Below are 56,445 nucleotides of genomic sequence, written 5' to 3'. Positions count from 1 at the left end.
CCCGCGCCCGGGGCGTCGACGCCCAGCACCAGGACCGGCCGGGAGTCGGCCGAGTGGTTGGCCGTGCCCCGGTGGACAGTCAGGGCGGAGCGGGCCGATATGTCCCCGCGTCGGGGGTACTTGCGCTCGGCCAGCCCCTCGTAGCGCGCGTAGGTGTCGCGGGGCGGGAACATCGCGTGGCCGAAGCGTGCGCCGTCGTCCCACTGGGTGCCGGGCGCGATCTCGAAGGGCCCCATGTCCTCGCGCGTGTCCACGGCGGTGAGGTTGAAGGCGAGGGACGTCAGCCGGCGGCCGTGCCGGGTCTCGTCCGGCATGGGGAAATCCCGGTGCCAGGGCTGGTTCACCGCACCGGCCAGCGGGACGTCGAAGCCCAGTTCGACGACGCGGTAGTCGGGCCCCAGCACCGCCTCGCACACCCCACGCACCCAGGGATGGTCCACCAGCTCGACGAAACCACGCATCTGCTCGGGGTGGATCTCGACGTAGTACCGGTGGGGGCCCCGGCCCACGGCACCGCCCTCCCGCCCGCGTGCCTCGGCGAAAGCCGTCTCGATGTCCTCGCGCATCACGTCGGCCCACTGCGGGGTGAAGGCGCCGCGGTTGGCGGTGATCCCTGCCGTGTACAGGTCCTTGACGGCCTCTTCGAGAGGCGGGGCCAGGGCGGCTCCGGGCATGGCGGTGGTCCTTTCGTCTACGGATCGCGCGGCCGACCGGCACGGGAGGCCGAGGTGTTCCTCGTCCGCGGGTCGGCCGGCGTGCCTATGTTGCAACGTTGCAGGCAACGTGGCAAGAGTGTGTGCGCACCGGAGTTCGGCGGGGCTGTTACGGTGCTCGGGGCATGGTCCGCCGACCGCCCCTGCGTACCCAGGGACAGGAGCTCACCGACCGTGGCAGCGAGACTCAAGGACGTCGCCGCACTCGCCGGCGTGTCCGTCCGGACCGTCTCCAACGTGGTGAGCAACGCCGCGCCCGTCGCACCGGCGACGCGCGCCCGGGTCATGGCGGCGGTGGAGGAGCTGGGATACCGCCCCAACCTCGCCGCACGCAATCTCCGGCAGGGGCGCACCGGGCTCATCGGGGTGGTCGTGCCCGAGATCCACTCCCCCTACTTCGGCGCCCTGGCGGGGCTCCTCATCGACGCTGCGCGGGAGCGCGGCTGGACGGTGCTCCTGGAGCGGACCGGGGGACGCCCGGATCTGGAACGGCGCCTGCTGGACGGTTCGGAGGGGCACCAGGTCGACGGGATGATCGTCAGTCCGTGGTCGACGTCTCCGGCCGAACTGGCCTCGCTCGCCGGGGGTCTGCCTCTCGTCGTCCTGGGTGAGCTGGCGCCGGACGGGTCCATCGACCATGTGGCCCTGGACAACGTGGCGGCGGCGCGGGACGCCGCCCGCCATCTCGTCGCGGGTGGCCGTCGGCGCGTCGCGGCGATCGGCCTGCAGTCGGGGCTCGGCCACGGCACGGCCGAACTGCGTGCCGAGGGCTTCCGGCAGGGGCTGCGGGAGGCCGGTCTCTCTCCGGTGGCCGAGGTGGAGGTGGCCGATCTGCACCGCGGGGAGGGTGCGCGGGCCCTTCGTGAACTGCTGCGCCGGTCCGGGCGCCCCGACGCGGTCTTCTGCTTCAGCGACGAACTCGCCCTCGGCGCGCTGCGCGTGGCGGCCGAGGAGGGTGTGCGGGTCCCGGAGGACCTGGCGGTGATGGGTTTCGACGACATCGAGGACGGCCGCTTCGCAACTCCGTCCCTCACCACGATCGCCCCGGACCGGGAGCAGATCGCCGAACGCGCGGTGCAGTGCCTGACCGAGCGCGTCCTGGGCCGGTTCGAGGCACTGCCCGGCCGCCGGATCGTGGTCCCGCACCGCGTGGTGACACGGGAGAGCACCGGCGCGGCGGCCTACCCGGATGCGGGAGACCACCGCTGAGCGTCACCCGGTCGGGGAGTCCGGGGCAGCGGCCTCCAGTTCGGCGGCGGAGCCCGTCATGATCGTCCGCACGTGCCGGGTGATGTGTTCCAGGGGCCAGTCCCACCAGGCGGTCCGCACCAGCCGCTCGATGTCCTCCTCCCCGTGACGACGGCGGATGAGGCGGGCCGGGTTCCCTCCCACCACACCGTAGTCGGGCACGTCGTCCACGACCACGGCACCGGAGGCGATGATCGCGCCGTGCCCGATCCGTACACCGGGCATCACCGTCGACCGGTACCCGAACCACACGTCGTTCCCGACGACGGTGTCACCGCGTCCGGGCAGGCCGGTGATCAGATCGAAGTGCTCCGCCCACGACCCGCCCATGATCGGGAACGGGAAGGTGGAGGCCCCGTCCATGCGGTGGTTGGCGCCGTTCATGATGAACCGCACCCCTTCGCCCAGGGCGCAGAACTTCCCGATGACCAGCTTCTCCGGGCCGTAGTGGTGGAGCACGTTGCGGGTCTCGAACGCGGTCGGCTCGTCGGGATCGTCGTAGTAGGAGAAGTCCCCGACCTCGATGAGCGGGGAGGTGACGAGGGGTTTGAGCAGCACGACCCGTGGCTGCTCGGGCATGGGGTGCACCACGTTCGGATCGGCCGGTACCAGTGGCATCGCTCGGTGATTCCGTTCTCTGAGTGCGTCTGCGGTGGGCCGGACGGCCGCTCCCGGACACGAGGCTGCGCCACGGCGACGGGGCGCCGCCGTGGCGATCGGGTGTCAGTGCACGGTGCGCCGGACCCGCCGGTCGGCCGTCAGCGGCTTCCCCTCGAGGTTGCAGCTCCACGAGACGCTCGGGGTGATCTTCATACAGGGGGCCGTTCCGGACGGCGTCGACCGCTCGACCAGTTCGGCCACACCGTAGATCCGCAGGTACCGAGGCGCCCACGGGTCGGTGGTGACCACATCGTCGATGACGATCGCGACCTTGTTGTTGCCGGCCCGCACGTTCCGGAACTTGCGGGTCCTCACGGGATCGCCACCGCCCACGAACAGGTGCGTCCCGTCGAACTCGAATCCCACCGGCGACACGTCCGGCTGCCCGTCCGGCGCTGCCGTCGAGATCCGGGCAAGTCGCTGAGACGCCATGTAGGCGATCTCTTCCTCACTGAACGACGGCACGCCGCGCCCCTCCACCTCGTCACGAGCCCTCTCGCCGCAGGAACCGGCGAACGTCCGTACACGATCCCGGACCCCGAGGGCCTGAGCAAGATCGGAATGCGAAAGTATGCATTAGCCGGGCTAATGACGAGGGGGTGCCGGTGGAGCGGCACGAGATCGAGGCCTTCCTGGCCCTGGCGGAGGAACTCCACTTCGGGCGTACTGCCGAACGGCTGGGTGTCTCGCAGGGCAGGGTGAGCCAGACCATCAAGGGCGTCGAACGCCGCATCGGCGGGCCCCTCTTCGACCGCACAAGCCGCCGGGTCGCGCTCACCCCGCTCGGCCGGCAGTTGCGCACGGATCTCGAACCGCACCACCGCGGGATCCAGGAGGCGATCAGCCGCGCCACCGAGACCGCCCGTGGCCTCACGGGCCGACTGTCCGTCGGCTACACCGCCGCCTGGAACGGCAGCCTCCTCCTCGACGCCGTCGACCTGCTGCGCACGCGTCACCCCGAGTGCACGGTGGAGATCCTGGAGGACTCCTACGGCGCCACCCTGCGGTCGCTCCGCACGGGCAGGGTCGATCTGCACGTGGCCGAACTCCCCGTCGAGGAGCCGGACATCATCGTGGGGCCCACCGTGTGCACGGCGGCCCGTGCTCTCGCGGTTCCGGCGGACCACCCTCTGGCCACGCGTGACACGGTCGGCCTGGAGGACCTCGCGCTGGCGCCGTTGATCAGGCCCGCCGGCATGTCACAGGTCTTCCTCGACGCCCATTTCCCGCAGCACACACCCGGTGGCCGCCCGGTTCCGCGTGGCCCGGTCGCCGCGAGCTGGCAGGACTTCCTCACACTCGTGGGATCGGGCAAGGGGGTAACTCCCACCTGCGTCCTGGCAGCCGCCTTCTACGCCCGTCAGGACATCGTCTACGTCCCGTTCCGCGACGCGCCACCGATCCGCTACGCCCTGCTCAGGTCGACCCGCACGGCCGGCGCGAAGGTCCACGCGTTCACCCGTGTCGTCACCGAGCTCGCCGCGGCCGGGTGAGACGCACGCGTGGGAACGGCCGGAGCTCCCGGCGGCGCGGGCCTGTGCGCGCGCCGCCGGGAGCGGTCCTGCGGGGAGGGTGCTCCTTACGGCCGGTCGCCGTCGTGGAGCGCGGTCACGTCCTGATCGGTGAGCGCCTTGTCGTACACCTTCACCTGGTCGACCGAACCGTTCCAGAAGTCGACGTTGCCGCCCGACCACTTGGCACGGCCGACGGACAGCGCGCCGGTGCTCACGTCGGCGGTGCCGGCGGCCGCCGTGGAGGCCAGCTTGCCGTCGACGTAGAGCTTGATCTCGTCACCGCTGCGGACACCGACGAGGTGGTACCAGTGGCCGAGCTCGGGCTTGATCTCCAGCCGGGCGCGGTGGGCGCCGGGGGTGGAGAAGGCGAACCCGCCCTGCCCGTACTGCAGGTAGAACGGGTTCTCCTGGCGCCGGCCGTCCTGGCTGACGACGGTGGCGTAGTTGCCCGGCAGCGCGTCCAGCGACGCCCAGGCCGAGACGGTGTAGTCACCGGTGGTGTCGACGACCGGGCCGTCGGTCTGCGCGTACTGGCCCTTGCCGTCGAACTTCAGCGCCGAGCCCTTGACACCCGGCGCCCAGGACGTGCCCTCGGAGAGCGTGAGGTCCTTGTGGTTGGGGCCGCTGTCGGCGGCCTTGGTGCCCTTGTCCTCGTCGAGGGACCACGCCCCGCCGCCCTTGATCTCGTCGCGCTCGCCCGCGGCGGCGCCGGCGGCGATGACCTCCTGGTTGATCTTCCGCACCTTGGCGGGGTCGACCTTGATCTCGCGGCGGTCGTACGTCCAGAGACCGTTGAGCTCGTTCTCCAGGTCGGTCACCTGGGTGTAGATCGAGCCGGAGAGCTCGGCGCGAGCCGCGTCCAGGTAGTACGTGCGGGTGTTGTCGACGTACTTCGCGGTCAGTGCGTCCTTGTCCGCGACGCCGCTGTAGATCGCGGTGGGCGCGCCGGGCCACATGCGGCCGGGGATCCGCAGGGTGAAGCCGCCGTGCTCACCGTCGATCGCGGCACGCTTCTCGTCGGGGAAGGCCGGGTCGGTGTTGTTGTAGTCGTGGTGGTCGATGATGTCGCCCTTGCCGGAGTCACCCTTCGAGTTGCAGCAGTTGACTCCGCTGTGGGCGCTGACGACGCGCGAGGGGTCGGCGGCCTGGACCTTCTCGGTGATCCTGCCGGTCTCGGTGCGGTCCCACTCGCCCCAGCCCTCGTTGAAGACGATCCAGGCACCGATCGACGGGTAGTTGTGCAGCTGCTCCATCATCTCGGCACCCTGGTCGAGGAAGGCCTTCTGGCCCTTCTCGCCGGTGATGTTGCCGGAGACGAAGTCCTGCCACACCAGGAGGCCCAGCTGGTCGGCGTGGTAGTACCAGCGGGCGGGCTCGACCTTGATGTGCTTGCGGACCGAGTTGAAGCCGAGGTCCTTCTGCGCCTTGAGGTCGAAGACCAGGGCCTTGTCGCTGGGCGCCGTGTTCAGACCGTCGGGGTAGAAGCCCTGGTCGAGCTGGGCGAGGGAGAAGAACGGCTTCCCGTTGAGCACCAGCTTCTGGTAGCCGCCGACCTCGGCGACACCGAAGGAGCGCATCCCGAAGTAGCTGTCGACGGTGTCCTTGGAACGCCCGTCCTTGAGCGTGACCTCCAGGTCGTACAGGTACGGGTCATCCGGCGTCCACAGGTGCTGCTTGGCCACCGGGAGGCTCAGCTCGCCGTTGGCCGGACCGGTGACGGTGCCGACGACCTTGCCCTTCTTGTCACGCGCCACGGCCGTGACCTTGGCGGACTTCGAGGCGCCCTCGGAGTTGACCGTGACCGCGAGCCGGCCCTTGTCGATGTCCGGCGTGGTCTTCAGGGAGTCGACCGCGGCGGGTGCGACGGGCTCCATCCAGACGGTCTGCCAGATACCGGAGGTGGCGGTGTAGAAGATGCCGCTCGGGTTCGCGGACTGCTTGCCCGTGGGCTGGTCCGCTCCGGTGGTGTCGGTGACCGCGACGACCACCTCCTGAGGACCGGTGCCCTTGAGCGCGTCGGTGATGTCGGCGCTGAAGGCGGTGTAGCCGCCGGTGTGCTCGGCGACCTGCTTGCCGTTGACCCAGACCCGTGCGTGGTAGTCGACGGCCCCGAAGTTGAGCTTCAGCCGCTCGTCACTGCCGCGCTTGCCGACCGACCAGCTCTTGGGCACCGTGACGAGCTTGCGGTAGAACATGTGGTCTTCGTGGCGCTCGAGCCCGGAGAGCTGGGACTCGACGGGGTAGGGCACGGTGATGCGCTCGTCGAGCGACTTGCCGAAGACCGGCTGCTCACCGGCGGCCGCTCCCGCGAACTCCCACTGGCCGTTGAGGTTCTTCCAGTCGTCGCGGACCTGCTGCGGCCGGGGGTACTCGGGCAGCGGGTTCTTGCGGTCGACCTTGTCGCCCCACGGGGTGGTCAGCCGGTGCGTGGAGAGGTTCTTCGCCCTGCGGCTGATCTCCGGGACGGTCTCCTCGCCGTTCTTCAGGCCGCCCTTGCCGTCGTACGCGACCCGGACCTGCTGGCCCTTCTGGACGGCCGCGTCCAGCGTGACGACGAGCGCCTTGCGGTTGTTCGACGCCCTGGCGACGGACTTCACGGGCATCGGCGTGGTGTCCGCCTCGACCGTGAGGTGGTCCTTCACGTCCTTGATGCCGCCGAGCTCGTGGTCGAAGGTCGCCTGCACCTTGAGGCCGTTCCCGGCGACGCTGAGCGCGACCGGGTAGACCTCGAAGTCTGCGGGCGGGGTGAACGCGGACTCGGGCACGATCTGCTTGGCCAGCTTCGCGCTGGACCAGCGCAGGAACATGTTCGCCCCGCCGACGTCCTGGAACATCTCCAGCCGGAAGGTGTGCTGTTCACCGGCCTTCAGCGAGACCGGAGCGCTGGTCTGCTCCTTGTCCCAGTCCGGCACCCAGTGGTCGATGACCGGCTTGTCGTCGATGAAGAGCCGGAAGCCGTTGTCGCCGATGGCGGAGAAGGTGTAGTCGCCGGTCTCGGGCGCCGCGATCTGCCCCGTCCAGCGGGCGGTCGTGTGCTCGGTCCTGCCGGTGGCCGACTCGAACGCCCCGGTCAGACCGGGGAAGTTGATCTCCGGGTCGAGCGCGGTCGCGCCTAGTTCGGCGAAGTCACGGGCGCCCGGCGCGGACATGGCGAAGTACTCGCCCTTGAGTCCGTGCGGCTCGGTGGACGGGTCGTCCTTCACGAACGCCGATGCTGCGGCGGCCCCTTCGGCGGGAGCGGCGGCTGCGGCGGTCGGGACCAGCGTGGCCCCGACCGGAAGCAGCAGCGCCGCAGTACAGGCGAGCGTTCTGAAAAGCGTGCGGGGGCGGGCTAGTTGTCGTATCAAGGCGTCGTCCTCGTCGAAGAAGCCGAAGTGCTCCGAACCGCGAAGCACTGCACATAGTCGAACATTGAGCCACAGCCTCAAACACCTGACAACGGTCGTGCACGCAGAATTTTCAACGATAGAAAAACGAGACCTCTTCCACACCCCGCGCAACGGGCGCGGGACCCGGTGGGCGGCATCGCGCCGCCCACCGGGCCCCACCGCAGCGACAGTTGGCGCACTACCGCGGAAGACCCGCAGGTCCCGTGGCCCAGGACGTGTTCGGCTCCTCGGCGAGCCGGTAGGCCAGCGAGCCTCCCCGGGTGACCAGCCGGGCGTCCACCCAGGACCTGTCGGCCGGGCGGCCGTCCACCTTCACCGCGTCGATGTACGGATGTGTCGCATCGGCGGCCGGGGCACTGATCCGGATGTCCCCGCCCTGGGACCGCTCGAGCACCGCGGACGGGAAGAGCGGTGTTCCGAGCAGCATGGCGGCGCTGCCCGGTGTCTGCGGGTAGAGGCCGAGTGCCGAGAAGACGTACCAGGCCGACATGGTGCCGAGGTCGTCGTTGCCGGGCAGGCCGCGCGGCCCCGTCCCGTAGACCGTGTCCACGATCTCGCGTACGGTCTCCTGTGTCTTCCAGGGCATGCCGAGCGCGTTGTAGAGCCAAGGGGCATGGATGCCCGGCTCGTTGGTGGGGTCGTAGCGCAGCGCGTCCCCACCCTTGACCGACCAGGAACCGTCAGCCTTGTGGAAGAAGGCGTCCAGCCGCTTCGCCGCCGTCTCACGGCCGCCCATGGCCTCGGCCAGCCCCTGGACGTCCTGCGGGACCATCCAGGTGTAGGTGGCGCTCGTCCCCTGCGCGAAGCCCTTGTCGCTGCCGGGACCGAAGGGCGTCACCCAGGAACCGTCGAGGTTGCGTGCCTGGACGTAGCCGGTGGTTCCCGCTCCGTCACCGGCATCGGGGTTGAAGACGTTGCGCCACCAGAGGCCGCGCTCCTCGAAGGCGTCGGCCTCCTCGTCGCGTCCGAGCAGCCGGGCCCAGCGGCCGAGCGCCGCGTCGGCGACCGCGTCCTCGAGGGTCTCGGCGGCGCCGCCCCAGCAGTGACAGACGTCCTGGGCCGCGTAGTGGGATTGCAGGTACTGCGCCAGGTTGGGCCGCTGGCCCGTGCACTGACCGGGGCACCCCGCGTCGGAGAGACCGTCCGGATGGGGCACCGTGGCCTGACGTGCCAGGGATTCGAAGGCGCCCTCGTAGTCGAAGTTGCGTACGCCCATCGCGTAGAAGGTGGCGAGCGTGGCGGCTGTGGGATCACCCGTCATCACGTGCGTGGCACCGTTGACGTGCACCCAGCGGTCCCAGACGCCGCCGTTCTGCCGGGCGAAGTTGTACAGGGACTGGGCGAAGTCCCCGGCGATCCTGGGCTTGAGGAGGGCGAGGAGCTGGATCTGGGCGCGGTACTGGTCCCACCCGGAGAAGTTGCTGTACTGAGCCTTCTGACCTCCCGTCACACGGTGCGGCTTCCCGTCCATGCCGGGGTAGCGGCCGTCGGTGTCACTGATGAGGTTCGGCTGCATCAGCGAGTGGTACAGCGCGGTGTAGAAGGTGGTGCGCTGCGCGTCACTGCCTCCGCCGACGCGCGCGGAGCCGAGCTCGCGGTCCCAGGCCGCGGATCCCGCCCGGGCCACGTCGTCGACGCTCGCCCTCGGCGCGATCTCCTTGCGGAGGTTGGCCTCGGCGCCGGCCCGGCTCACGTAGGAGATGCCGATCCGCATGCGTACGTCGTCGTCGGCCGAGGTGTCGAACCCGACCCAGCCTCCGGATCCCCGGCCGGCGCGGTCCGCCCCGGTGGCGTACCCCTCACCACCGCTTCCGCTCGTGGAGCCGGGGGCGAGGGTGGCGTCACGCCAGGTTCCCGTGGTGGCGAAGTCACGGTCGAAGGATGCGCTGAAGTAGAGGCGGTAGTAGCTCTTGCGGTTGTTGGTGCCGCCGTTGGCGCGCCGCCCGCAGAACGCTCCCGTGAGCACCGAACCGGTCACCTTGCGGTGCGCGGTGTCGATCTCGATGTCGGCGTCCTCACTGCCGTTGAGGGAGTTGGACACGCGGAAGAGCAGGTTGGCCGGCTTGTCCGCCGGGAAGGCGAAGTCGGCCACGCCCGCGCGCTCGCTCACGGCCAGGTCGGCGGTGGCGCCCGAGTCCAGGCCGACGGTGTAACGGCCGGGCACGGCACGCTCGTCGGCGTGCGAGAACCCTGAGGCGTAGACCGCGTCCTTGGTGTCGGCGGACGGCGAGGAGGTGACGTCCCCGACGAAGGGCATGATGGGCACGTCACCCGCGGCGCCGGGGTTGCAGCCGGCTCCGTTGACATGGGTGAGGCTGAGTCCGCGCATGCGTGTCACGCCGTACTCGTAGCCGTTTGCGGCGCCCGTGCTCGTCTGGTCGCCCGTGGTACTGGTCGGCGACCAGGCGATCATGCCGTACGGGCGTACCGCGCCGGGATAGGTGTTGCCGCCGTTCGCCGTACCGATCATCGGGTCCACGTAGGTGGTGGGACGCGTGACGAGCGCGTCGGCCTGGGCGGCCGGTGGCGCCACGGCGCCTGCGAGCGCGCCGGTGAGGACGATCGCGGCGGCCCGTGCGGCGAGACGCCGGGCCGCGGACGGTCTGGAGTACATGTTCTCGGATACCTCCGAAGAGATGGACAACGTTGTCAGCACGGCTCGGACCACAGTGCGGACAGCGTTGATCGGTGCGCGGCCGAGCGTAGGTCCCCGGGGCGTGCGAGGGAATGCCGTGGACCGATCCGGCCGGTGAACGCGTCGTGAACGGGCCTGCGGGCCACAGGCGCAAAGCCCCGCGGCCGGACGCGCGCCCGCCGCGGACCCGGTGGGCCTGACACCATGGCAGTTGCTTCCGTGACACACCGGTCCGCAGCAGAGGAGCGCCATGATCCGCTGGACGTACGCCTTCATCGACCGCCCCGCGGCGGAAGTTGGGCCCGCCGTCGGCTTCTGGAGCGCGGTCACGGGAACGAGCGCCTCCGGACCGTGGGGCGAGCGGGGTGAGTTCACCACGCTCATCCCCGAGGAGGCCGACGCCTGCCTCGCGGTGCAGGCCGTCGGTGGGGGCGGCGGCACACACCCGGATCTCGCGGTGAAGGACGCACCCGCGTTCACCGCGCGTGCGACCGGGCTGGGCGCCGTGGTGGTCGGCCGACGGCCCGGTCTCACGGTGCTCCGCTCCCCCGGCGGCCAGACCTTCTGCGTGGTGCCCTGGCGCGGACAACTGGTCCGGCCGCCGGTCCTCACCGGCCCTGGCGGCATCACGAGCCGGCTCGACCAGCTCTGCCTCGACGTGTCACCCGCGGCCTTCGAGGCCGAACTCGGGTTCTGGACGGCTCTGACGGGCTGGGAGGGCACTCCCGGCGTCCACCCGGAGTTCCACACGCTGCGTCCGCCCGGGGATGTGCCCGTCCACCTGCTCCTCCAGCGCCTGGAGGAGGATCGCCCCGCTTCGGCGCATCTCGACATCGCCTGCTCGGACCTGGCCGCCGGCCGGGTCCTGCACGAACGGCTCGGTGCCGCGTTCGTACGCGACGGGGACGGCTGGACGGTGATGCGGGATCCGGCAGGCGGTGTCTACTGCCTCACGGGCCGCGATCCCCTCACGGGCCGTTAGCTGCGGCTTTCCGCCCGGCTCGCACCACCGGGTGCCTCCGCCGGAGACGGCACCCGGTGGTGCGACGGGCGGGCCACGCCCCGTGCCACAGGAACGCGGCCCGCCGGCACGCTACGGCGTGGTGATGCTCGGCCGGGGTGCGGTCGCCATCCCGCTGCCGATGGCGAAACTGGGGTGCGGGGGCTGGTTGTAAGCGGTGTTCTGCCAGGCCAGCGCGGTCCGGTACATGGTGTCGTGCAGCAGCGTGGTGATCTTCGTGCCGGTCTCGACCGGCGTGGAGTAGATCCGCAGCGCCGTGTTGTTGGTGGTCGGCCAGACGACCTCCTCGCGCCAGTCGCCGAAGAGGTCGCCGGAGATCGCGGGCGTGGCCTTGGTGCCGTTGTTGGAGTGGACCGAGGCCCCGGTCAGCAAGCGGGTGTCGGACGACGTGCCGTACTTGTCGATGTGGGTGCCGTCGAGGAGTTCACGGGTGGTGTCGCCGTCCCACCAGGACAGGAAGTTGGAAGAGGACGGCTTACGGCTGGCGACCACGTCGCCCTTCGGGCCGCGGACGCCGGAGACCGCCGAGGACCAGGACTCGGCACCGGCACTGCCGGACCAGATGTCGCCGGAGACCCCGCGTCCGTTGTCGCCGCTCGCCGGCGTCGACCAGAGGATCTGCCCGGTCTTCGCGTCCGCCATCCACGAGGACGGCTTCGAGCTGTCCTCGTCGACCTTGAACTCCTCGAGTCCCGCCCTGGACGGATCGAGGTCCCCTACGTGCATCGCGTCGCCGTGGCCGTTCTTCGTGGTCCACAGTCCGCTGCCGTTGTCGTCGACGGCCATGGCGCCGTAGATGATCTCGTCCTTGCCGTCCCCGTCGGCGTCGGCGACGGACAGCTGGTGGTTGCCCTGACCGTCGTAGCCCTTGCCGGAGTTCGTCGAACTGTTCGTGTCGAAGGTCCAGCGCCGGGTGAAGGCGCCGCCCCGCCAGTCCCACGCGGCGATGACGCTGCGCGTGTAGTAGCCGCGCGCCATGATCAGGGAAGGCCGGGCGCCGTCCAGATAGGCCGTACCGGCGAGGAAGCGGTCGACGCGGTTGCCGTAGGAGTCGCCCCACGAGGACACCGTGCCGCGTGCGGGGACGTAGTCGACGGTGCCCATCGCCGCACCGGTCCTGCCGTTGAACATCGTCAGGAACTCGGGGCCCGACAGGATGTATCCGGAGGAGTTGCGGTGGTCGGCGGAGGAACTGCCGATGATCTTCCCGGTGCCGTCGACGCTGGCGTCGGCGGTCTTCATGGCCACCTCGGCCTGGCCGTCGCCGTCGTAGTCGTAGACCTGGAACTGGGTGTAGTGGGCGCCGGAGCGGATGTTGCGTCCGAGGTCGACCCGCCAGAGCCGGGTGCCGTCGAGTTTGATCCCGTCGACGATCGTGTTGCCCGTGTAGCCGGACTGGGAGTTGTCCTTGGCGTTGGTGGGCTGCCACTTGAGGACGAAGTCGAGGGCACCGTCACCGTCCAGGTCACCGACGGACGCGTCGTTGGCCTCGTAGGTGTAGGCGACACCGTCGGGCGTCGTCCCGCCCGCGGGCGGGCTGATGGGCACGTCCTTGTATCCGGCGCGGAACTGGATCGCGTGCACGGAGTCGCCCTGTTCCACCCCGTCGACGACCGCGCGGACCGTGTAGTCGGCGGTGGCGGGCGCGCCGGAGTGGAAGTAGTTCGTCGAGGCGGTGACCGGCGAGGCGTTGACCTTGGTGCCGGCCCGGTAGACGTTGAACGACACGTTGTCGGGGTCGGTGCCCAGCCAGCGCCAGCTGACGAGGTTGCCGCTGTCGGTGTGGACGCTCACGACGCCGCGGTCCAGCGCCTCGGCCTGCCGTGCGGTGGCGGCCTGCGAGACGGGGCCGAGTGCGACGAGCCCGCCGGCGGCGAGCAGCCCTGCCGCCAGGGCGCCGACCAGTGCGCGGGTACGGGTGGTACGGCGTCTGCGGCGAGGGCGGGTATCGGGGTGGGGAAGCAGAGGCTCCACGAGAGGCACCTTCTGGCAGGGGACGGCTTACGCCCCCTCAGTTGCTGCCCGTCGCCGAAAGGTTGCCGCCGGATTCCGTTCCGGTCACGGCCGGCTTCCTCCGGCCCGCGCCGGCCGCGTGCGCCGCGGAGTGCAGCGAGCGCAGGGCCAGCAGCAGGAAGCCTATGTCGTCGAGGTAGACGGGATCCGGCAGGAGATCGACGGGAGACACCGTGTAGATCACCGCCGCCCACACGAGCGCCTTGTTGTGCAGGGGGACGCCCGCGTCGACGAGCAGCTTCCTGGCACGGATCACGCGGACCAGCAGAACGGCGGCGGTACCCGCCATGAGCAGGACCGCGACCGCGCCGACCACGAGCCAGACCGAGGTGTCCACGGCTCACCGTCTTCTCTCGGGGCGACCGGCGCCGGGGGGCGTCATCCGTGGCTCCTGGCCTGCTGCCGGGCGCGGCGGCGCTTCAGGGCACGGCGTTCGTTCTCGTCCATGCCTCCCCAGACGCCCGAGTCCTGGCCGTTCTCCAGGGCCCACTCCAGGCACTGTTCCCGCACGGGACACGCACCGCAGACAGCCTTGGCCTCCTCTGCCTGCACGAGCGCGGGGCCGGTGCTGCCGATGGGGAAGAACAGGTCGGGGTCCTCTTCGCGGCACGCCGCGTGCGTGCGCCAGTTGTCCATGACTCTCACTCCTTCTCACAGGGAACGGTCCGTCGGTCTCTGCTGGATTCCACTTGGTTTCCGGGCTCCGTAGGTCCGCGTGACCGTCATCCGGCGTTCGAAACCACAACGAGCCCGGCCTTCACGGGTTTCCCGCTCTGTCGCCATCTTCCGGCAGCGGGGACCCCGGATGCGGGGCGGCCGCGCAGGCGCCGTCCAGCCTGATGCGGTAATCCATGACGGCGGCCGGCTCACCGATGATGTCCACCCTGGCGCCGGGGCTCTCCAGGACCGCGCGGTCGCCGATCTCCGGGGCCGGGACGCGCAGCAGATGCAGGGCCGGGACGCCGGTCATGGGGTGCGGCGGAGAGTCGAGGGGCATTACCTGCACGGTGAGGTGCTTCCGGAATGCGGCCTCCTCCAGCACGGTCCGCTGCTCCGCCATCACCACGGGGCCGCCGACCGTCGTGTGGAGAGCGGCTGCCGGGAGCAGGGCCCAGAGGGCGGCGCCGCGCTCCTCCAGCCGGCGCTGCCGCTCCGCCAGCAGTTCGATGTGCCGGTCGAGTCTCGGCGCGGGATCCGCGGTCAGGGCCCTGCGCAGGGCCGCCTCGTAGGCCGGGGTGCGCAGCAGCTCGGGTACGAGCGCGGGATGCCAGGTCCGCACGAGTGCGGCGGAGGACTCGATGCCGATGACCTCCTGCTGCCAAGGCTGCATCGCATCCCGCCACCGGTGCCACCAGCCGGGCAGGTTCGCGGCCGCGAGACCCGTCATGATCGGCTCGGCCTCCGCGGCGGACACCGCGTAGCGTTCCAGGAGGACGCGGACCTGATGGGCGTCGAGGCCGGTCTCCGCGCGCTCGATGCGCCGGACGGTCGCGGGGTGGGCACCCAGTGCCACGGCCGCCGCCCGGAGGCTGACGCCGGCGCGTTCCCGCAGCATCCGCATGCGCTCCGCCAGGACACGGTGCTCGACGGTGGGGCCGGACCGGGGCCTCATCCACTGCCCTTCCTCGTATGCACGGTCATGTGCGGATTTCGGAGCCACAAGCTCTGATTCCGAATCATCCTGACATTCTGCCCCTTGCAAAGTATGCATTTTGCACGGAGAGTACGTACATGTCGGAAATAGTTACGTGCGCACGCCTGACCCCGTCGGGTTCGGGCGGGCGTAGCGCACAGAGCTGGTGGATCCCCCGCCTCCCCAGGGGTGTCCCCGTCGCGAGGCACCGCGTGCAGGAAGCCATGCGGGGCTGGGGAGAGCCGGACGAGCGCGTCGAGACGGCGGCCCTGGTCGTGACCGAGCTGGTCGCGAACGCGGTGGAGCACACCGCGGGCCGGCGGATCCGGTGCCGCCTCCTGCGGACCTCCGGCCGCGTGCGCATCTGCGTGTGGAACCGCGGCAGGCGGCACGTACCGGGACTGCCCGGCCCCCGGGATCCCGGGCTGCACGGCGATCCGGCGTACGGGACGTATGGCTCGGAGGGCCCCGGCCCGGTGGCCCTCGGCGGACCGCACGGCACGGGCGACGGCTTCAGCCTCGCGTCGGTGGCCGAGGACGGGCGGGGTCTGATGCTCGTGGACGCGCTGTCCACGCGGTGGGGCACCCGCACCAGCGTGTCCGGCCGGCTCGTCTGGGCCGATGTCTGAACCGGCCGGGACCGCTCAGGCGAGCGCCGCCCGGCACTCCGGGTGACCCCAGCCGTTCGGGTTCTTGGCGATCATGTCCTTGGCCGCGTACGGCTTCCCGCAGTGGCACCGGCCCGCGAACCTGGCACGGATCGTTCCGCTGCCCGAGCTCTTCCTGGCCGTGGATCCGGCAGCCGAGCCGCTCCTGGCCTCGCCCGCCCCCGCCGTCCGGCTCTTCGTCGAGCGGGCCGGGGCCGGCACCGGCATGTCCGTGGTGCCGTGCGCGGTCCCCGCGGCCTGCTGGGAGACCGCGACCTCGCTCGCGGCCTGGTCGGCCACGGCGTTGAGCGGGTCGCCGCCCACCTGGTGCGCCGGGACGTAGCGGAAGGTCACGCTTCGGCTGCTCAGCAGCTCGTCGATGGCGACCACCAGCTCCCGATTGGCGACCGGCTTGCCGCCCGACGTCTTCCAGCCGTTGCGCTTCCACCCCGGCAGCCACTTGGTCACCGCGTTCATCGCGTACTGCGAGTCCATGCGCACCTCGACGGGCACGGCCGGGTCGGTCGACCTCAGCAGTTCCAGCAGGGCGGTGAGCTCGGCGACGTTGTTGGTGGCGGTGCCCAGCGGGCCCGCTTCCCACCGCTGGGGTTCACCCTGTCCGTCGGCCACGACCCATGCCCAGGCAGCAGGTCCCGGATTGCCCTTGGATGCCCCGTCACACGCGGCGATGATGCGCTCGTCCATGCCCCTGATCATGCCAGCCCCGGAGGTCAGGGCACGATCGAGTCGATGTACCCGCCGTCCACCCGCACGGCCGCGCCCGTGGTGGCGGACGCCTGGGGCGAGCTGAGGTAGACGACGAGGTTCGCGATCTCCTCGGGCTCGATGAGCCGCTGGAGCAGGGACTGGGGCCGGTACTCACGCATGAACGCGCGCTGGGCCTCGTCCCAGGGAAGGTCTTCGCCGACGAGCTCGTGGACGAAGTCCTCGACGCCACCGGTATGGGTGGGGCCGGCGATCACGGAGTTCACCGTCACCCCCGTCCCCGCGGCCTCCTTGGCGAACCCGCGGGAGACCGCGAGCAGAGCGGTCTTCGACATGCCGTAGTGGATCATCTCTGCGGGGATGACGACGGCCGAGTCGCTGGCGATGTTCTGGACACGGCCCCACCCCCGACCGGTCATGCCGGGCAGATAGCGGCGGATCAGGCGTACGGCGCTGAGGACGTTGGTGTCGAAGTAGGTGCGCCACTCGTCGTCGGTGATCTCCAGTGGCGGCCGGGAGCCGAAGATGCCGAGGTTGTTGACGAGGATGTCCGCGGCGGGCACGGCCTCTAGGAGCTCGGCGGCTCCCTGCTCCGTGGCGAGGTCACAGGCGACCGTGAGGAGCTGGGCGCCGGGCTCGGTGCCGCGCAGCGCTCCGGCAGCGGTGTCGAGCCGCTCGCGGCTCCGTCCGGTCAGCACCACACGCGCACCGGCGCCGGCCAGCCCGGTGGCGATGGCGAGGCCGATGCCCTGGGACGAGCCGGTCACGACCGCGGTCCTGCCGGCAAGATCGATACGCATGTCGCGGCCCTTTCGTCCCATGTCCGAGGTCGACCGGGTGCAGCGGGTGCACCAGGTCGTCTCCACCCTGGCACTCCCAGGCGAGGGACGCCTTCCGGCCGGATCGGGACGGGCTCCCGGCCGGTGAGGACCGGCCGGGAGCCCCGTCGCGTGCGATCAGAGAACGCCGGACGCGGAGACGGCGATCTTCGCCTTGGTGCTGCCGCTCTGGGAGCCGTAGGTCTCGATCTTGCGGACGAGCGCCATGCTCTCGTCGTCGGCGACCTCGCCGAACACCACGTGCTTGCCGTCCAGCCAGGGGGTGAGGACGGTGGTGATGAAGAACTGCGAGCCGTTGGTGTTCGGGCCGGCATTGGCCATCGAGAGCAGACCCGGCTTGTTGTGCTTCAGGGTGAAGTTCTCGTCGGCGAACTTCTCGCCGTAGATGCTCTTGCCACCGGTGCCGTTGCCCCGGGTGAAGTCACCGCCCTGGAGCATGAAGTCCGGGATGACACGGTGGAACGGGGAGCCGGCGTAGCCGTAGCCGTGCTCACCGGTGGCGAGCGCACGGAAGTTCTCCGCGGTCTTGGGGGCAACGTCGTCGAAAAGGTTGAACACGATCCGGCCCGCGGGCTGGTCGTCGATGGTGATGTCGAAATACGCCTTGATGGTCATGGGTCCATCCTGACATCAACCGCCACTCCCCGGTGCACAGCCCCCGCCCGGCGGAAGCCGTGGGCTGCACGGACACGGCGTACCACGGGGATGAGCCGTGGTACGCCGTTTCAGTCAAGGAGAACGCCGCATCCCCCTATCCGTCCGTGCGGGTCAGCGGTTGCCGCGCTGGCCGCCGTCGCGCTGACCGCCGTCGCGGTACCCACCGTCACGGTGACCGCCGCCGCGGTGCCGGCCCCAGGACTCGGAGTCGACCTTGTGCCCGCGGTTGTCGCGGAGCGTGGCGGTGTCCCTGCTGTCCCACACGTAGTGGCGACGGTCCTGGTACACGTCGTGCCGGGTGTCACGGCCGACACCGGTGTGGACGCGGACGGAGGAGCGGCCGGCCAGCCGCAGGTCGAACGTGTACGTGCGGCGGCTCTCGTCGCTGAGCGTCCAGCCGCGGAGGTTGACGGCGTGACGGCTGGTGTTGGTGACGGTCACCCACTCGGCGTTCAGGCTGCGGTTCGAGCCGTTGTCGCGGCCGGGGCTGTCGTACTGGATCTCACCCAGGACGACCGCCGAGCGCTGCGCCGGCCGGTGGTGGCGGCCGTGGTCCCGGCCATCGGCCGTCGCCGGCAGGGCCGCTGCGGCGAGCAGGGCGCCTGAGGCGAGAACGGTGGCGGTGATCCGTCGTGCGGAACGGGACATGAAAACCCCTCATCGTGCAGGCCCGGAATGGAGTGCCGGGCGTTTTCCGACCCCGGCGTCGTGCCGGGAACGCAAACTTTGTCCCGCTTCCGAGGTGGCCGAAAGGTGCCCTGGTTCGTGTGACAAAGTGCGGACATTTCTGTCACACACGACTGCACTCGGCATGGATTTCCGCGGTCGTAGACCTGTCAACCGTTGATCGCCGCACCGACCCTTCCAGGCGGCCCGTTCACAGGGCCATCACATCTCTTTCACCTCTGACCCACTCCCCCGGCACCCCGGCCCGAACCGCTCGGATCCGGCGGATCCGTGTAACAGGAGCGACAGCGCTTACCTGGACAAAGGTTCCATTACCGGCGGGAAAGAAGCTTGCGCGTTCGAGCCGTCAGTACCCATCGCGACGGGGCGATACGGGCACGCTGACCGCCGCTGGTGACCAGCGCGTTCACGGGGGACATCGGATCCAGCGCCATCGTCCTGGCCAGCAGGACGCCGACGGCCAGCGGGAGCAGGGTCACCGCCAGCGCGGTACCGGCGCTGGTCAGGGTCTGGATGCGGGGGCGCGTCGGCGCGTCGGGGAGCATGGCTCCCATTCCACCGGCCGGGGCCCGTGCCGGGATCGGGGCACGTACTCAGGGACACCGCTCCCTGGTACTCAGTCCGGCACGCGGCCCCTCCCCGGGCCTCATCCCTGGGAGGGAGGGCCCCAGTGGGAGAACCGGGGCAGCCACTTCACCCGGTAGTCCGGATGCCCGGCGTGCTCGGCGGCCATCTGCCGCACGACGAATCCCAGCCCGACGGCACGCCCCGAGGTGAAGTCCTGGGCCGGGCGGTCGGTGTCCAGGGCCGAGATCTCCTCGTACTCGTCCAGGAGGACCCTGGTGGTCTCGATGCGGCGCAGGCTGCGCGCGGGGTCCTGGAAGGCGATGTGCCGGTCGTAGCCACGCGACCGTACGACGAAGGCGATACCGCTCGTGCGGTCGTGCACCTCGCCCGGTGCCTCGGCCGGTGTGCGCCAGCCGTCGCCACCGGCTTCCCGCGCGATGTCCTCCTCCTCGGCGAGGCGTGCCCGCACGAAGGCCAACAGGTCCAAGTTCTCTGCCATCTGGTTCCGCATCCTTCTCCGTCACAGACCGCGGCGGTGATCCGTTCACCACCACGGGCCCGTTCTGCCCGACCAGCAGAGGATGCCTCACCTGCGCGCCGAGGGCGCAGTCCGCACCGGGCGCGTTCCGTATGACGGACAGCCCGAGCGGCCGGAGCCCGGCCGTGCGGGGCTCAGCGCGCCGGGGCCGTGCGGGCGGCCATGAGCAGCGCGATGTCGTCGGGCCTGTCCTCGTCCTGCCGGGCCTGGCCGATGATCCGGTCCGCCGTCTCGGCGAGCGGCAGACGGCACGCCGCGGCCAGGGTGCTGCGGAGACGCTCGATGCCCTCGTCGATGTCCGCGCCGGCCTTCTCGACGAGTCCGTCCGTGAAGAGCGCCAGGACGGCTCCTGGGGCGAGCCGCAGTTCCGTGACGGGGTACGAGGCGTCCGGGTCGACACCGAGCACCACGCCCCCGGGGAGGTCCAGGACCTCGGTCCTGCCGTCGGGATGCCTCAGGAGGGGCTGGGGGTGCCCGGCACGGACGGCCCGGAAGGCACCGGTGGCGGGGTCGAGCAGCACGAAGCAGCAGCTGGCGAACTGCCCCGGGTCGAGTCCGATCAGCAGCCGGTTGGTGGCGCCCATGATCTCCTGCGGTTCGTGGCCGATGAGCGCGAAGGCCCGTACGGCACTGCGCAGCTGGCCCATGGTCGCGGCCGCCGCGACACCGTGCCCCTGGACGTCCCCGATGACCAGGACGAGTCCGGCGGCGGTCTCGACGACGTCGTACCAGTCACCCCCCACCTCGACGTCCTGGGTCCCCGAGAGGTAGCGCCCGACGGTGTCGACGTGGTCGACGACGGGCAGCCGGTGGGGCAGCAGGGCCTCCTGGAGTCCCCGGGCGAGCGCCGCCTCGGTGTCGTAGCGCCGGGCGCGTTCGAGCGCCTGGGCGATGAGCCCGGCCAGCGCGGTGAGGACGGTGCGCTCCTCCGGGCTGAAGCCGCGGGGCCGGTCGAAGCCGAGGATGCACGAGCCGACGGGGCGGCCCGAGGCGATGAGGGGCAGGAAGGCGCGGGCGCCGACACTGGCGTCCAGGGGAATGCCGGGATAGGCGTCGGCCAGCTGGTCCATGGACTCGAAGAACAGCGGCCGGCCGCTCGTGAGCGTCTCGACGCCGGGGATGCGGATGTCGAGTCCGACCCCGTCGAACCGGTCGAGAAAGCCCTTGGGGAAGCCCGTCTCGGAGGCGAGGTGGAGACGGCCCTCGTTCTGGAGGTAGATGGCCAACTGTCTGCCGCCGAACGCCGGCAGCAGTTCCTCCGTGACCACGGCCGAGACCTGGCGGGCCGTGACGGCCTCCGTCAGCGCGATGGCCAGCGCGACCGGACGGTAGAGGACCGCGGCGCTGTCGGCCGACGAGCCGAGCTCCGTCCCCGGTGCGGCGGCGGGCTCCGGTGTGCGGCCGGGCCGTCCCGAGGGGCTGAGGGTGACGGTGACCCCGTCGCGGCCGGGGTACAGCGCCACGGACAGCCAGTGGGCGGGGGTGCGCCGGGCGAGGAAGTACACGGGGTCGTCGGAGAAGAACGCGGCCCGGTGATGGTCCTCGTAGGCGGGGTTCGCCAGCCAGGGGAGCACGGCCCACATGTCCCGGCCGATCAGCTCCGCCCGGGTGTGCCCGAGGATCTCCTCCGCCGGTCCGTTGACGTAAGTGATCCGGCCGAGCCGGTCGTGACAGAGGATGCCGTGCGGCACCCGGTCGGCGGCGTCCGGGACGACCGGGCCGGCTTCCGGGTCGAGCACCACTCCGGTCAGGCGGTCCGGTGCGCCGTGGCCGGAGATCTCCACGAGGACCGGCCGTCCCCCGGGGGACCACAGGCTCATACGGCTCACCCGGCCCTCCGCCGACCGTGCGGCTGTGCTTCCCAGCGTCCACAGCCCGTGCACGTCCTCGGGGAGCAGCCGGGCGGTCAGCGCCTCCATGGTGCGCGCAGGGGGTTCTGCGGGGTCGTGGCCCAGGATCAGGCGTGTCGCGTCGTCCGCGGTGACGGTCCCGCCGTCGATGTCCCAGTCGAAGTGTCCGACCCGCAGGGGCCGTGCGGTGGCGGCGGGCAGCCGGACGACCATGGGCGCTCCGTCCCACTCCGCCGGTGCTCCCAGTGCGGCGAGGTCCCTGCCGAGCTTCCGGGCGAGGGCCTCCATCCGGCCGCGGTCCGCCCCGCCGACCGGGACACCCCGGGTGGCATAGCGCAGGACGACGAGGACGCCCACCGGCGCGGTCCCCACCGTCACGGGTGCGTAGAGCGATCCGAAGGGGAACGGAAGACCCGCCATGAGCTGCGGGAACCGGCGCATGGCGTCCTCGGCGTCGCCCAGGTACACCGGGCTGTTCGAGCGGTATGCCTCGGCCACCGGGAAGGGCCGGTTCACATGCATCTGCCACCAGGGACGCAGCAGTGGGCCGGGGAGCCCCGCGAGGACCGCCATCAGCAGGAGGCCGGGGGTACGGGAGCGCAGGTAGACCCCGCCCCCGTACCCACCGACGGCGTCGACGGCGTTCACCACGGCCTGGGCGAGCACCAGCGACAGCTCGTCGGGCGTTCTGCCTCCGTCGCTCCGGGTCACACTGCCAGGATGCGCACCCGTGCGCGGGCGCGCATCCTGTGCCCTGCCTGTTTCCTTCAGGCGCCGGCCGGGACGGAGGGTTCCGTGCCCGCCCTGGCGCACACCGAGGCAGCGGCCTCGGAGGCGGCGGACAACATGTCCCGCACCTCCTCGGGATCCGGTGCCGCGGTGAAGGAGCCGCGGGCGCCCAGCCGGGTCAGCAGCCCGGCGGCGAACGCGTCCCCCGCGCCGATCGTGTTGACGACCTCGACCGGTGTGGCCGGGACGGACACGGGTGGTCCGGTCGCCGTGTACGCCGTGCTGCCCCTCGCGCCCCGGGTGAGGACCACGAGCCGTCCCCCGGCCGCCAGTTCCCGGCAGGTCTCCTCCGGGTCGGCACCCGGCCACAGCCGCTCCAGGTCCTCGTCGCTGGCCTTCACGACGTGGGCGAGGCGGCAGAGTTCGCGCAGCGCCGCCGCGCCGTGGTCCGCACCGAGGGTGCGGTCCCGGCGGACGTTGGGGTCCACGACGAGGAGCGAGTGCCGGGCGGCCGCGCGGGCGGCCTCCCGGACGGCCGACGCCGCGGGCTCCACGACGGCCGCGAGTCCGCCCACGTACACGGCTCCGAACCCGGCGGCCCGTGCGGACACGTCCGGCAGCCTGAAGGTCGCCGTTTCCTGGAGGTGGAAGTGGTAGCCCGTTCCCCCGGCGTCCGGTTCGGCGACGGCCAGCGCGGTAGGCAGGCCGCTGCGTCCGCACAGCGTGACGTCGGCCCCGGCCGCACGCAGCCGCTCCTCGATCATGCGGGCGAAACCGTCGCCGCCCAGTCCCCCGGCGAACGAGACCGGGGTGCCGAGCCTGGCCAGTCCGACAGCCACGTTGGCCGGGGCGCCGCCGAACTGGGCCGCGCGTACGCCGCCGTCCCCGGCCACGGGGACGAGGTCGACGAGCGCCTCGCCCACCACGAGGACCGCACCGGGTCCTCCCGTCACGGCTCGACCACGATCTTGCGGCCGACACCGGCCTTGAAGCGGTCGACGGCCTGCGGGTACTGGTCCAGCGGCAACCGGTCACTGATGAAGACCGAGGGGTCCAGGATCCCGGTGGCGAAGAGGGCCGCCGCGCGTTCGTAGCTGTGCAGGACGGCCATCGAACCGGTGATGGTGATCTCCTGGTTGTAGATGCGGTACGGCTCGATGACCGCCGTCGTCGCGTAGTCGGCCACCCCGAACTGGAGGAAGGTCCCGCCCTTGGCGACGCGCCCCAGACCGTCCTGGATCGCGGCCGCGTTGCCCGTCGCGTCGATGACGACGTCCCAGCCGCCGGGACGGTCCAGCTCGTCGGCCCCGGCCGCCGAGCGGGAGCAGCCGAGGAGACCGGCCGTGGCGAGGCGCTCCGGGTTGACGTCCAGGACGTCCACGCCCGCCGCCCCGGTGCGCTTGGCGAGCTCCAGCATCATGAGGCCCATGGTCCCCGAGCCGTAGATCAGCACCTCGGCGCCGAGTGTGCTGTTCAGGACGTCGTAGCCGCGGACCGCGCAGGACAGCGGCTCGATCAGGGCGGCGTCCTTGACGTCGATGTGGTCGGGCAGCTTGACGCAGTTGGCGACGGGGGCGACGGCGTACTCGGCCGCTCCGCCGGAGACGGTGACACCGATGGCGGCCCAGCGTTCGCAGAGGTTCCCCCGTCCGCTGCGGCAGTAGCGGCACTCGTGACAGTGCAGGGAGGGGTCGACGGCGACGCGGTCGCCGACGGCCAGCTCCGTGACCTCACGTCCGACGCCCACGATCTCCCCGGCGAACTCGTGGCCGGGGACGAGAGGCAGGGACGGTGCGAACTCGCCCTGCAGGATGTGCAGGTCGGTGCCGCACAGTCCGCACGAGGCGACGTCCACGACGACGTCGCGCGGGCCTGGGGTGGGGTCGGGGACGGTGGTGACGGAGACCTTGCCGGGGGCTTCGACGATCGCTGCCCGCATTATTTCACTGCTCCAAGAGACAGGCCCTGGACGAGTTTGTCCTGGGCGGCGTAGCCGGCGGCGAGCACCGGCAGGGACACGACGACGGACGCGGCACACAGCTGGGCCAGGAAGAGGCCCTGGCTGGTGACGAATCCGGTGAGGAAGACGGGTGCGGTCTGGGCCACGACGCCGGTGAGCACCCGCGCGAAGAGCAGTTCGTTCCAGCTGAAGATGAAGCAGATCAGGGCGGTGGCGGCGATGCCCGGCGCGGCCATCGGCGCGACGACCCTGGCCAGGACGGTCGGCAGCCGTGCGCCGTCCACCTGGGCGGCCTCGATGACGGACACCGGGACGTCCGCGAGGAAGGACTGCATCATCCAGACCGCGATCGGCAGGTTCATCGAGGTGTAGAGCAGGACGAGGAGCCAGATGTTGTCGAGCATCCCCGCGTTCTTGGCGAACAGGTAGATGGGCAGGAGCCCCGCGACGACGGGCAGCATCTTCGTGGAGAGGAAGAAGAACATCACGTCCGTCCACTTGCGTACGCGCCGGATGGAGAGGGCGTACGCGGCCGGGAGCGCCAGCAGGAGCACCAGGACGGTGGAGAAGAAGGACGCGCCCAGGGAGTTGAGGAGCGGAGGCCACGGGGTGACACCGGTGTCGGCTCCGAAGAAGGCCCGGTAGCCGTCGAGGGTGAGCGGCGCGAAGAGGGAGGGCGGGTTGGTGGCGGCGTCCGACTCCGCGTGCAGCGAGGTCAGCAGCATCCACAGGGCGGGCAGGCAGAAGGCGAGCCCTGCCGCCCAGGCCAGCAGGCCGAGCGCGGTGGAGCGGCGCCTGGCCCTGCGCAGGGTGCCTCGCGCGGACGGGGTCGGCGCGGGGACGGTGGCGGTGGTCATGCGCGGTTCGCCTCCTCACTGAAGAGGGACGAGACGGTCCGGAGCGCGAAGGTGGCGATGATGATCGTGCCGATCACCACGACGACTCCCGCGGCGGACGCCAGTCCGTATTCGTGGGCCTGGTAGAAGGTCTGGTAGATCGTGTACGGAAGGTTGGCCGTGTCGAGTCCGCCCGCGGTGATCGTGAACACCGCGTCGAAGTTCTGCACGATGTAGACGGCGCCGAGCAGGACGCCGAGTTCGAGGTACCGGCGCAGGTGGGGCAGGGTCAGATAGCGGAAGGTCTGCCAGGCGCTCGCCCCGTCCAGGCGCGCGGCCTCCACGACCTCCGCGGGCCGGCTCTGGAGCCCGGCGAGCAGGATCAGCATCATGAACGGCGTCCACTGCCAGACCAGCGCGGCGATGACCGCGAGCAGGGGCATCTGCGCGATCCAGTCCGGCTGGCTCGGGGTCGTGTCGCCGAAGAGCTCACCGACCCAGCTGAGCGCGCCGTTGAGGAGTCCGTACTCCGGGTTGTACAGCGCGTGCTTCCACAGCAGCGCGGCGGAGACGGGCACGATCAGGAACGGCGTGATGAGCAGGGTGCGGACGAGGCCGCGGCCGAAGAACGCGCGGTCCAGGAGCAGCGCGAGGGCCAGTCCGAGGACCACGGTGGCGATGACCACGCCCGCGGTCAGCAGGATGGTGGTGACGACCGAGTCGCGGAGTGCGGCGTCGGTGAAGACGGAGGCGTAGTTGTCCAGCCCGTTGAAGGCGCGCTTGTCGGGGTTGAGGGAGTTCCAGTCGAAGAGGGAGATGACCAGGGTCGCCACGAACGGCAGCTGGGTGACGACGATCAGGAAGACCAGCGCGGGCAGGAGCGGGGCCCTGGTGGCCCAGGCCCGGGGGCCTTTGCTCCTGCGGTCGGGCGTGGCTGTCGGCCGTGGTGGTGACTGCGGGGTGGTGCCGACTGCTGTGGTCATCGGTACTCCTTGGCGACCTGCTCGGCCATCTGCTGGGAGGTGGCCAGCGCCTTGTCGACGGACTGGCGGCCGGCTATGGCCGCGCTGATCTCCTGGGCGACCCTGGTGCCGAGATCGGTGAACTCGGGGATGCCGACGAACTGGATGCCGGGCACCGGACGCGGCTGGACGCCCGGGTTCTTCGGGTCGGCGCCGGAGATGGCCTGCTCGGTGACGTCCGCGAACGCCCCGGCCGCCTTGCGGTATTCGGGGTTCTCGTAGGTGGAGGCCCGTTTTCCGGCCGGTGCGTTGGACCAGCCGCTGGTTTCACCGACGAGCGACTCGTACTCCTTGCTGGAGGCCCAGGAGACGAACTTCCAGGCGTCGTCGGACTTCTTGGATGCCTTCTGGATGCCCCAGGCCCAGGTGTAGAGCCATCCGGAGCTCTTGGTCTCCTCGACCGGCGCGGGTACGTAGCCGATCTTCCCCTTCACCGGGGAGTTCGCCGCCTCCAGGGAGCCGGCGCGGCCGTGGCGTCGTACCACATGGCGGTCTTGCCCTGGGTCATGTTGTTGAGGCACTCGGCGTACCCGGACTGGGACGCCCCGCGTTCACCGTGCTTGCGCACGAGGTCGACGTAGAACTTCGTGGCCTTCTTGAACTCGGGCGAGGTGAGCTGCGGCTTCCAGTCCTCGGTGAACCAGGTGCCGCCCATGGTGTTGACGACGGTGGTCAGCGGTGCGACGAGTTCGCCCCAGCCGGGCAGTCCGCGCAGACAGATGCCCTTCATGCCGGGCTCGGCGCCGTCGGCCTCCGCCGCGAGGCCGGCCACCTCCGTCCAGGTGGGGTGCGGGGGCATCTTCAGGCCCTTCGCCTCGAAGACGTCCTTGCGGTACATGAGGAAGGACGACTCCCCGTAGAAGGGTTCGGCGTAGAGCTTGCCCTCGGCGGTGAGCGAGTCCCTCAGGGGTTCGAGGATGTCGTCCTGGTCGAAGTCCGCGTCCTGCTCGGCGTAGGTGTCGAGCGGGTGCAGCCAGTCGTTCTTCGCGAAGAAGGGCACCTCGAAGTTGCTGATGGTGCCGACGTCGTACTGTCCGGCCTGGTTGGAGAAGTCCTGGCTGATCTTGTCGCGGACGTCGTTCTCCGGGAGCACGGTGAAGTGCACCTTGATGCCGGTCTCCGCGGTGAAGTGCTCGGCGGTGAGCTTCTGCAGCTCGACCATCTGAGGGTTGTTCACCATGAGTACGTTCAGGGCGTCACCCCCTCCGAAGGCGGTCCCGCCGGCTCCGGCGCAGCCGGTGCCGAGAAGGGCCATGGCTGCCGTGCCCGCGACCGCACGCACGCGGGTCCCGCGGCGTCGTTGCTGGTGGGGCATAAAGTCTCCTGATCGGTCGTAGCGGCTCGTTGATCGGTGCCCGTGGTCCTCGGTCCTCCTGGCCGCTCCGGGCATGGCGGGGCCGGCCTCCGGCCTCCTGGCGGGGACGAGGTGGGGAAGGGGCGGGTCCGGGTCAGACCCGGATCACGTTGGGGCCGAGCAGGGAGTAGCGCTGGGCCTCGGCCGAGGGCAGCCCGGTGTCGGTGACGACGGCTTCGAAGTCGCCGACGCCCGCGAAGCGGCAGAAGCTCACCGCTCCGAACTTCGAGTGGACCCCGGCGAAGACACGGCGTCGGGCGCTGCGCATGGCCTGCGCCTTGACCTCGCCCACCGCCGGGTCGGGGGTGGTCAGCCCGTACTGGCGGGAGATGCCGTTCGCTCCGACGTAGGCCAGGTCGATGACGAAGTCGGCCAGCATGCGGGTGGCCCAGTGGTCGACGGTGGCCATGGTGCTGCCGCGCAGGCGCCCGCCGAGCAGGAGTACGGCGGTCTTCTCCACGTCCGCGAGGACCGTGGCGACGGCGAGGGAAGCCGTGACCACGGTCAGCGGCCGGTCCTTGGGAAGGGCCTCGGCGATGAGCTGCGGGGTGAAGCCCTCGTCGACGAACACCGTCTCGGCGTCACCGAGCAGGTCGGCGGCGGCCTTCGCGATGCGCGACTTCTGCGGCACGTGGTGGGTGGTGCGCATGGCCAGGGTCGTCTCGAATCCCGCGCTCTCGACCGGGTACGCGCCACCGTGCGTGCGCCGCACGAGGCCGTGCTCCTCAAGGGTGTGCAGATCGCGCCTGATGGTCTCCTTGGCCACCTCGAACCGTTCGGCCAGCCGGTTCACGTCGACCGCCCCGTCCTGTCGGGCCGTCTCCAGAATTGCCCGTCGCCGTTCCTCGGTGCCCACGACACATCCCTGCACTAGTACGGATCCGGTGTGGTCCCGGCGTCCGTTCGGGCCCATGCATCGTTTGTACAAGCAGAAACGGCAGTACGACCAGCACCTTCGCGTCACGGCCTGCGCCCGTTCATGCCCGTTTCACCACAGGTTTCCGCACTGGTGGCCCGGGATCCGGCGACGACGGTGCGTCCGGAGAGCGCCCGGTCGATCTTTTCCTGTGCCCGCTCGGTGCCCGTATGCGGTCACACGACGTCAGGACCTCTAGCACGGCCGGCCCGGAAGCACAGGAGGAACGGCCGGTAAATGTCTGATTGCACACCTGAAAACATGATTTCGGCCAACAATCCGTGTCTCAGGCCCCTTCGGACAACCTCTGGCCCGGCAGGCGCCTCTCATGGGCAAAAGCGACTCCACCGCCCCACCGGGCACCCGGACATCGGAGAACGATGAGCACCAGAACCCCCCGCAGCCGGCTGTGGCGCCCGGTGGTCGCCGCCGCCGCGGCGATCGCCGTGACCGCGGGCGTGGCCGCCGCCACGCCGGACACGAAGAAGGCGGCAGCCGTCCCGCAGCTCGGCCTCGTCGCAGCGTCGGACTCGGTGACGCTCGACTCCTGGAAGGAGGATCCCGGCGTCTACCTGGACCTCGGGACCTACCTCACCGCCTCCGGCGCGCCGCTCGAACTGCGCGTGACCAGGAAGAGCTACAAGGACCCGGTCGTCGCCACCCAGGTCATCCGCGAGGGGACGAAGACCCGGACCCGGACCCTGCCCGCCGGGCTGGTCAAGAACTTCTCGGGGCTGCCCGGCTTCATCCGCGTCAAGGTCCGGGACGCCGGGGGCAGGACGGTGGCGATCCGCACGGAGTCGTTCTGCCCGAACAACGCTTCGGGCAGGATCCGTCCGGACGCCCCGTCCACGTCGAAGTATCCCGAGAGCTGTCCCGTGAATCCCTTCACTCTCGGCTCGGTGTGGGGTGTCGAGGAGGGCTGGGCGTCCAACACCTACGCCGGCTACTACTCGGCGCCGGTCGTCCTTCCTGCCGGCAAGTACACCGCGGAGGTGTCCGTCAGCAAGCGCTACCGGGACATCTTCCAGATCGCCGACGCGTCGAAGACGGTCAAGGTCACGGTGCGCGAGCGCAGTTGGGAGGAGGAGAGCCCCGCTCCCTCCCCGGCGGCCCGCTCCGCGTCCGGGCACGCGGGCCACGGGGCAGGCCACTCGGCCCATGCCGGTCACACCGCGGCCCGCCCGCCCGCCCCGGTGGCCGCGACCACCGGCGCCGGCACCTCGTACAACGTGGGCCACGGTCCCTACGCGCCCGCGCCCGCCGCTCTGCCCTGGGCTGCCGCGCGACAGGGCTTCCGCGCTGCCGGGGGCGACGGACCGGGACGTACGGACGGCTCCCGGCAGGCGCCCGCAGTGCAGCCGAACGCCCAGCGTCCGACGGGCAGGGCGGCCGTGCCGGATGTACCCAAGCCCGACCTGCGCTCCCTGCCCGCCTACGGCATCACCATCGGCGCGGGTGACGGCGGGGAGCCCGGCAAGGACTACCTGGCCTTCAGCGCCAACGTGTGGAACGCGGGTCCCGCGCAGTTGGTGGTGGACGGCTTCCGGAAGCCCGGCAACGCGCTTATGGACGCCTACCAGTACTTCTACGACGCCTCGGGCAAGCAGGTCGGCTACACCCCGACCGGCACCATGGAGTGGGACCCCCGCCCGGGTCATGAGCACTGGCACTTCACCGACTTCGCGAGCTACCGACTGCTGAAGGCCGACAAGAAGGAGACCGTGCGCAGCGGCAAGGAGGCATTCTGCCTGGCCAACACCGACGCGGTCGACTACACGGTGGAGAACGCCAACTGGCACCCGGACAACACGGATCTCTCCACGGCCTGCGGCCAGGAGAACTCCATCTCCGTGCGGGAGGTGCTCGACGTGGGTTCCGGTGACACGTACACCCAGGACCTCCCCGGGCAGTCCTTCGACATCACAGGACTGCCGAACGGCACCTACTTCATCCAGGTGCTGGCCAACCCGGAGAACCGGCTCAAGGAGACCGACCTCAGCAACAACAGCGCCCTGCGCGAGGTGGTTCTGGGCGGCAAGCCCGGCGCCCGCACGGTGACCGTGCCCAAGCACGACCTGGTCGACGCTCCCTGACCCACGCAGAGCCCGTCAGCGCGGCCCCCAGGGACCTTCCCCGGGGGGCCGTCGCCGTGACGACGCGGAGCCGCCAACTGCCTCTCGCGGCACGGTTGCTGTGGCAGACTTCGCGGGTGCTGCGGTCCACCTCATCTGCAACGGAGCTCGTCATGACGACTGGGACACCTCACCCCCCGATCGACACCAGCAGGCCCCACTCGGCACGCGTCTACGACTCGTTGCTCGGCGGCAAGGACAACTACCCGGTCGACCAGGCCGTGGCCGAGCAGCTGCCGGCCGAGGCGAAGACCGGGGCATTCCAGAACCGTGCCTTCATGAACCGCGCTACGGCCTGGCTGGCCGGCGAGGGAGTCAGCCAGTTCCTCGACATAGGCACGGGGATCCCGACCGCGCCGAACCTGCACCAGATCGCCCAGCGGGTCGATCCGCGGGCGCGGGTCGTCTACTGCGACAACGACCCGATCGTCCTGCGGCACGCGGAGGCCCTCCTGGTCAGCCACCCGGAGGGGGCCACCGACTACGTGCACGCGGACGTGCTCGAGCCGGCCACGATCATCGAGGCGGCCCGCAAGGTCCTGGACTTCGACCAGCCCATCGCCCTGTCGCTCCTGGGGCTCCTCCACTTCCTCCCCGACGACGTCGACCCGCGGGGCATCGTGCGCACGCTGACGGCCACCTTGGCGCCCGGGAGCTACGTGGTGCTGTCCCAGGGCGCCTCGGACGTGAATCCCGAGCGCGGGGAGCAGGGCGCGGCCGAGTACGGCAAGGGCGGCATCCGGCTCGCGCTGCGCACCCGCGCCGAGTTCGCCCGTTTCTTCGAAGGCCTGGACATCGTCGAGCCGGGTCTGGTGACGGCTCCCGAGTGGTTCCGCGGCACGCCTGCGCCTGAGCAGGAGCTGAGCGGCGTCTACGTCGCTGTCGCCCGTATCCCGTAGTTCCGGTCCGGCAGGGGAGGTCCTCATGGCCGACGGCCACCAGCACGCGGCAGCCGAGGCGTTCGACGCCATCGGCGCCGACTACGAGCGGGCCTTCGCCGGCTCGCTCGCGCACCGACGCTCCCTGGACAGGCTGCTGGCGCGGCTGGGTCCGCGGAGCAGGGTTCTGGACGTCGGCAGCGGGACCGGCCGGCCGACGGCCCACACCCTGGCGGCCGCCGGTCACGAGGTGCTGGGTGTCGACGTGTCGCCCGTCATGGTGGAACTGGCGTCCCGCCGGGTTCCCGAGGCCTCCTTCCGCTGCGCCGACATCCGGGAGGTTTCGCTGGAGGAGGCGAGCTTCGACGCGGTCTGCGTCTACTTCTCGTTGCTGCAGATGTCGCGTGACGAGCAGTCCTCGCTCGTGCGCCGCCTGGCGGGGGCGCTGAGGCCGGGCGGGCATCTGGTGCTGGCGACCGTACCGCTGGACGTGCAGGACGTGGGCGCCGTGTTCATGGGCCGGCATGTGCGGGTGACCAGTTTCGGCCCCGAGGCGTTCAGGGCGCTGGCCACGGGTGCCGGGCTCTCCGTCGTGGACGAGGAACGGACGGTCTTCACCCCTGACCGTCCCGGAGCCTCGGCCGAACCCCACCTCTTTCTGCACTGCCGCCGGGAACGGGTGGGCCCGGGGGCCTGACGCGGCCGAACCGCGTCACAGCGGCCCGCCGGCCCCGGGCTGCAGGACCTGTTCCGTCCAGATCACCTTGCCGCCGTCGTCGGTGTAGCGGGTGCCCCAGCGTTCGGCCAGCTGGGCGACGAGGAACAGGCCTCTGCCTCCCTCGTCCATGCTTGCCGCCTGGCGCAGATGGGGCGAGGTGCTGCTGCGGTCGGACACCTCGCAGATCAGCGTCCTGTCACGGATCAGCCGGACTCGGATGGGGCCGGTGGCGTAACGGATGGAGTTGGTGACCAGTTCGCTGAGGATCAGCTCGGTCGTGAACGCCTCCTCGACCAGATCCCACTCGGTCAGTGTGCGGGAGACGTCGGACCGGACGCGGGCAACCGCCGAGGGGTCGGAAGGCACGTCCCACTCGGCCACGTTCTCCGTGGCGAGGCGACGGGTGCGGCCGACGAGCAGGGCGACGTCGTCACGGGCCCTGGTGGGTACAAGGACGCGGAGTACGGCCTCGCAGGTCTCCTCAGGGGTCCGGTCGGGATGCCCGGACAGCGTCCGGCGCAGCCGTTCGAGTCCTACGTCGATGTCGCGGCGCCGGTCCTCGACCAGCCCGTCGGTGTAGAGCACCAGCCGGCTGTCCTGTGCGAGCTGTACGTCGAGGGTCTCGAAGGGCATGCCGCCGAGCCCCAGGGGCGGGCCACCTGGCACGTCCGCGAAGACGGCCTCGCCCTCGGGGCTGACGATCACGGGCTGGAGGTGGCCGGCCCGCGCCATGGTGCAGCGCCCGGAGGCCGGGTCGTAGATCGCGTAGAGACAGGTGGCCCCGGTGACACCCGCCCCGTCGGAGCCGTTGGCCGACTCGTCCAGGTCGATGCGGGTCACCAGTTCGTCCAGGTGCCACAGGAGCTCGTCGGGGGGCAGGTCGAGGCTGGAGAAGTTGTGGACCGCGGTACGGAGGCGTCCCATGGTGGCGGCGGCGTGGAGCCCGTGTCCGACCACGTCACCGACCACGAGGGCGACCCGGGCGCCGGGCAGCGGGATGATGTCGAACCAGTCGCCGCCGACACCGCCCAGCCCGCCGAGCCCTGCCTGGGCGGGGAGATAGCGGTAGGCGGCGTCGATGGCACTCTGGTCGGGGAGCCCCTGCGGCAGCAGACTGCGCTGCAGGGTGACCGCCACGTTGTGCTCGCGCGAGTAGCGGCGCGCGTTGTCCATGCTCACCGCGGCGCGCGCGACGATCTCCTCCGCGACGGACAGGTCCTCGTCCTCGAACGGCTCGGGCCTCTGCGCGCGCCAGAACATGGCCACTCCGAGGACGACACCCCTGGCTCGCATCGGGACGGCGATCAGCGAGTGGAATCCACACTCCACGATGCGCTCGGCCCGTTCCGGGTGCTGCTGCTCCCAGCCGGAACGGCGCGCCAGATCGGTGTCGAGGACGGACCGGCCCCTGAGCAGACCGGCCCCGATGTCCGTGGACGGCAGGAAACGGATGACCGCGCCCAGCGGATAGAGACCCGTGTCGTCGCGGGCGCCGCTGAACGCCGAACGGCGCAGTCCGTCGGTGGACGCGCGGACGGCCGTGGGTTCCTCCCCGCGCAGCACGCCCTCGGCCAGGTCCACGGTGGCGTAGTCGGCGAACCTCGCCGTGGCGAACTCCGCCAGCTCCTCGCACGTCCGGATGACGTCCAGGGCGGTGCCGATCTCCGTTCCGGCGTCGTAGAGGAGCTTCAGCCTGCCGCGTGCGGTGGCTGCCTTGCCCGAGAGGGCCTGCAGCTCCGTGGTGTCCCGCAGCGTCGTCACGTTGCCGGGCGGACCGCCGTCCCGGTCGGTGGCCCGCTGGCTGACGGCGAGCAGGCGGTCGCCCACGGCGTGGACCTCGTCGGTGGCGGTGCGTCCGGAGACCAGCATGGCGGTCATCACCGGGTCGAGTCCCAGCTCGGAGACGGGTGTGCCCTCGACGTCCGGACCGAGGTCCAGGAGCCGTCGTGCCTCGTCGTTGGCCAGCAGGAGCAGTCCGTCGCCGCCGACGATCACCACGCCCTCCCGCACGGCGTGCAGAACTGCGTCGTGGTGCTCGTACATCCGGGTCATCCCGGTGGGGCCGAGGCCGTGGGTCTGGCGGTCGAGACGTCTGGTGACGAGCGCCGTACCGCCCATGGCGAGCAGCAGTATTCCGGCGGCGGAGCCGAAGAGGAGCGGGAACTGGTCCTCGGCGACTCCGCTGACCTTGCTGATGGTGATGCCGGCGGACACCAGGCCCACCACTTCGCCGTTCGCGCCGGTCACGGGCACCACCGCCTGGACGAGCGGGCCGATGGTCCCGTCGATCTTCTCCGTCACGACGTGGCCGTCGAGGGCGGGTGCCAGCTCGCCGACGAACTTCTTGCCGATGCGGTCGGGCAGCGGGTGGGTGTACCGGACGCCGTTCAGGTTCAGGACGACCACGAAGTCGACTCCGGACCCTTTCCGCGCGGCCTCGGCCTTCGGCTGGAGCACAGCGGTGGGGTCGGGGCTCTTCAGCGCGGCTTCCATGCCCGGGCCGCTGGCGAAGGCCTCCGCCACGGCGACCGAGCGGTTGCGTGCCTCGCGTTCGCTGTCGGCGTGGGACTGCAGCACGAGCGCGGTCGCGGAGGCAGCGACGAGCAGCACCACGATCGCCACCTGCAGGAGGAAGACCTGACCAGCGAGGCTTCTCATCCGGAGAAACGAACGCGGGCGGCCGTAGCGTCCGGCCATGCCCCCCTTTCTACACCCTGGTCATACGCCGGGCGAGCCGTGCGCCGCGGCCCCCGGAGCCGTGCGGGCCGGGGCCGGCTCTCAGCGGACGGCGGGTCCGCGCGCCGACCCGCCGTCCTCGTGGGCGAACCGGTGCGGCCACCAGACGCGCGGTCCGATGTCCAGGAAGAGGGAAGTGACCAGCACGGAGCGGACGACCAGCGTGTCCAGCAGGACCCCCAGGGCCACCGCGAAGCCGATCTCCGCGAAGGCCACCACCGGGAGTGTCCCGAGTGCGGCGAAGGTACCGGCCAGGACGAGGCCCGCCGAGGTGATGACCGCGCCGGTGGCGGCGAGCCCGGTGACCACGCCCGCGCGGGTGCCCTGGTGCAGGGCCTCCTCGCGGATCCGGGTGGTCAGGAAGATGTTGTAGTCGATGCCGAGCGCCACCAGGAACACGAACACGAAGAGCGGGAAGTCCGTGGTCTCACCCGCGTAGTCGAACACATGGCGGAAGACGAGGGCGCTGACGCCCAGCGCGGCGGCGAAGGACAGCACGACGGTGGCGATCAGCAGCAGGGGCGCCAGCAGGGCGCGCAGCACCAGCGCGAGGATGATCAGTACCACCAGCAGCACGAGGGGGATGATCAGCACGTTGTCGTGCCGGGTGGCGTCGTCCATGTCGAGTGCCGCCGCCGTGTCGCCGCCCACCAGCGCGTCCGCGCCGGTGATCGGGTGCACGGCGTCCCTGACCCGCTCGACGGTGCGTTCCGCGGCGTCGCTGTCGCCGGCGTCGGTGAGGGTGGCCTCGAAGATGGCCCGGCCCTCGTGCACGGGGCGGGTGCCGGGCGGCACGACGAGGGATCCCGGGAGGACCCCGCTGGTCCCTTCCACGGCGGCACGCACCTGGCCGCTCCGGTCCGCCGCCGCGATCACTACGAGCGGGCTGCCGGCACCGGCCGGGAAGTAGCGTTCCTGGATCTCCTGCCCGGCGACGGAGTCCGGTGTGCCGGGGAAGGAGTCGGCGTTGCTGAGTCCGGCGGCACGCAGCTGGAGGAGGCCCAGGGACAGTGCGGCCAGCACCAGGGCGGTCCCCACCCAGATCCTGCGCGGGTGGGCGGCCAGCCGCTGCCCGGTCCGTGCCCAGAACCCGTGCTCGGTGGGCTCCGGCGTGCCGAGGCGCGGGACGGCCGGCCAGAAGATCCAGCGCCCGAAGATGACCAGAAGCGCGGGGAGGAGGGTGAGCATGGCGATCAGCGCGATGGCCACCCCGATGGCGGCCACGGGTCCCAGGCCCCGGGTCGAGTTCATCTCGGCGGCCAGCAGGACGAGCATGCTCAGCACCACGGTTCCGCTGCTGGCCAGCACGGCCGGCCCAGCTCGGTGCAGGGCCCGGGCCATGGCCTCGTGGCGGTCCTCGTGGCGGCGCAGCTCCTCGCGGTACCGGGCGACGAGCAGCAGGGCGTAGTCCGTGCCGGCGCCGAAGACCAGCACGGTCAGGATGCCCGCGCTCTGACCGTTCACGGTGAGTCCCGCGTGAGCCGCGAGCAGATAGATGACGGCCTGTGCGGTGAGGAGCGCGGCGACGACCGAGACCACGGGCAGCACGAGCAGCGTCGGGCTGCGGTAGGTGATCAGCAGCATGACGATCACCACGGCGAGCGCGGCCAGGAGCAGGGTCGAGTCGATGCCCGAGAAGGCGTCGGCAGAGTCGGCGGCGACCCCTCCGGGGCCCGTGACGTGGACCGTGAGCCCTCCGCCTCCGTCCCCCACGATGTCCCGTACGGAGTCGACGGCGGGGCCGATCCGTTCCCAGCCCTTCTCGTCCATGGTGATCGGCACGAAGATCTGGGCGGCCGAGGGCGCGGCCTTCCTGTCGTAGAGCGGACCTCGGGTCTCCTCGCCGCGTACGCCGTGGGCGCTCAGCGTCGTGAGCTGCCGCTCGTCCCCGGTGATCCGGGCGCGGTCCGCCGCGGTCAGGCCGCCGTCACGGGCGTACACGACGATGGCGGTGATGATCTCGGGCCGGAACTCCTTGGACTCCTCCCAGACCCGCGTGGACTCGGCGCTGCTCGGGAGCCAGGAGGCCGCGTCGTTGTCCTGGGCGCCCATGAGCTTGCCCGCGAGCGGCGCCGCGATGACGAGGACGACGAGCCACAGCACCACGACGAGCCATTTGGTGCGGCGTCCGCACAACAGCCTGGCCACTCCACGCATGCCGCTCCCGCCCCTTCGTCCTGTCCCGTGGCGGCGAGATTAGGGCGGCGCGGGGCTTGCGCGGGGTGCGACATGCGGTGGGCGCCGGGCCGGGGGCTCCGGCCGGGCCGTTGTCACTCCTACGGACGGGCGGGGCGGCCGAAGCGGACCGGGACCCCCGGTGAGTACAGGACGCTCACCGGCGCACCGGCGGGTGCGGGAAGGCCGGCCGCCGTCACCAGGTTCTCGTCGCACTCCAGGAGCTGTGCGTGGTGCAGTGGCCAGCGGGGGTGTGCGTTCGGGAGGTACATCGCGCGCCCGTGAAAGGTGCTGTGCATGCCCCAGCGCGCGGTGAGGAAGTGCTCCAGCTCGCTGGGCTCCTCGATGCGCCCGCCGGTGCGCAGCACGATCCGGCTGTGGGCGCCCCGGGGCCCGGGGAGGCGCCTTCTGCTGGTGTAGGTGAGGGTGTCGGCGTCGCGCCGGACGGTCATCCGGGACCATACGTAGGGCAGCCGGAACGCGGTCCGGGCGACCGCCACGGGGATCAGCCTGGAGGCGTCGAGCGAGCGGAAGACCACCCCGCGCCTGCCGTGCTCGTCGCGGGAGTACAGCCGGACGTTGGTCTCGGGGAAGGTGCCCAGGTAGGGGATGCCGGGGAGGCGGAACCAGCCGACGCGGTGCATCCGGAAGGCGACGAGCCCGACGTAGGTGACTCCGTCCAGGGTGTCGGGCACGGTTCCGGCGGGCAGGAGTGGCGCCACGTCCCCCGGGTCGGCCGCCCAGTGCAGGAATGCCAGGTCCAGCCAGGACTGCGTCATCAGCGGATTCATCGCCGGGTGTGGCGGGTCGGGGGTGACGGGCTGCGGCGTTCGGGGTGAGGGCGGCACCCGGACAGGATGGCAGAGCGGGCGGGGCGGGCGGGGCCGCCCGTAAGGGGACGGCTACTGCAGGGCTCGCACCGCCGCGCCGAACAGCGCGGGCAGCCGGTGCGCGGCGGGCACGATCAGCCGGGCGGTCGCCGGATGCCCCACGGCTCCCAGCAGGGCCCCGGTCAGCAGACGGTGCCGTCGCGTCAGCCGCGCCCAGCGGGCCGGGTAGGCCTCGGGCCGGCCCGCCGCGAGGCAGTCGACCGCCGCCGACGCGGTCGCCACCGCCAGGGCGATGCCCTCGCCGGTCAGCGCGTCGACGTAGCCCGCCGCGTCTCCGGCCAGCAGGACCCGTCCTGCTCCCGGTGCGCTCACGCTCCTGCGCAGGGGCCCCGCGCCGCGTACGGGTCCCGCCTCCAGGCCCCGGAGGGTGCGGGCCAACGCGGGGAAGGCGGTGAGGTGCTGCTCGTGGGAGCGCCGGTGGCGGCTGAGCACCGCGACCCCCACCAGCTCCTCCCCCACCGGGGTCACGTACGCCTCGCCCTCGCGCGACCAGTGCACTTCCACGAAGTCCGTCCAGGGGGCGATCCGGTAGTGGCGGCGCAGCCCGTACCGGCGCTGTGAGGTGCAGGGGCGCTCCAGGCCGAGCGAGCGGCGCAACGGGGAGTGCAGGCCGTCGGCGGCGACGAGCCAGCGTGCCGTCAGACCCGCCGTGGTGACGCTGCGGCCGTCCTGGCGCACCTCGCCCGCCCGCCCCGTGACGACGCGCACGCCGAGTTCCGTGGCGCGCCGGTGCAGGGCGGTGTGCAGCTCGGTGCGGCGAACGCCGAGGCCTGGGCTGCCGCGGAAGGCCGCCTCCGCCCGCCGGGTTCCCTCGACGTAGCGGATGCCCCGGAGCGTGCTTCCTGCCGGGTTGACTCCCAGCGCGCGCAGAGCGGCCACCCCGCTGGGCATGATGCCCTCGCCGCAGGCCTTGTCCACGGGCAGGTGGCGGGGTTCGATCACGACGGCCTCCAGACCGGCCGTGGCGGCTCTGATCGCCGCGGCGAGTCCGGCCGGTCCGCCGCCCGCCACCAGGATGTCGATCACGCGCGCGCGTCCGCTCCGGCCGGGGCGGCCAGTGCGCCGTCCTCGCACCGGATGCGCACGGCCATGAGCGCCGCGTTGAACACGGTGAACAGGACGGCGGTCACCCACGCGCCGTGGACCAGCGGCAGGGCCGCTCCTTCGGCGGCGACCGCCACGTAGTTGGGATGGCGCAGCCGACGGTAGGGCCCGCCGGTCACCGGGGGCATCCCCGGGATGACGACGACCCGGGTGTTCCAGCGGCGCCCCAGGGTGCGGACGCACCACCAACGCAGTGCCTGGGCCGCGGTCACCACCGCGACCATGGCCCAGCCGAACAGTGCCGGGAAGGGGCGTCCGGCCAGCCATGTCTCGGCGAGACAGGCGACGAGCAGCCCGGTGTGCAGGGCCACCATCGCCGGGTAGTGCCCCCGGCCTGCCTCGGTGCCGCCCCGGGCAAGGCTCCAGCGGGTGTTGCGGAGCGCCACCGCGAGCTCGGCGAGCCGCTCGGCGGCGACGGCGAGTACGAGGGCCGTGTACCAGATCATGCGTTCCTCCGGACTACCAGCGCAGCAGCACCAGTTCGCAGCAGAATCCGGGGCCCATGGCCATCAGCAGGCCGGGCGAGCCCGGCTCGGGCCTGCGTTGTCGCATCGTGTCCCGCAGGACGTGCAGGACCGAGGACGAGGAGAGGTTCCCCGTCTGCGCCAGTGAGCGCCAGGTGACGTCCAGGGCTCCCTCGGACAGGGACAGGACGTCGGTGACCGCCTCCAGGACCTTGGGTCCGCCGGGGTGACTCACCCAGCGGGCGATGTCCTTGGGCTTGAGCCCGTGCTCCTCCAGGAAGCCCGTGACGTCCTCGGCGAGGTACCGGCGTACGACGTCGGGGACTGCGGGGTCGAGCACCACGGTGAAGCCGGAGTCACCGATGTCCCAGCCCATGACGTGTCCGGTGTCCGGGTACAGACGGCTGCGGGTGTCCACCACCTCGGGCCCCTCCACCGGCGCCGGGTGGCCGGCGCCGACGAGGACCGCGGCCGCGGCACCGTCGCCGAACAGGGCGGTCGCGACCAGGTTGGCGGCGCTGGCGTCACCGCGCTGGAAGGTCAGGGAGCAGAGTTCGACCGAGAGCAGCACCGCTACGTGTCCGGGCCTGCCGAGCAGGTAGTCGTGCAGCCGCGCCACCCCCGCGGCCCCCGCCACGCAGCCGAGTCCGAAGACGGGGAGCCGTTTCACGTCGGGGCGCAGACCGAGGCGTCCGACGAGCCGCGCGTCGACGGACGGCGCCGCGATCCCCGTGACCGAGGTGAACATCAGCAGGTCGACGTCGGCGGGCCGCAGCCCTGCTTCGCGCAGGGCGCCGCGGACGGCTTGGGCACCGAGATCGACGGCCGCGTCGACGAACACGTCGTTGGCCGCCCCGAATCCGTCCAGTGCGCCGTAGCTCTCCAGGGGCAGCACCGTGTTCCGGGTGCGCACGCCCGCGTTCGCGTGGATCCGGTCCAGCACCCGCCGGTCGGCCCCTTCCGGCAGGCAGGTGCGCGCCACCATGTCGGTGACGGCCCGCTGGGTGTGGCGGTGCGGTGGGAGGACTCCGTGCACCGCCGCGATCCGGGTCACCCTGGCCACCGCTTCGGAGAGGTCATGGCCACATCCTGCCCACAGAGCGGGACAAATCAGAGCACATGCCACGCGCGGCTGCCGTGTTCGTACGCCCAGGGGTCCCTACGATCGCCCCGTGGACACCACGGACCGGCCGCCGGTACCCGCTCGCGCCCCTTGTCTGTCGCACGTGTGGGCGCCTCTCGCACTGTCCTGTCATCCGGGTCCGGTCGCCGCGGTGACCGTCCTCGTGTCGGCCCTCGCCGTCGGTTCGGGCCCGGGGACCGGCCGGCAGGTCCTGGTCACCGCCGCCGTGTTCACCGGACAGCTCTCGGTGGGCTGGTGCAACGACGCCCACGACGCACCGCGCGACGCCGAGGCCGGGCGCAGAGGGAAACCGGTCGCCCGGGGCGCGTCGGCTCCGGGCACGGTGTGGGGCGCGGCGTTCGCGGCGCTGGCCCTGTGCGTGGTGCTGTCGTTCGCGTGCGGCGCGGCGGCGGGTGCCGCACATCTGACCGGGGTCCTCGCCGCGTGGGCGTACAACCTGAGGCTCAAGGAGACGCCGCTGTCCTGGCTGCCGTACGCGATCGGCTTCGCGAGCCTTCCGTGTGTGGTCGCCCTGAGCCTGCCCGGAAGCCCGTGGCCCGCGTGGTGGGCGGTGGCGGCGGGCGCGCTGCTCGGTGTGGCTGCCCATCTGGGGGACGTGCTCCCGGACATCGAGGCGGATCTGCGGGCGGGCGTCCGCGGCCTCCCCCAGCGGCTCGGGGCGGCGCGCACCCGGCTGCTGCTCCCGCTGCCCCTGTGCGCGGCCACGGCGGTGCTGGCCCTGGGCCCTCCGGGGACGCCCGGCGGGCCCGTTGTCGCCGTCCTCTGCGGGGTGGCGGTCTGCGCCGTGGTGGTGACGACGGTGTGCGCCGGTCCGCGGCGGGGCGGGAGTTGGCGCAAGGCGGCGCTCGCGGGGACCGTCGCGGTGGCGTCGGCCGATGTGGCGCTGCTGCTGACGCGGGGTACCGGGGTCGCCTGACGGGCCGCGCGGACGGCCCGTCAGGTGTGCCGTGACCGCTACTGGCCGGCGAGACCGGTGTGCGCGATGCCACGCACGATCTGCCGCTGGAAGAACGCGAAGACGATCAGGAGCGGCAGTCCGGCGATCACGAGCGAGGCCATGATCTGGGCGTACCGCACCCCGAAGGTCGACTGGACGTTCACGAGTCCGACGGGCAGCGTCATGCCGCCCGGGTCGGTGGTCACGAGGAACGGCCACAGGAAGTTGTTCCAGGTGGAGATGAAGGTGAAGATCGCCACGGCCGCCAGTACGGGCCGGGACAGCGGTATGACGATGGTCCAGAACACCCGCCATCGCCCCGCGCCGTCGACGAAGGCGGCCTCCTCCAGTTCGCGCGGTACGCCCTCGAAGAACTTCACCAGGATGAACACCATGGCCGGCACGGCGACCTGGGGCAGTATGACGCCCCAGTAGGTGTCGACCAGACCGAGCTGGACCATCTCCCGGAACAGCGGCGCGATGAGTACCTGCGGCGGCACCATGATTCCGGCGAGCACGAGACCGTAGAGCAGCCGCTTGCCTCGGAAGTCGGTGCGGGTGAATCCGTACGCGGCCATCGCGCAGGTCACCACGGTCAGCAAGGTGGTCGTGACGGAGATGTAGGCCGAGTTCATCAGCCAGACCATCAGGTCGCCCGACTCCCAGACCTTGCTGTACGCGTCGAAGGTCACGCGGGAGCCGGTCCAGGAGAACGGTGTCCTCGTCGTGTCACCCTCGGGCTTCAGGGAGGTGGCGACCGCCCAGGCGAGCGGCAGGAGCCAGGCCGCGGTGAGCAGCAGGGCGACGACGAGCAGGGCGATCCTGCCTGGTGTCCAGCGCGGGCGGCGTCCTCCCGCGTCCACGGACCGGCCGGAGACCTGGGCGGGGCGGGTGGTGACGGTGGCGGAACCGCTCACTTCGCGGCCTCCTCAGCTCGGCGCCGGGACAGCAGCGGCTGTACCAGGGAGACGGTCAGGATCAGGGCGAAGAAGATGTACGAGACGGCCGAGGCGTAACCGATGCGATAGCCCGTGAAGCCCTGCTGGTAGACGTACTGGAGGATCGGCCTGGTGGACTCGTCGGGGCCGCCGCCGGTCATGATGTAGACCTGGTCGAAGATCTTCAGCGAGGCCAGTACCTGGAGGACCACGACCAGACCGGTGGTGCGGCGGAGCATCGGCAGGGTGATGTGCAGGAGGCGCTTCCAGGCGCCGGCCCCGTCCAGTTCGGCGGCCTCGTACAGATGCGCCGGGATCGCCTGGAGGGCGGCCAGGTACAGCAGGAAGTTGAAGCCGACGGTCCACCAGACGGTGGTCGCCACGATGCTGAGCATCGCGTACCGCTCGTCGGTCAGCCAGCCGATCTCCGGTGTCAGCCCGACGGCGGCGAGCAGTTGGTCGGCGAGGCCGAAGTCGGACGGGAGGATCATGTTCAGGAACAGCAGGCAGACGACGCCGGAGGGCAGCAGGAACGGCGCGAACCAGCTGAGCCGCCACAGCCACTGCACCACGCGCAACTGGTGGGCGAGCAGGGCCAGCACGAGGCCGACGACGACGAGGGGGACGGTGGACAGGACCGTGAACCAGACGGTGTTCCACAGCGAGGACCAGACGTCCGGGTCGCGCACGGCCTCGGCGTAGTTGTCGAGGCCGACGAACTCCCCGCCGGAGCCGGTGATGTTCTCGCTGGTCAGGCTCATTCCCAGACCGGACACGAGGGGCCAGATCAGGAAGAGGGCGTACACGACGAGGAAGGGCGCGACGAAGACCAGACCGTGCTCGGTCCACTTCCTGCGCACGCCTCGGACGGGACGCCCGGCCGCCCCCCTGCCGGGCTTCGCCACGGGTGCCGGCGCCGCCGTGGTGGTGGAGGTCATGACGCGGCTCCCGGGAGGGGGTTGCGGGTGTCGAGGAGGGTCCGCAGCCGGGCCTTGGCCTCGGTCAGGGCGTTCCGCGGGCTGCGGGAGCCGGTGAGGACCCCGGAGAAGACCGCTCCGAGCTCGATCCACAGGCGGGAGGCGGATCCGGCGAACCACGCCGGTTCGTCCAGCGCCACGTCGTCGATCACCGTGCGGTACTCGGACTGCGGCTTCAGGGCGAGGTAGGCCGGGTCGTCGAGCACCGGCAGATAGGCGGGGACGTGGCCGCCCCGGGCCCAGGCCACGGAGTTCTTCAGCATCCAGGCGACGAGGGTGTGGGCCGCCTCGTTCGTGGCGCCGCCCCGGTCCTTCTGGTGCGGCAGGACGAAGGCGTGGCAGTCGGCCTGGGTGGCCGCGGTGCCGAAGAGCGCGGGGATGCGGGTCATGGAGAACGGGAGGCCGGTGGTCTTGAAGGTGGTGATCTCCCACTCGCCGTTCAGGTGGAAGGCGGTCTTGCCGCCGTTGAAGACGCCGATGGACCCCGCGTAGTCGACGCGGCGCACCATCAGCCCCTCCTCGACGAGCCTGGCCAGGTACTCCAGGACGCGGAGCGCCTTGGCGTCGTCGAGCGCGAGGCTCTTCCCGTCCGGGGAGAGGACCGTGCCGCCGGTCTGCGCGTAGAAGCTGGAGAAGAGCCGCCAGGGTGTGATGCAGTCGGGGCCGAGCGTCTCGGTCACCAGCCCGGGCTGCCCGGTCGCCTTCTTCGCAGCGCGCAGGGCGTCGGCGAAGTCGTCCGCGCCGCTGATCGGCCTGAGGCGGCCGCCCGACATGAGACCGGCCTTCTCGCAGACCTCGGTCTGGTAGTAGAGGACGAACGGGTGGGTGTCGAGCGGGACGGCGTACTGCTCGCCGCCCGACTGTCCCCGGCGCCAGATGTCCGGCGGGAAGTCCTCCTCCTTCACGCCGAGTCCGGCCAGCAGATCGAGGTCGAACGGGTCGAGGAGCCTGCCGGGGGCGAAGCCCGCGAGTCGGGCGAGGTGCAGGGCGGCGAGTTCGGGTGCCCTGCCGCCGGCGCTGGCCATGCCGAGCTTCGTGTAGTACGGGGCGCCCCACTGGAGGGTGGAGGCCTCCAGCGCGATGTCCGGGTGTCCGGCCCTGAAATCGTCCAGCATTCCCTGCATGTTGACGCCGTCGCCGCCGCCGAACAGGTGCCAGTACCGCAGCAGGGTCTGTCCCGGGCCCGCGGCGGTCGCGGGCGCGGCGCAGCCCGACAGGGAGCCCAGGGCTCCGGCGGCGGCCAGGGCGCCGGCACCGCCCGCGAGGGCTCGGCGCCGGCTGAGGAGGGGTGGTTGCATGGCGGCTCGTCTCGACTCGTCGATGAGGTCCGGGGACGCGCGAGGAGAAGGGCACGGCGTTCGATATTTCGACGCCTGCCCGTCACTTCGGACGGGACCGTAGGCCCGGGAAAACGCGGCGTCAATGACTCGCGCTGAAATTGCGAACGATGTTCGACATCACGGACAAGAGGCGCCGCCGGAGCCCTTCACCCACGGTAGGAACGTGCGCGCACGGGCATACGCGAGGAGATATCGCGGGGATCGGCTCACATTTCTTACTGGGGGGTAGGCCCGTCCGGCATCCTTGCTATACCTTCCGTCTAACAAGAGGGACGGAAGGCTGCCCGGCAGGAGCCCGCACCGGCCCTTCGCCTGACGCTGCCACCTTCTCCGGTCGTCAGGACGGCATATGACGAACCGTCACCGGCGACGCACATGTGACAGCACCAAGGACATCGCTGACGAACCGAGGAGCCGCACCATGGCAAGCAGCACCGTTCGACCGGATGCAGAGGACCGGCCGCCCGAGGACCACCTCACCCGCCGCCTGCTGGAATCGGCCGCGACGCTGGCCTACGACCCCGCCACCGAGGTCGACTGGGACACGCCGCTGGACAAGGAGTTCCACGGCGCGAGCCCGGAGTGGAGCACCCTGTACGGCACCGCGTACTGGAGCGAGCTCACCGAGGCGCAGCGCAAGGAACTCACCCGTCAGGAAGCCGCGTCGGTGGCCAGCACCGGCATCTGGTTCGAGATGATCCTGCAGCAGATGGTCCTTCGCGACGTCTACGCGAAGGACCCCACGAGCGCGGACGTCCAGTGGGCCCTCACCGAGATAGCCGAGGAGTGCCGGCACTCCATCATGTTCGCCCGCGGCGCCCAGAAGCTCGGCGCGCCCGCGTACCGGCCGCACCGGTTCGCGGTGGAACTGGGCCGGGCCTTCAAGACGCTCGCGTTCGGGGAGGCGGCCTACGCGGCGATCCTCGTCGCCGAGGAGGTCCTGGACGTCATGCAGCGCGACTGGATGAGGGACGAGCGGGTGGTGCCCTTCGTCCGCACCATCAACAACATCCATGTGGTCGAGGAATCCCGTCACATGAAGTTCGCCCGCGCCGAGACCCGCAAGCACCTCAGCGGCGCGGGCCCCGTGCGGCGCCGGATCAACGCCCTCGTCATCGCGATCGCGTCGTACGTCATCGTCACCAGCATGGTGAACAAGGACGTCTACGCCAACGCCGGACTCGACGGCAAGCGGGCCCAGGACGAGGCGAGGGCCAACGAGCACCACAAGTCGATGATGCGCTCGAGCTGTTCGGGCCTGATGGACTTCCTGGCCTCGGCCCGGCTGCTCACCAAGCCCGCGCTGGTGTTCTACAAGCGCGCCCATCTGATCTGAGCGGACGACATGACCTACGCCATCACCCAGACGTGCTGCAGCGACGCCACCTGTGTCTCGGTGTGCCCCGTCAACTGCATCCATCCGACGCCGGAGGAGCCCGACTTCGGCCGGACGGAGATGCTGTACATCGACCCGAAGTCCTGCATCGACTGCGGCGCCTGCGCCGACGCGTGCCCGGTGGAGGCGGTCTTCCCCGTGGACAGCCTCCCCGCCGCCCAGGCGCGGTACGGCCCGATCAACGCGGAGTACTTCGCCGGGCGGGAGCCAGGGCAGGACCCCGAGGGACCGAACTTCCACGTGTGGGGGGAACCCACCTTCAAGCGCAGCCTGCCCTCGGACTTCGCACCGCTCCGGGTCGCGGTGGTGGGCACGGGACCGGCGGGGATGTACGCCGCCGAGGACCTGCTGCTGCACACCTCGGCCGAGGTGACGCTGATCGACCGGCTGCCCGTCGCGGGCGGGCTCATCCGCTACGGCGTGGCGCCCGACCACCTGTCCACGAAGAAGGCCGGTGACACGTTCGCCAGGTTCCACACGCATCCGCGGGTGCGGATGCACCTGGGCCTCGAAGTGGGCCGGGACATCACCCCGGAGGAGCTCGCCGCGCACCACGACGCGGTGATCTACGCCGTCGGCGCACCGGCGGGCCGGCAGCTCGGGATCCCCGGCGAGGACCTGCCCGGCAGCATCTGCGCCACGACGTTCGTCTCCTGGTACAACGCCCACCCGGAGGTCGCCGCGGACGCCGTGGACGTGTCCGCGGAGCGGGTCGTCGTGGTCGGGAACGGGAACGTCGCCCTCGACGCCGCACGGATCCTTGTCTCCGACCCGGGGGCGCTGGCCAAGGGCGACATCGCCCACCACGCGCTGGAGGCTCTGCGCGCCGGCTCGGTGCGCGAGGTGGTGCTGCTGGGGCGGCGGGGGCCCGAGGACGCGGCGTACACCGCGTCCGAACTGCTCGCGCTCAAGCATCTGGAGGGCGTGGAGCTGGTCGTCGACGACCACGACCCGCGGACCGGCGCCGCGATCGACGCCGCCACCCCTGGAGACCGGGCCGCGCTGCTGCGGGACGCGGCCCGGGAGACGGTGGACTGGTCGCGCCCGCCGGTGGAGGGGCGCCGCATCGTGTTCCGCTTCCACTCCGCGCCGTTGGAGGCGGTCGGCCGGGGCGCTGTCGGCGCGGTCCGGGTCACGGACGGCCCGGGGGGCACGAGCGGCAGGGAGATCCCCGCCGGGCTGCTGCTGCGGGCCGTCGGGCAGCGCGGACTGCCGCTCACCGGGCTGCCGTTCGACGAGGCGTCGGGCACCGTGCCGCACGAGAGCGGCCGGGTGGCGGGCCGGCCCGGGACGTACGTCGTGGGATGGATCAAGCGCGGCCCCTCGGGGGGCATCGGGGCCAACCGGACCTGCGCCGCCGAGACCGTGGGCACATTGCTGGAAGACGCCGTCGGCGGTGCGCTCCCGGCCCCTGAGCACGGGGCGAAGGCGTTCCAGCGGCTCGCGCGGCGTCGGAACCGGCGCCTCGTGGACGCGCGCGGCCTGGCGGAGATCGAGCGCGTCGAGCTGGCCCTCGGGCGCCGCGACGGCCGCCCCAGGGTCAAGCTGGCGACCGTTCCCGAGCTGGTGGCCGCGGCGAAGGGCGGTCGTCGCCGGATTCCGGGCTGAGCCGGACGGATCCGGCCCGGCCCGCCGAGACGTCGGCGGGCCGGGCTTTCGCACGTCGCGGCACGGTTTCACGGACCTCCCCGTCAACTCTGCTGCCAGCGACGAACGCTGTGCGTTTAGGTTAGGCTTGCTTTACTAAGCTTCGTCGTCGTTGCGAGGAGAACCCCGTGCGGGTCGTCATGTTCGGCTGTCAGACCTGCCGGGGCAGGCGCCTCGAAATCCCGTCGGCGGTCGTGTCGGAGGACCGCTACGGCGGCGCCCCCGGACGGATCTTCCACCGCGAGGGCGACGGTGTGGTGATCGGCGCCGGGGCGGACGCCAGGACCGGCCGCAACCGTGGACCGGCCGTCACGCGGGTCCGTGCGCAGGAGGGTACGGAGCTGTCCGCGGCGGAGTACTTCACCTCGATGGGCGGCTACCTCGCCGGCCGGTCATGAGCCTCCGCTCCTTCCCGGCCCCACCTCAGGAAGAACCATGCACCAGCAGACATCCGCGGGGGCCGTGCACGGCTCCCGGAGCACCGGCGTGACGCCGCCGAGCGTGCTGAACCTCAACGCCTACCTGATGTACGTGACGGGCAAGGCCGCGCGCCGGAGACTCACCGACACGCTGACGGCTCACGGACTGCGGCTGTGGCACCTGACCGTGCTGGCCATGCTGGAGGAGGCCGGCCCGCTGTCCAAGGGTGATCTCGCCTCGCGGCTGGACATGAACCAGAGCGATCTGACCCGGACCGTGACCGACCTGGAGGCGGCGGGCTACGTCGAATCCGCCCGGGACCCCTCCGACCGCCGACGCATCGAGGTGGCGCTGACCGCTTCGGGCGGGGGCGCCCTGGCCCGGCTCGACTCCGAGGTGTCCGCCACCGAGGCGGACCTCCTCGCCCCGCTCAGTCACGAGGAACGCGACCGGTTCGCCGCCCTGCTGCGCCGTGTCCACACCCACCTCGAGCGGGACCGGGAGGGCCCGTCCGCGCGGTGAGCGGCTGAAGGTGTTCGGGCGGGACGGGGCCGCGCGCCCCGACCCGGCCTCTCCGCGGCAGGCGGCAGGCTCAGGCACCCGCTGTCGACTGGGTTTCGGCCTCCGCGCGGTAGAGCCGGCGCAGCCGCACCACGCCGAGGTCGTGCTGGTAGAGGTTCTCCCGCTGGTCCGCGTCGGCGGGCATGGCCTCCAGCATGACGCGGTCCTGCTCCAGGACGTCCCAGTGCCGCTGTTCGATCAGCGTCCGGTACAGGAAGCGCCAGGACGCGCGCTGCCAGTCCTCGACCCGGCGGTAGCGCCAGAAGAAGACGCCGCTTCGCCGCTCGTCCACCGGGCAGACCATGCCGACGATGCCGAACGGGCCGCCGGGGCCGGCCGACGGGGGGTACGGGATCGAGAGGTCGACCCAGTCCACCCCGGTGCGGCAGAGCTCCACCCAGTCGAAGTTGACGCCCCGCTGGTCGGTCTTCTCGAAGAAGTAGCCGCGCGCGGTCTCCCGGATGCGGAACTTGGCGGTCGTGTCACCGTCGAACATGGTGTGCGAGTCGTGGTGCAGGAACGCGCCGTGCATGGGGTCGAGGAGGTTCTCCACGGCATAGCGCCAGGGCGAGTTCCACTCGGCGTAGCAGAGGAACGCGTCCACGTCGGGGTCGGTCAGCGGCTCAGGCGGAGTCAGCTCGGCGGGTTCGGGGTGCTCCTCGTCGCCGAAGTAGGCGAGGATCGCGCCCGCGACCTCGCGCACCGGCAGCGAGGTCACCAGCTTCTTCCCCTCCAGGCTGCAGCCAGGCAGTCCGGGGACGGAGGACACGGTTCCGTCGGGCTCCACCTCGACGCCGTGGTACCAGCAGGCGACCCGGTCGCCGAGGTGTTTGCCGAGTGAGAGCGGCGCTCCGCGGTGCGGGCAGCGGTCGGCGAGCATGGACAGGGCTCCGTCGGAGCGCCGGAACAGGAGCCACTGCTCGCCGAGCGCGGTCACCTTGCGCATCCCGCCCGGGGCAACGAAGTGCGAGGGGACGACCGGGTGCCACTGGTTGCGCAGCCCGGTGGCGTAGATGTGGTCCGCGGTGGCGGAGGACGACAGCGTCATGGTCAGGCTCCCAGTCGGTTCATCTCGGCGCGGAAGGATTCCTCGGTCCAGGGGCTGCCGTCGGAGGCGTGGACCTGTCGGGCGTTGAGCCCACGCACGACGTCGGCGAGCTCGTGGCCCTCGCGGGTGTAGACCTCTTCGAGGGTGGCGGCGAGTTTGTACTCGTAGGGGGTGGGCTCGTGCGTGCGGGACTGGTGGACATCCAGGTACGGCCAGGTGTCGGTCACGGTGGTGTCTCCTGAGGGTGCGGGGGTAAGGGTCACAGGTCGAGGACCAGCCGGCCGGAGGCACACCGCGAGACGCAGATCATCATCGAGGCGCCCGCGGCCCGTTCGGCCTCGCTGAGCAGGAAGTCACGGTGTTCGGGGGTGCCTTCGAGCACCCGGGTCTCGCAGGAGCCGCAGATGCCGTCGCGGCACGAGCTGTCCACCGTGAGCCCGGCGCCTTCGGCGGCCTCCAGGACGGAGGTCCCGGCGCCGACGGTGAGCGTCACTCCCGAGATACGGCATTCGACCTCGAACGCCTCGTCGTCGCCGGTGCGTTCCACCGTCGGTGCGGCGAACCGCTCCAGGCGCAGCCGGTCGCCCGGGCAGCGCTCCTCGACGGCCGCCAGCAGTGGTTCGGGGCCGCAGGAGTACACCAGGGTGCCCTCGGGCAGGTCGGTGAGCGCGGCGTCCAGGTCGATGTGGCCGAGTTCGTCCTGCGGGACGAGGGTGACATCACCGCCGAGCGCGTCGAGCTCGGCGGTGAAGGCCATGGAGGCCCGGCTCCTGCCGCCGTAGACCATCCGCCATTCGGCTCCCCGGCGGGCCGCCTCCCGGGCCATGGCCAGCAGCGGAGTGATCCCGATGCCACCGGCGACGAACACGTAGGACTCAACGTCCTCCAGCGCGAAGTGGTTACGCGGCTCGGAGACCGTGATCTGCTGGCCCGGCCTCAGCTGGGTGTGCACGAAGCGTGAACCGCCGCGCGAGGCGGGCTCGTTGAGTACGCCGATGCGGTAGACGTCCGGGGTGTGCGGGTCGCCGCACAGGCTGTACTGGCGGACCTGGCCGCCGGCGTGGACATCGAGGTGCGCGCCGGGGGTCCAGGCGGGCAGGGGCTTGCCGTCCGGGTGGGTCAGCTCGACGGACAGGACGCCCTCGGCCTCCCAGGTCATACGGCGGACGGTCAGCCGCAGCGATTCCTCGGTCATGGTCTGGTGCCTCCTTACCGGCAGTCCGGGCGGCCGGGCTACTGGCCCGGGATCCTCACGGGCGGGGTGAACGGGTTCTTCATCGGGCCGAGGGCCTCCAGGTCGACCTCGACGAGCGTGGGCCCGTCCGAGGCGATGGCCTCGGTGAGCACCGCTGCCGCGTGTTCCTCGGCGGATACGCGTGCGTACGGCAGCCCGCAGGCGCGGGCCAGCAAGCCGAAGTCGGGGGTGGTCAGGTCGACCCCGGAGCGGCGCTCGCCGTGGCGGTCCTGCATGTTGCGCAGGACGCCGTAGCCGCCGTCGTTGAAGACGATCAGGGTCAGGCGGGGCCCCTCCTGGGCGAGGGTGAGGAGCTCGCCGAGGTGGACGGCGAGTCCGCCGTCACCGGCGATCACGACGGTGGGCGCGCCGGGCCGTGCGAGTGCCGCGCCGATGCCCATGCCCAGCCCCTGGCCGATGCCTCCGCCGCGCGGGAAGACGTTGTCCTTGGGGTCGTACATCTCCAGGAGCCGGTTGCCCCAGCTGCTGGACGGGATGGTGACGTCGCGCGCGACGACGGCCTCGCGGGGAAGGGCGGCGCGGATCGCGTCGCAGATCGCGGCCTGCGGCCCGATGTTGTCGTGGAGGATCGCGCGCACCTCGGTGCGTACGGCGCCGACGCGGTCCGTCCAGCCGGGCTCGGCGGCCACGGCGTGCGGCAGCAGGCCGGTCAGGACCGCGGCGGCTTCTCCGTGCAGCGCGTGGGTGGCCGGGTGGACCCGGCCGAGCGCGGCGGCGTCGACGTCGATCTGGATGTGCGCCCCAGGGAGCGCGAGGGTGTAGTCGGCGGTCTCGTTCGACCGGAAGTGCGTGCCGACGGTCAGCAGCAGGTCGGAGTCGGCGAGCAGGGCGCGCACGGCGGGGGTGGTGGCGAAGTTCCCGATGACCTGCTCGTGGTCCTCGGGGACACTGCCCCGGCCGGAGTTGGAGGTGATCAGTCCGGCGCCGGTGGCTTCCAGCAGGGCGGCCAGCTCGCCGCGCGCGGAGTTCGCTCCGCCGCCTGCCCAGACGAGCGGGCGCCGGGCCGCGGCCAGGAGGGCTCCGGCGGCGGAGAGTTCCGCCTCCGTCGGCGTGGGGCGGGCGGGTTCCTCGTAGGCTTCCGGCTCGTCGGTCTGGGCCGCGTACTGGAGGTCGATCGGCCACTCCACACTGGCGGGGCCGCCGGGCGCGGACAGCGCCGTGCGGGCGGCCTCACGCAGGATCCGGCCCGCCTGCCCGGCGTCCGGCACGCTCGCGGCGTACGCGGAGACGGCCCGGAGCATGCCGAGCTGGTCCTTGGTCTCGTGGATGAATCCCCTGCCGCTGCCCAGGAACCCGCTCTCCACCTGGCCGGTGACGTGCAGCACGGAGCTGCCCGCGCTGAGCGCCTCGATCAGTGCAGCCGGCCGCGTTGCCCGCGCCGGTGCCGGTCGAGGTCAGGGCGCAGCCGAGGCTGCCCCGGGCGCGGCCGTAGGCATCCGCGGCGTTGACGGCGGATGCCTCGTGGCGCACGGGGACGAACCGCAGCTCGCGGTCGACGGCCTCGACGAGTGGCAGGTTGTGGACGCTGACGATGCCGAAGACGGTGTCGATGCCGAGTTCGCGCAGGACGGCGACGAGGAGATCGCCTCCGTTGTCGTGACGCATGGTGTCTCCTCAGAGGATGGAACGGCCGACGCCGCCGCAGACGTCGATCGTGGTGCCGGTGATGTAGGAGGCGCGGGGCGAGAGCAGGGCCACGACCGCGTAGGCGACCTCTTCGGCGCGGCCGAGGCGGCCCAGGGAGATGCCTCGGTCCTCGGCCAGCGCCGTCTGCCAGTCCTCGTAGGACAAGCCGGAGTCCGAGGCGGCGTGGCGGCGGGTCCACTGGCCCGTGTCGACGAGTCCGAGGCAGACGGAGTTGACCCGGATGCCGTCGCCGGCGAGTTCGGTGGACAGGGATTTGGAGAGGTTGAGGATGCCGGCGCGGGCGGCGCTCGTCGTGATCAGCCGGGTCTCGGGCTGCTTGGCCAGGACCGCGTTGATGTTGACGACGCTCGCCGCTCCGGACGCGGCCAGATGGGGGCGTGCGGCCTGGAGGGGGTTGAGCACCCCGGCGAACTTCAGCTCCAGTTCGTCGCGCCAGTCCTCGGCGGTGGAGTCGTCGAGGCCCTTCATCCGGGACTGCCCGGCGTTGTTGACCAGCCCGTCGATCCCGCCGAACTGCTCGGCGGTCCTGCGGACGAGGCCGCGTACCGCGTCGGCGTCCCGTACGTCGCAGACGCCGGTCAGCAGTCGGTCGTGTCCCGCGCCCAGGTCGGCCGCGACCTTCGCCAGCCGGCAGGCGTCGCGGCCGCAGGTGGCGACACGGGCGCCTTCTTCGAGCAGGGCGCGGACCGTGGCAAGGCCGACGCCCGAGCTGCCGCCGGTGACCACGATGGTGCGGTCGGCGAGGCCCAGATCCATGACTCGTTTCTCCTGCGGTTCAGTTCATGGTGAAGCCGCCGTTGACGGCGATCACCTGTCCGGTCAGATAGCGGGATTCCTCGCCGAGCAGGAAGGAGACGACCCCGGTGAGGTCGTCCGGCTGCTGGGGGCGGGAGATGGCCCGGTTCACGCGATAGAGGTCGTGGCGCTCCGCCGGCACGGTCTCGGTCGCCTCGCCCTCGGTGAGGCCGGGGGCCACCGCGTTGACGGTGATCCCCTTCTCGCCGAGTTCGCGTGCCATGGCGCGGGTCAGCGCGATGACCGCGCCCTTGGAGGCGATGTAGTGGGCGAGGCGCGGGGAGCCGTAGAGGGCGGCGTCCGATGCGAGGTTGATGATCCGGCCCGGCCGGGTGAGGAGCGGGTACAGGGCCTTCGACACCAGCCAGGGGCTGCGGGCGTTGACCGCCATCAGCCGGTCCCACACCTCGACGTCGATGTCCTGGAACTCCTTTCCGCCGACACCGTTGGCGAGCGCCGCGTTGTTGACCAGGCCGTACAGCGGGCCGAGTTCCCGGACAGCGCCTGCCAGCGCCTCCACCGACGCGGGGTCGGCGACGTCGCAGCGTACGAAGCGGGCGTCGATGCCGTCCCCGCGCAGCTCCGCGGCGGCCGGCTCGCCCCGTTCCCGGTCCAGTTCGGCGAGGACGACCCGGAAGCCGTCGGTGCCCGCCCGGCGGGCCATGGCCAGTCCCAGGCCACGGCCCGCTCCGGTGACGACGACGGTGCGCCGGTCTGCCGGGGGCTGGTCAGCCACGGGTGACGCCGTGCATCGGCGAGTACTCGGGGTAGGTCGGCACCTGCGGCTTCCGCGTGCCGATGACGACGCAGAACAGGGCGTCGGTGTCTCCCTCGTTCTTGAGCGAACGGGTCACTCCGGCGGGGACGACGATCATGTCGCGGTAGCCGAGGGTGCGGTACTCGGCCTCGTCGGCGCCGCGGTGGATGCCGACCTTGACCTCGCCCTCCAGAACGAAGAATGCCTCCTCGACGTCGTGGTGGGTGTGGGCCGGGCCCTCGGCGCCGGGCGGCAGCAGCATGTTGGAGAAGGTGAACCCGCCGGACGGCAGGATCCGGCTGTCGCTCTCGTGGTTGCCGGTCGCGCCGGAGCCGACGTAGCGGATCTGGCCGCGGCGGAACTGCGCGCCGGCCTTCTCCTGGAAGGACAGGGTGTCGAAGTCGGCGACCCGGGAGGCCTTGGTGGCGATGAGGGAGTCGGTGTACGCGGAGAGGTCGTCGCCGTTGTCGTACGCGTCGGTGGTCAGAGGCATGGTGGAGGCTCCTACTCGGGGATGGATGCGGTGATGCGGAGGCGGGAGAGCACCCAGGCGTCGAAGTGGCCCGGCTGCTCCTGGTTGGCCAGGTGACCGGCGTCCTTGACGACCACGTAGGCGGTCCTGTGGATGGCCCCGGCGACGGCCTGGCTCGCCTCGGTGCCGGTGACCCGGTCCTGTTCGCCGCAGAGCACGAGGGTGGGCGCGGCGATCGAGGGGAGTTCGGCGCGCAGGTCGGCCGAGGCCATGGACTCGGCGGCGTACGCGTAGCCCGGCAGCCGCACCGAGGAGGCCATGGTGTCGACGACGCGGCGCACCAGGTCGGGCGGCGCGTCGGGCGACACGAGGCGCGGGCCCCGGGCCTCGGCGAACGCGCGGGGACCCAGCGCGGCGAGGTCGTCGGCCCTGGCCCGCATGGCGGCCGCCCTGGTCCCGTCCGTTCCCGATCCGGGGCTGGAGTCGGCGATGATCAGCGAGTCGACCAGGCCAGGGTGGCGGGTGGCGAGCCGCAGCGCGATCACTCCGCCCCAGGAGACGCCGAGGACGTGGGCGCTGCCGGCGCGTTCACGGATGAGCGCGGCAGCGGCGTCCGCGTAGTCGTCGAGGCTCATCGGCCCGGCGGGGTCGGGCGACCTGGCGTACCCGGGGGCGTCCCAGGCCACGACCCTTACGTAGGAGGAGAGTTCGGCGAGCTGCGGGGCGAAGGCGGCCGAGGAGGAGCCGATGCCGTGCAGGCACAGCAGCAGGGGCCCGTGGGTGCCTGCCTCCTCGACGTGGACGGGTTCGGCCGCGGTGGCGGCGCTCACAGGATCTGCCCGGTCCGGCCGGCGAGCGCGGCCAGGCTGCGGAGCACCGCGTACGGCACCACCTGGCTGGTCGCGGGGTTGCCGGGATCGGGCAGGTGCGCGACCTCGAAGCGGTACGAGCCGTGCCCGCCGGACGCCTCGATGACATGGCGCGTGTGGTGCGCCGCCGGGTCGGCGACGACCTGGACCCGCACAGCGTCCAGGTCGCCGACGGCCAGCGCGACCGAGGCGGCCACGTTCGTCGACTTGGGGAATCTGACGGGGACTTCGCGGGCGGTCCCGGACATCACCTCGACCGGTCCGGTCGCCGTCCGCATGCGTCCCAGCAACTCGTCGTCCATCCAAGGCTGTTCGAGTGTGGACGGCAGCTTGGTGGTGGTCAGCCGGACGTGGTCGAGCGGGCCCAGGGCGCGCACCGCCTGCAGCAGGTCGAGTCCGCCGACGGCCCCGCCGGTGAAGTACACGCGGCCGGGGCCTGCCGCCAGCAGCCGCTTCGTGAGCTCGTCGTCGGTCAGCGCTCCGGTGGAGGCGATCAGCAGATCGGTGCCGGAGGCCAGGACACGCTCGCCCCACTCCCGTACGACGCCCTGCCCGGCGGCCTCGACGACCAGGTCGCAGACTTCGAGGGCCTCCTCGAAGGTGGCCTGCCGCACGGGAGCGGCCTCTCCGAGCGGACGGTTGTCTACGATGCGGACCAGCTCGGCGCCGGTCACGCGGCCTTCGGCGAGGGCGGTGCCGACGACCCGGCCGATGGCTCCCCAGCCGATGACGGCGACCTTGCGTACGGTGCTCATGCGGTGGCCTCCTGGGCGTCCACGGGAACGAGCGGGCCCGGGCCCTGTCCGTCGGATCCGGCGAGCGGGCCGGGGTCCGGGGAACCGGCCATGCTGCGGCGGATCTCCTTCGACGGCGGTCCGGCCGTCCCCCACAGGTCGGACAACTCCGGGACCCGTCGCCACACCCGGGCGATCCAGGCGTCCTCGACGATCTGGGCGACCTCGGAGGTGTACTCACAGACCAGGCCGGA

General features: G+C 71.5%; 50 protein-coding genes and 3 pseudogenes (2 of these 53 only partly in view). 12 read left to right on the top strand and 41 right to left on the bottom strand.

Going from position 1 to position 56,445, the window contains the following annotated elements:
• Nucleotides 1-674: the 5' portion of a phytanoyl-CoA dioxygenase family protein gene (locus P8A20_RS34445; RefSeq protein ID WP_306104916.1), read on the bottom strand. 154 nt of this gene lie to the left of the window's left edge; 674 of the gene's 828 nt are visible here — the first part of the coding sequence; it begins with the start codon at nucleotides 672-674; the stop codon falls past the left edge of the window.
• Between the two features lie 213 nt (nucleotides 675-887).
• Here P8A20_RS34445 and P8A20_RS34440 point away from each other — a divergent pair, with 213 nt between their 5' ends.
• Nucleotides 888-1,922 (top strand): LacI family DNA-binding transcriptional regulator, encoded by a 1,035-nt coding sequence (locus tag P8A20_RS34440; protein ID WP_147961428.1) that lies wholly within the window; start codon nucleotides 888-890, stop codon nucleotides 1,920-1,922.
• A 3-nt stretch (nucleotides 1,923-1,925) separates the two neighbouring features.
• Here the strand turns inward: P8A20_RS34440 and P8A20_RS34435 are convergent, their stop codons facing one another.
• Nucleotides 1,926-2,579: a CatB-related O-acetyltransferase gene (locus P8A20_RS34435; RefSeq protein WP_147961429.1), complete on the bottom strand. Its 654-nt coding sequence runs from the start codon at nucleotides 2,577-2,579 to the stop codon at nucleotides 1,926-1,928.
• Between the two features lie 105 nt (nucleotides 2,580-2,684).
• Nucleotides 2,685-3,086, bottom strand: coding sequence for a PPOX class F420-dependent oxidoreductase (locus P8A20_RS34430; protein ID WP_306104915.1), 402 nt, complete (start codon nucleotides 3,084-3,086; stop codon nucleotides 2,685-2,687).
• A 140-nt stretch (nucleotides 3,087-3,226) separates the two neighbouring features.
• Here P8A20_RS34430 and P8A20_RS34425 point away from each other — a divergent pair, with 140 nt between their 5' ends.
• The gene (locus tag P8A20_RS34425) at nucleotides 3,227-4,114 is read left to right on the top strand and encodes a LysR family transcriptional regulator (RefSeq protein WP_147961430.1); all 888 of its coding nucleotides are present in this window, start codon (nucleotides 3,227-3,229) and stop codon (nucleotides 4,112-4,114) included.
• Nucleotides 4,115-4,200: 86 nt separating this feature from the next.
• On the opposite strand, the gene P8A20_RS34420 is transcribed toward P8A20_RS34425, so the two are convergent.
• Both P8A20_RS34420 and P8A20_RS34415 read right to left on the bottom strand, forming a co-directional pair.
• Nucleotides 4,201-7,530 (bottom strand): LamG-like jellyroll fold domain-containing protein, encoded by a 3,330-nt coding sequence (locus tag P8A20_RS34420; protein WP_306104914.1) that lies wholly within the window; start codon nucleotides 7,528-7,530, stop codon nucleotides 4,201-4,203.
• A gap of 172 nt (nucleotides 7,531-7,702) precedes the next feature.
• On the bottom strand, nucleotides 7,703-10,138 hold the full coding sequence (locus P8A20_RS34415) for a GH92 family glycosyl hydrolase (RefSeq protein WP_306104913.1): 2,436 nt from the start codon (nucleotides 10,136-10,138) through the stop codon (nucleotides 7,703-7,705).
• A 271-nt stretch (nucleotides 10,139-10,409) separates the two neighbouring features.
• Between P8A20_RS34415 and P8A20_RS34410 the strand changes: the two genes are divergently transcribed.
• Nucleotides 10,410-11,141, top strand: a complete 732-nt coding sequence (locus tag P8A20_RS34410) for a VOC family protein (protein ID WP_147961433.1) — start codon at nucleotides 10,410-10,412, stop codon at nucleotides 11,139-11,141.
• A gap of 111 nt (nucleotides 11,142-11,252) precedes the next feature.
• Here P8A20_RS34410 and P8A20_RS34405 read toward each other — a convergent pair whose 3' ends face one another.
• From P8A20_RS34405 to P8A20_RS34390, 4 genes are all read right to left on the bottom strand, one after another.
• Nucleotides 11,253-13,154, bottom strand: coding sequence for a rhamnogalacturonan lyase (locus P8A20_RS34405; protein WP_306104912.1), 1,902 nt, complete (start codon nucleotides 13,152-13,154; stop codon nucleotides 11,253-11,255).
• 37 nt (nucleotides 13,155-13,191) lie between these two features.
• On the bottom strand, nucleotides 13,192-13,530 hold the full coding sequence (locus tag P8A20_RS34400; protein WP_147960720.1) for a YkvA family protein: 339 nt from the start codon (nucleotides 13,528-13,530) through the stop codon (nucleotides 13,192-13,194).
• Nucleotides 13,531-13,571: 41 nt separating this feature from the next.
• Nucleotides 13,572-13,829: a WhiB family transcriptional regulator gene (locus P8A20_RS34395; RefSeq protein ID WP_147960719.1), complete on the bottom strand. Its 258-nt coding sequence runs from the start codon at nucleotides 13,827-13,829 to the stop codon at nucleotides 13,572-13,574.
• A gap of 121 nt (nucleotides 13,830-13,950) precedes the next feature.
• On the bottom strand, nucleotides 13,951-14,805 hold the full coding sequence (locus P8A20_RS34390) for a Scr1 family TA system antitoxin-like transcriptional regulator (RefSeq protein WP_147960718.1): 855 nt from the start codon (nucleotides 14,803-14,805) through the stop codon (nucleotides 13,951-13,953).
• 245 nt (nucleotides 14,806-15,050) lie between these two features.
• On the opposite strand from P8A20_RS34390, the gene P8A20_RS34385 reads away from it, so the two are divergent.
• Nucleotides 15,051-15,455, top strand: coding sequence for an ATP-binding protein (locus P8A20_RS34385; RefSeq protein WP_371606680.1), 405 nt, complete (start codon nucleotides 15,051-15,053; stop codon nucleotides 15,453-15,455).
• A gap of 15 nt (nucleotides 15,456-15,470) precedes the next feature.
• Here the strand turns inward: P8A20_RS34385 and P8A20_RS34380 are convergent, their stop codons facing one another.
• The 13 genes and pseudogenes from P8A20_RS34380 to P8A20_RS34320 all read right to left on the bottom strand — a co-directional run bounded on the left by P8A20_RS34380 (nucleotide 15,471) and on the right by P8A20_RS34320 (nucleotide 28,094).
• Entirely contained in the window at nucleotides 15,471-16,178 is a 708-nt protein-coding gene (locus P8A20_RS34380) for a ribonuclease H family protein (protein WP_147960717.1), read from the bottom strand.
• A gap of 26 nt (nucleotides 16,179-16,204) precedes the next feature.
• Nucleotides 16,205-16,999 carry an SDR family NAD(P)-dependent oxidoreductase gene (locus tag P8A20_RS34375; protein ID WP_306104911.1) on the bottom strand — a complete coding sequence of 265 codons (795 nt, stop codon included), beginning with the start codon at nucleotides 16,997-16,999 and terminating at the stop codon, nucleotides 16,205-16,207.
• Nucleotides 17,000-17,155: 156 nt separating this feature from the next.
• Entirely contained in the window at nucleotides 17,156-17,653 is a 498-nt protein-coding gene (locus P8A20_RS34370) for a peptidylprolyl isomerase (RefSeq protein WP_147960715.1), read from the bottom strand.
• Nucleotides 17,654-17,806: 153 nt separating this feature from the next.
• Complete coding sequence (locus P8A20_RS34365; RefSeq protein WP_306104910.1) at nucleotides 17,807-18,343, bottom strand: lamin tail domain-containing protein; 537 nt, start codon at nucleotides 18,341-18,343, stop codon at nucleotides 17,807-17,809.
• Between the two features lie 350 nt (nucleotides 18,344-18,693).
• Entirely contained in the window at nucleotides 18,694-18,927 is a 234-nt protein-coding gene (locus P8A20_RS34360) for a hypothetical protein (RefSeq protein ID WP_147960713.1), read from the bottom strand.
• A gap of 101 nt (nucleotides 18,928-19,028) precedes the next feature.
• A complete protein-coding gene (locus P8A20_RS34355; protein WP_147960712.1) occupies nucleotides 19,029-19,448 on the bottom strand; it encodes a DUF6221 family protein in 420 nt (139 codons plus the stop codon).
• A gap of 173 nt (nucleotides 19,449-19,621) precedes the next feature.
• On the bottom strand, nucleotides 19,622-22,048 hold the full coding sequence (locus tag P8A20_RS34350; RefSeq protein ID WP_306104909.1) for a SpoIIE family protein phosphatase: 2,427 nt from the start codon (nucleotides 22,046-22,048) through the stop codon (nucleotides 19,622-19,624).
• Between the two features lie 56 nt (nucleotides 22,049-22,104).
• The gene (locus P8A20_RS34345) at nucleotides 22,105-23,019 is read right to left on the bottom strand and encodes a PfkB family carbohydrate kinase (RefSeq protein WP_306104908.1); all 915 of its coding nucleotides are present in this window, start codon (nucleotides 23,017-23,019) and stop codon (nucleotides 22,105-22,107) included.
• The gene (locus P8A20_RS34340; protein ID WP_147960709.1) at nucleotides 23,016-24,005 is read right to left on the bottom strand and encodes a zinc-dependent alcohol dehydrogenase family protein; all 990 of its coding nucleotides are present in this window, start codon (nucleotides 24,003-24,005) and stop codon (nucleotides 23,016-23,018) included. Before P8A20_RS34340 ends, P8A20_RS34345 begins: the two co-directional genes overlap by 4 nt.
• Nucleotides 24,005-24,883, bottom strand: coding sequence for a carbohydrate ABC transporter permease (locus P8A20_RS34335; RefSeq protein WP_147960708.1), 879 nt, complete (start codon nucleotides 24,881-24,883; stop codon nucleotides 24,005-24,007). Before P8A20_RS34335 ends, P8A20_RS34340 begins: the two co-directional genes overlap by 1 nt.
• Entirely contained in the window at nucleotides 24,880-25,845 is a 966-nt protein-coding gene (locus tag P8A20_RS34330; protein ID WP_147960707.1) for a carbohydrate ABC transporter permease, read from the bottom strand. The genes P8A20_RS34335 and P8A20_RS34330 overlap by 4 nt, the downstream gene beginning before the upstream one ends.
• Nucleotides 25,842-27,199 (bottom strand): annotated as a pseudogene (locus P8A20_RS34325) (ABC transporter substrate-binding protein). Before P8A20_RS34325 ends, P8A20_RS34330 begins: the two are co-directional and overlap by 4 nt.
• 133 nt (nucleotides 27,200-27,332) lie before the next feature.
• The gene (locus P8A20_RS34320) at nucleotides 27,333-28,094 is read right to left on the bottom strand and encodes a DeoR/GlpR family DNA-binding transcription regulator (RefSeq protein ID WP_147960705.1); all 762 of its coding nucleotides are present in this window, start codon (nucleotides 28,092-28,094) and stop codon (nucleotides 27,333-27,335) included.
• A gap of 440 nt (nucleotides 28,095-28,534) precedes the next feature.
• Here P8A20_RS34320 and P8A20_RS34315 point away from each other — a divergent pair, with 440 nt between their 5' ends.
• From P8A20_RS34315 to P8A20_RS34305, 3 genes are all read left to right on the top strand, one after another.
• On the top strand, nucleotides 28,535-30,250 hold the full coding sequence (locus tag P8A20_RS34315) for a lysyl oxidase family protein (protein ID WP_306104907.1): 1,716 nt from the start codon (nucleotides 28,535-28,537) through the stop codon (nucleotides 30,248-30,250).
• A 152-nt stretch (nucleotides 30,251-30,402) separates the two neighbouring features.
• Nucleotides 30,403-31,188: an SAM-dependent methyltransferase gene (locus P8A20_RS34310; RefSeq protein WP_306104906.1), complete on the top strand. Its 786-nt coding sequence runs from the start codon at nucleotides 30,403-30,405 to the stop codon at nucleotides 31,186-31,188.
• Between the two features lie 25 nt (nucleotides 31,189-31,213).
• Nucleotides 31,214-31,864, top strand: a complete 651-nt coding sequence (locus tag P8A20_RS34305) for a class I SAM-dependent methyltransferase (protein WP_306104905.1) — start codon at nucleotides 31,214-31,216, stop codon at nucleotides 31,862-31,864.
• A 15-nt stretch (nucleotides 31,865-31,879) separates the two neighbouring features.
• Here the strand turns inward: P8A20_RS34305 and P8A20_RS34300 are convergent, their stop codons facing one another.
• The 6 genes from P8A20_RS34300 to P8A20_RS34275 all read right to left on the bottom strand — a co-directional run bounded on the left by P8A20_RS34300 (nucleotide 31,880) and on the right by P8A20_RS34275 (nucleotide 40,308).
• Nucleotides 31,880-34,582: a SpoIIE family protein phosphatase gene (locus P8A20_RS34300; RefSeq protein WP_306104904.1), complete on the bottom strand. Its 2,703-nt coding sequence runs from the start codon at nucleotides 34,580-34,582 to the stop codon at nucleotides 31,880-31,882.
• Between the two features lie 81 nt (nucleotides 34,583-34,663).
• Nucleotides 34,664-36,778: an MMPL family transporter gene (locus P8A20_RS34295; protein ID WP_306104903.1), complete on the bottom strand. Its 2,115-nt coding sequence runs from the start codon at nucleotides 36,776-36,778 to the stop codon at nucleotides 34,664-34,666.
• 119 nt (nucleotides 36,779-36,897) lie between these two features.
• On the bottom strand, nucleotides 36,898-37,587 hold the full coding sequence (locus tag P8A20_RS34290; RefSeq protein ID WP_306105231.1) for a YqjF family protein: 690 nt from the start codon (nucleotides 37,585-37,587) through the stop codon (nucleotides 36,898-36,900).
• Nucleotides 37,588-37,698: 111 nt separating this feature from the next.
• Nucleotides 37,699-38,712 (bottom strand): NAD(P)/FAD-dependent oxidoreductase, encoded by a 1,014-nt coding sequence (locus tag P8A20_RS34285; protein ID WP_306104902.1) that lies wholly within the window; start codon nucleotides 38,710-38,712, stop codon nucleotides 37,699-37,701.
• Nucleotides 38,709-39,236, bottom strand: a complete 528-nt coding sequence (locus tag P8A20_RS34280) for an isoprenylcysteine carboxyl methyltransferase family protein (RefSeq protein WP_147961264.1) — start codon at nucleotides 39,234-39,236, stop codon at nucleotides 38,709-38,711. Before P8A20_RS34280 ends, P8A20_RS34285 begins: the two co-directional genes overlap by 4 nt.
• 13 nt (nucleotides 39,237-39,249) lie before the next feature.
• Nucleotides 39,250-40,308: a type III polyketide synthase gene (locus tag P8A20_RS34275; protein WP_147961265.1), complete on the bottom strand. Its 1,059-nt coding sequence runs from the start codon at nucleotides 40,306-40,308 to the stop codon at nucleotides 39,250-39,252.
• Between the two features lie 163 nt (nucleotides 40,309-40,471).
• On the opposite strand from P8A20_RS34275, the gene P8A20_RS34270 reads away from it, so the two are divergent.
• A complete protein-coding gene (locus P8A20_RS34270) occupies nucleotides 40,472-41,314 on the top strand; it encodes a UbiA family prenyltransferase (protein WP_306105230.1) in 843 nt (280 codons plus the stop codon).
• Nucleotides 41,315-41,352: 38 nt separating this feature from the next.
• On the opposite strand, the gene P8A20_RS34265 is transcribed toward P8A20_RS34270, so the two are convergent.
• The 3 genes from P8A20_RS34265 to P8A20_RS34255 are packed head-to-tail and all read right to left on the bottom strand — an operon-like array spanning nucleotide 41,353 to nucleotide 44,548.
• On the bottom strand, nucleotides 41,353-42,252 hold the full coding sequence (locus tag P8A20_RS34265; protein ID WP_147961267.1) for a carbohydrate ABC transporter permease: 900 nt from the start codon (nucleotides 42,250-42,252) through the stop codon (nucleotides 41,353-41,355).
• Entirely contained in the window at nucleotides 42,249-43,211 is a 963-nt protein-coding gene (locus P8A20_RS34260; protein WP_147961268.1) for a carbohydrate ABC transporter permease, read from the bottom strand. The genes P8A20_RS34265 and P8A20_RS34260 overlap by 4 nt, the downstream gene beginning before the upstream one ends.
• Nucleotides 43,208-44,548 (bottom strand): extracellular solute-binding protein, encoded by a 1,341-nt coding sequence (locus P8A20_RS34255; protein WP_306104901.1) that lies wholly within the window; start codon nucleotides 44,546-44,548, stop codon nucleotides 43,208-43,210. Before P8A20_RS34255 ends, P8A20_RS34260 begins: the two co-directional genes overlap by 4 nt.
• A gap of 463 nt (nucleotides 44,549-45,011) precedes the next feature.
• Here P8A20_RS34255 and P8A20_RS34250 point away from each other — a divergent pair, with 463 nt between their 5' ends.
• The 4 genes and pseudogenes from P8A20_RS34250 (at nucleotide 45,012) to P8A20_RS34235 (ending at nucleotide 48,575) form a co-directional block, all read left to right on the top strand.
• On the top strand, nucleotides 45,012-45,926 hold the full coding sequence (locus tag P8A20_RS34250) for an AurF N-oxygenase family protein (RefSeq protein WP_147961270.1): 915 nt from the start codon (nucleotides 45,012-45,014) through the stop codon (nucleotides 45,924-45,926).
• Nucleotides 45,927-45,935: 9 nt separating this feature from the next.
• Nucleotides 45,936-47,594, top strand: a complete 1,659-nt coding sequence (locus P8A20_RS34245; RefSeq protein WP_147961271.1) for an FAD-dependent oxidoreductase — start codon at nucleotides 45,936-45,938, stop codon at nucleotides 47,592-47,594.
• Between the two features lie 200 nt (nucleotides 47,595-47,794).
• Nucleotides 47,795-48,031 (top strand): annotated as a pseudogene (locus P8A20_RS34240) (methionyl-tRNA formyltransferase); the annotation flags it as partial.
• Between the two features lie 37 nt (nucleotides 48,032-48,068).
• The gene (locus tag P8A20_RS34235) at nucleotides 48,069-48,575 is read left to right on the top strand and encodes a MarR family winged helix-turn-helix transcriptional regulator (RefSeq protein WP_261988821.1); all 507 of its coding nucleotides are present in this window, start codon (nucleotides 48,069-48,071) and stop codon (nucleotides 48,573-48,575) included.
• A gap of 70 nt (nucleotides 48,576-48,645) precedes the next feature.
• Here P8A20_RS34235 and P8A20_RS34230 read toward each other — a convergent pair whose 3' ends face one another.
• The 10 genes and pseudogenes from P8A20_RS34230 to P8A20_RS34185 all read right to left on the bottom strand — a co-directional run.
• Complete coding sequence (locus P8A20_RS34230) at nucleotides 48,646-49,662, bottom strand: Rieske 2Fe-2S domain-containing protein (protein ID WP_147961272.1); 1,017 nt, start codon at nucleotides 49,660-49,662, stop codon at nucleotides 48,646-48,648.
• A gap of 2 nt (nucleotides 49,663-49,664) precedes the next feature.
• A complete protein-coding gene (locus tag P8A20_RS34225) occupies nucleotides 49,665-49,889 on the bottom strand; it encodes a recombinase-like helix-turn-helix domain-containing protein (RefSeq protein ID WP_147961273.1) in 225 nt (74 codons plus the stop codon).
• 32 nt (nucleotides 49,890-49,921) lie between these two features.
• The gene (locus P8A20_RS34220) at nucleotides 49,922-50,857 is read right to left on the bottom strand and encodes a PDR/VanB family oxidoreductase (RefSeq protein WP_147961274.1); all 936 of its coding nucleotides are present in this window, start codon (nucleotides 50,855-50,857) and stop codon (nucleotides 49,922-49,924) included.
• Between the two features lie 38 nt (nucleotides 50,858-50,895).
• A pseudogene (locus tag P8A20_RS34215) lies at nucleotides 50,896-52,522 on the bottom strand (thiamine pyrophosphate-binding protein).
• Between the two features lie 9 nt (nucleotides 52,523-52,531).
• Nucleotides 52,532-53,320, bottom strand: coding sequence for an SDR family oxidoreductase (locus P8A20_RS34210; RefSeq protein ID WP_306104900.1), 789 nt, complete (start codon nucleotides 53,318-53,320; stop codon nucleotides 52,532-52,534).
• Nucleotides 53,321-53,339: 19 nt separating this feature from the next.
• Nucleotides 53,340-54,095 (bottom strand): SDR family oxidoreductase, encoded by a 756-nt coding sequence (locus tag P8A20_RS34205; RefSeq protein ID WP_147961277.1) that lies wholly within the window; start codon nucleotides 54,093-54,095, stop codon nucleotides 53,340-53,342.
• Nucleotides 54,088-54,609, bottom strand: a complete 522-nt coding sequence (locus tag P8A20_RS34200) for a cupin domain-containing protein (RefSeq protein ID WP_147961278.1) — start codon at nucleotides 54,607-54,609, stop codon at nucleotides 54,088-54,090. The genes P8A20_RS34205 and P8A20_RS34200 overlap by 8 nt, the downstream gene beginning before the upstream one ends.
• A gap of 11 nt (nucleotides 54,610-54,620) precedes the next feature.
• A complete protein-coding gene (locus tag P8A20_RS34195) occupies nucleotides 54,621-55,418 on the bottom strand; it encodes an alpha/beta fold hydrolase (protein ID WP_306104899.1) in 798 nt (265 codons plus the stop codon).
• The gene (locus P8A20_RS34190; RefSeq protein WP_147961280.1) at nucleotides 55,415-56,212 is read right to left on the bottom strand and encodes an aspartate dehydrogenase domain-containing protein; all 798 of its coding nucleotides are present in this window, start codon (nucleotides 56,210-56,212) and stop codon (nucleotides 55,415-55,417) included. Before P8A20_RS34190 ends, P8A20_RS34195 begins: the two co-directional genes overlap by 4 nt.
• A protein-coding gene (locus P8A20_RS34185; RefSeq protein ID WP_147961281.1) for a VOC family protein crosses the window boundary here: on the bottom strand, nucleotides 56,209-56,445 show its end. It continues 741 nt past the right edge of the window; the window shows 237 of its 978 coding nt (coding positions 742-978); its start codon lies off the right edge, out of view — the gene reads right to left on this strand; the stop codon is at nucleotides 56,209-56,211. Before P8A20_RS34185 ends, P8A20_RS34190 begins: the two co-directional genes overlap by 4 nt.

The sequence above is a fragment of the Streptomyces sp. Alt3 genome (assembly GCF_030719215.1).
Classification (GTDB): Bacteria; Actinomycetota; Actinomycetes; order Streptomycetales; family Streptomycetaceae; genus Streptomyces; species Streptomyces glycanivorans.
This window is presented reverse-complemented; position numbering and strand designations above follow the sequence as displayed.

Bases quoted from the DNA above. Each gene is read 5' to 3' on its own strand.
- P8A20_RS34360 (WP_147960713.1), bottom strand. From the start codon at position 18,927: ATGCTCCCCGACGCGCCGACGCGCCCCCGCATCCAGACCCTGACCAGC.
- P8A20_RS34395 (WP_147960719.1), bottom strand. From the start codon at position 13,829: ATGGACAACTGGCGCACGCACGCGGCGTGCCGCGAAGAGGACCCCGAC.
- P8A20_RS34220 (WP_147961274.1), bottom strand. From the start codon at position 50,857: ATGACCGAGGAATCGCTGCGGCTGACCGTCCGCCGTATGACCTGGGAG.
- P8A20_RS34210 (WP_306104900.1), bottom strand. From the start codon at position 53,320: ATGGATCTGGGCCTCGCCGACCGCACCATCGTGGTCACCGGCGGCAGC.
- P8A20_RS34380 (WP_147960717.1), bottom strand. From the start codon at position 16,178: ATGGACGAGCGCATCATCGCCGCGTGTGACGGGGCATCCAAGGGCAAT.
- P8A20_RS34415 (WP_306104913.1), bottom strand. From the start codon at position 10,138: ATGTACTCCAGACCGTCCGCGGCCCGGCGTCTCGCCGCACGGGCCGCC.
- P8A20_RS34435 (WP_147961429.1), bottom strand. From the start codon at position 2,579: ATGCCACTGGTACCGGCCGATCCGAACGTGGTGCACCCCATGCCCGAG.
- P8A20_RS34200 (WP_147961278.1), bottom strand. From the start codon at position 54,609: ATGCCTCTGACCACCGACGCGTACGACAACGGCGACGACCTCTCCGCG.
- P8A20_RS34280 (WP_147961264.1), bottom strand. From the start codon at position 39,236: ATGATCTGGTACACGGCCCTCGTACTCGCCGTCGCCGCCGAGCGGCTC.
- P8A20_RS34290 (WP_306105231.1), bottom strand. From the start codon at position 37,587: ATGAATCCGCTGATGACGCAGTCCTGGCTGGACCTGGCATTCCTGCAC.
- P8A20_RS34190 (WP_147961280.1), bottom strand. From the start codon at position 56,212: ATGAGCACCGTACGCAAGGTCGCCGTCATCGGCTGGGGAGCCATCGGC.
- P8A20_RS34305 (WP_306104905.1), top strand. From the start codon at position 31,214: ATGGCCGACGGCCACCAGCACGCGGCAGCCGAGGCGTTCGACGCCATC.
- P8A20_RS34295 (WP_306104903.1), bottom strand. From the start codon at position 36,778: ATGCGTGGAGTGGCCAGGCTGTTGTGCGGACGCCGCACCAAATGGCTC.
- P8A20_RS34255 (WP_306104901.1), bottom strand. From the start codon at position 44,548: ATGCAACCACCCCTCCTCAGCCGGCGCCGAGCCCTCGCGGGCGGTGCC.
- P8A20_RS34410 (WP_147961433.1), top strand. From the start codon at position 10,410: ATGATCCGCTGGACGTACGCCTTCATCGACCGCCCCGCGGCGGAAGTT.
- P8A20_RS34250 (WP_147961270.1), top strand. From the start codon at position 45,012: ATGGCAAGCAGCACCGTTCGACCGGATGCAGAGGACCGGCCGCCCGAG.
- P8A20_RS34315 (WP_306104907.1), top strand. From the start codon at position 28,535: ATGAGCACCAGAACCCCCCGCAGCCGGCTGTGGCGCCCGGTGGTCGCC.
- P8A20_RS34310 (WP_306104906.1), top strand. From the start codon at position 30,403: ATGACGACTGGGACACCTCACCCCCCGATCGACACCAGCAGGCCCCAC.
- P8A20_RS34335 (WP_147960708.1), bottom strand. From the start codon at position 24,883: ATGACCACCGCCACCGTCCCCGCGCCGACCCCGTCCGCGCGAGGCACC.
- P8A20_RS34260 (WP_147961268.1), bottom strand. From the start codon at position 43,211: ATGACCTCCACCACCACGGCGGCGCCGGCACCCGTGGCGAAGCCCGGC.
- P8A20_RS34375 (WP_306104911.1), bottom strand. From the start codon at position 16,999: ATGCGTATCGATCTTGCCGGCAGGACCGCGGTCGTGACCGGCTCGTCC.
- P8A20_RS34230 (WP_147961272.1), bottom strand. From the start codon at position 49,662: ATGACGCTGTCGTCCTCCGCCACCGCGGACCACATCTACGCCACCGGG.
- P8A20_RS34355 (WP_147960712.1), bottom strand. From the start codon at position 19,448: ATGGCAGAGAACTTGGACCTGTTGGCCTTCGTGCGGGCACGCCTCGCC.
- P8A20_RS34340 (WP_147960709.1), bottom strand. From the start codon at position 24,005: ATGCGGGCAGCGATCGTCGAAGCCCCCGGCAAGGTCTCCGTCACCACC.
- P8A20_RS34300 (WP_306104904.1), bottom strand. From the start codon at position 34,582: ATGGCCGGACGCTACGGCCGCCCGCGTTCGTTTCTCCGGATGAGAAGC.
- P8A20_RS34370 (WP_147960715.1), bottom strand. From the start codon at position 17,653: ATGACCATCAAGGCGTATTTCGACATCACCATCGACGACCAGCCCGCG.
- P8A20_RS34365 (WP_306104910.1), bottom strand. From the start codon at position 18,343: ATGTCCCGTTCCGCACGACGGATCACCGCCACCGTTCTCGCCTCAGGC.
- P8A20_RS34390 (WP_147960718.1), bottom strand. From the start codon at position 14,805: ATGAGGCCCCGGTCCGGCCCCACCGTCGAGCACCGTGTCCTGGCGGAG.
- P8A20_RS34245 (WP_147961271.1), top strand. From the start codon at position 45,936: ATGACCTACGCCATCACCCAGACGTGCTGCAGCGACGCCACCTGTGTC.
- P8A20_RS34235 (WP_261988821.1), top strand. From the start codon at position 48,069: ATGCACCAGCAGACATCCGCGGGGGCCGTGCACGGCTCCCGGAGCACC.
- P8A20_RS34330 (WP_147960707.1), bottom strand. From the start codon at position 25,845: ATGACCACAGCAGTCGGCACCACCCCGCAGTCACCACCACGGCCGACA.
- P8A20_RS34385 (WP_371606680.1), top strand. From the start codon at position 15,051: ATGCGGGGCTGGGGAGAGCCGGACGAGCGCGTCGAGACGGCGGCCCTG.